Source organism: Acinetobacter septicus, assembly GCF_019355975.1.
Classification (GTDB): Bacteria; Pseudomonadota; Gammaproteobacteria; order Pseudomonadales; family Moraxellaceae; genus Acinetobacter; species Acinetobacter ursingii.
The window spans coordinates 574,102-631,772 of record NZ_CP079898.1 but is presented as its reverse complement, the minus strand read 5'-3'; the positions used below and the strand labels follow the sequence as shown (position 1 = coordinate 631,772).

Here is a 57,671-nt window from a genome sequence, read left to right as displayed (position 1 = left end):
ATCACATTTCAAACGGACATTACGTCAGCCTGTTTCTGCTGCTGTGATTGTATTGTCTGATACCGTAGCGGCGGGTAAAAAACCTGATACCGCTGGCAAATCTGTTTTTGATACATTGACAGAGGCAGGCTTTACCCCAGTTCATTACCAAATTTTGCCCGATGAGTCTGATCAGCTCAAAGATTTGGTTTTAGAATTAAGCAAATCCTATGCGTGTATTATTACAGTGGGGGGTACAGGCATTGGAAAACGAGATATTACCGTAGATACCTTAGAACCTCTGCTCGAACGTAAACTTGATGGTCTAATGGAAGCAGCCCGTGCCTTTGGTCAGCGCCGTACTCCTTATGCTGCAATGTCTCGTGGCGTTGCAGGATTTATCGATCGTTCTTTGGTCATGACTTTACCGGGAAGTCGTGGTGGCGCTTCAGAATCTATGGCAGCACTTTTACCGGCAATTGTGCATATTTTTGATGTTTGCCGTGATTTACCACATCCTGGAGGTTATGAGTAATGTCGGCATGTGGTTATGAACAAGGTTTGATCACCATAGATGAGGCAATTCAATATATTTTGCATACGCCCAAAACTTTGCCTACAGAATCTATTGCACTAAAAAATAGCCTAAGCAGGTATTTGGCTGAAGCCGTTTATTCTCCTGTGAATTTGCCCAGTTTTGATCAAAGCGCCGTGGATGGTTATGCTTTATGTTCAAATCAAACTGATGCAAAAGATCAGAGTTTTAAACTGATTGGTGAAATTAGGGCAGGTGAGGAAAGCAGCTTAGCTTTATCTGAGGGACAAGCAACTCGTATATTTACGGGTGGAAAAATTCCTGAAGGCACCACGACTATTGCTCGACAGGAAATTGTAAAAAAGATTGATGATCAAAATATCCAGATTGTAGAAAGTCTGCAAGCAGAAGTTGATATTCGCCGTAAAGGGGAAGAGGTTAAGCAAGGGCAATGTTTGGCGGATACTGGGCAGTATATGAATATCGGGAGTCTTGCTGCGCTCAGTATGGCGGGTGTTCAGAGTGTAACAGTATTTCAGCAACCAAAAGTTGCAGTGGTGGTTACAGGGGATGAGATTGCTCAATCACCAAATAGCCTAAGTAATGCTCAAGTCTTTGATGCCAATGGCCCTTTATTGGAAAATTGGCTTAAACAATATGGGATAGATGCACATGTGATTCATGTTGAAGATCAAGCAAGCTCTGTGACAGCGCTTTTTGAACGTTTGAAGTCTGAATATGATGTGATCATTACCACAGGTGGTGTCTCAGTCGGGGATTATGACTTTGTACGTCCATGTTCAATGGACGTCGGCTTTGAGCAAATTTTTTGGAAAGTCAAACAGAAACCAGGTAAACCACTTTTTTTTGCAAAATATGAACATCAGCAAAACAACTGCTACTTACTGGGCTTGCCGGGAAATCCTGCTGCGGTCTATGTGTGTATGCAGATCTATGGAAAACTATTGTTGGATGCCTTACAAAATAAACGTGAATCACCATCAGGATTTACAGCGCGGATTACACATGACCTAAAAGCAGATCACCGTGAGCGTTTTTTACGCATGCTTGCAACTTTTAATCAAAGCACACTTGAAGTCAGTGCTTTAAGCAAGCAACAATCACACATGTTAAGCAATCTTATGCAAACCAACTGCTTAGTGCGTATTCCAGCAGAGAAACAGATACTAGCAGGTGAGTTGGTAGATGGTCTATTTATTTAAAAATAAAGGTTAATCATGTTAAAACAATTGGGTCTATTTTGCTGCTTATGCACCACGGCATCCTTCACTTTGGCGGGTGAAGTAAACGTGTATGCAGCACCAAGTTTAACAAATGCACTTACTGATATTATAAAACTATATCAACAGCAATATCCTGACAGTAAAGTGACTCCTGTATTTGCGGATCCAGTGACAATGGCAAAGCAAATGCAACAAGCAAGTCGTGCTGATCTTTATATATCGACGGATAAAAATAGCGTGCAGGCTTTAAATCAAAACAAGCTGGTGACTAAAAAGCGTGCCAAATACTTGATGAGCGATCAATTAGTTGCGATCACTTCTGTCAATATGGATATCCCATTTGGTCAGTCTAAACAGTTTAATTTTGCTCAAGTATTCAAAGGAAATTTGTGTACAGCTCAACTAGATACGAGTGCTTTGGGACTTTATACCAGACAAAGTTTGACTTATTTAGGTTGGTTTTCAAATTTACAGCAACGGATTAGTCAGAATACGGACAATACAAGTCTTTTAAATGCCGTTCAAAATGGAAAATGCGAGGTTGGCATTACTTTTCAGACAGATGCCCTAACTAGCAAAAAAGTAAAAATGATAGGGATTTTTCCCGCAAAATCACATGATCCCATTGATTACTATATAACTTTGACGACGCAGGGTGAAAAAAATAAAACCGCAACACAGTTTGAGCGCTTCATTTTTACCAGTCCCAAAGTAAGAGCATTATTGCTCAACTACGGTTTTGGCAACAAAAAATAGTCTGGTGAATTGATCTAACACATGATCATGACTAGCTATTTTTATGTAATGAGTCGTATGATTAAGGACAAGCTAGATATATTGGGGAGCAGTGATGAAATGGGATGATATTGGTGAACAACCATGTTCAATCGCTCGAACATTATCCATTATGGGTGATCGTTGGACGATGCTTATTTTGCGTAACTGCTTTTTAGGGACTCGCCGTTTTGATGATTTTCAGTCACATTTAGGGGTGACCCGACACGTATTATCAGAACGCTTAAAGCGTTTAGTTGAACACGATATATTAGTCAAAACTCCTTATGTTGATCGACAGGAACGTTTTGAATATCGGTTGACTGAAAAAGGAATGGAGCTTTATCCTGTTCTTTTATCTATGGCAAATTGGGCCGATAAATGGATGGATGATGGAGCAGGTGCACCGATGTTATATCATCATAAAAATTGCGGGAAAATCTTTAAACCTATTTTGACATGTTCAGAATGTGGCGAAGAAATTCAAGCTAAACAAGTTTTGGCTAAACCAAGTCCACTATATGTTGATTACCTACGACAAGCCCAGAAGAAAAAGGCTTAACATCAGACTGGTTAAGAGCGGGCATTGTTCATCGCTTTTTCTAAAATAGCAAATATATCTGGGTGCATGCACTGTGCAACATTAAATCTTAAAAATTGCTGGAATCGATCTGATTGACTAAATGAGCTTCCTAAAGCCAGTATCACACCATTTTCATTGCAATCATCAGCCATTTTTTTTATATCAACGTCAGCAGGTAATTCACACCAGAGAAAAATACCTGCTTTAGGTATGACCCATGGCTTTATTTCTAGTTTCTCAAGCATTTCGATGGTGATTCGCATGGATTCTGATAACTTAATTTTGAGTTGTTCCATATGTTTACGATAACCACCATCTGTTAACGCTTTATATAAAATTTGTGCTGAGAAATGACTATGACTGAAACTGGTGGCAACTTTTAAATCAACTAAATGATCAATCCATTCCGCTTTTGCCACTATATAGCCACAACGTACTGAAGCTGATAACGTTTTAGAAAAACTGCCAATATAGATACTGTGTTTAAGACCATCTAAAGCACTAAACCGTGGAGAATGTGCTGTTTCAAAATCCGAAAATATATCATCTTCAATCACAATCATATTGGCTTGTTCAATTAAAGAAACCAGTTTATGTGCAGTCGGTTGAGATAGAGTGGCACCAGTTGGGTTGTGAATACCCGAGTTAGTGATATAAAGGCGCGGATGATGTTGCTCAATCGCCTGTTTAAAGGCCTCTAGATCAGGGCCTTGAGGTGTATAGGGAATACCAATAATTTTAACCTGATGGACTTTGAGTAAAGCCCGAAAATTAAAATAACATGGGTCATCAACCAATACCACATCATCTGGCTTTAATAAAAATCGACAAATCAAATCGATCGAATATGAACCAGAATCGGTTAATAAAACTTGATCAGGTGTAACTTCAATACCTTTGCTATATAAGCGCCTTGCCAATAATTCACGTAATCCTAATAGACCTAAAGGTGAGGAATAATTTACAAGCTCATAGATTGGGCTTTTAGATGCATCCCGAATGGCTTTGCGTAAACTTTCATGGGGCATCCAGTCGTTAGGTAACCAACCACATCCCAATTTTATCAAGTTAGGTGGAGCTTCCAGTAGCCGACGCGAGATCCATATCGGATCCAGATTTTTTTCTCGAACAGGTTCAATATTTGAAAGAATAAGCGGTTCAAGTGGAGTACAGACATAAAAACCAGCACCCGCCCGAGATTCAATAATGCCCATGGATGCCATACGTTCATAAGCTTCAACAATCGTTGATACTGAATAATGAAGCTGTTTGGCTAAAGTTCTGACTGATGGTAAACGCATACCGGGTGTCAAGCGACGACTTTTTAATTGTGCGTCAATGTAATCAATTACCTGTTCAATTTTGGTCATGGCTTATTACACTATTACATTTTGCCTGTACTGGAATTTTATCCAATACAGTTACTTAAAATTGTATTGGATTGTCTCTATGCAAAAACATAACACAGAATTATAAATACAGTCATGAAAATAAGAGTAATTGGGATATGAATCCGCAAGTTTTGGCTTGGTGCAGTGGTTTAGTTGGCGTTATTATTTTTTCTGGCTCATTGCCTGCGACCCGTATTGCTGTTATGGATATGAATCCGTGGTTCTTAACAGGCAGTCGTGCTGTGATTGCGGGTGTGATTGCTGTCATTTTATTAAAATGTCTCAAGGTCAACCGACCCGATCGACAGGATCGTATCGGACTCGTGTACGTGACTTTAGGTGTGGTGATTGGTTTTCCATTATTCACTGCACTGGCCTTGCAATATATCAACGCATCCTACTCAATCGTTTTTGTGGGATTATTGCCTTTAAGTACCGCAATTTTTGCTGTGATTCGCGGTGGCGAAAAACCCAAAGCTATTTTTTGGGTTTTTTCATTATTGGGAAGTACATTGGTACTCCTTTATATCTTTTTGCAAGCTACGCCAAACTCTGAATATCACTCTAACCAGTTGCTTGGTATTTTATTTATGTTTGTAGCAATTATTCTCTGTGGATTAGGGTATGCAGAAGGAGCAAAGTTATCTCGAAAAATAGGCGGTTGGCAGGTGATCTGTTGGGCTTTGGCGATTGCTTTACCCGTCATGTTCATCATTATGATTTTGAGTTATTCAGCCGAAACCCTTAATCATCTTTCTTTTTCAGCGCTGTTTTCATTACTTTATGTATCGCTATTTAGTATGCTCATCGGATTTTTCTTTTGGTATTATGGTTTGGCTCATGGTGGGATCGCAACCGTGGGTCAATTACAACTGTTACAACCTTTATTTGGACTGGGGTTAGCGGCATTGTTATTACATGAATCTATCAGTTGGATCATGCTTATCATTACGCTTGGCATCATTGTTTGTGTGGCATTTGCCAAAAAGTTTGCCTGAACAGAGCTAGCAAGTTATAAACAATTTGCAGGTTTAGGAATACCCGCCAAGCGACTTAGATGGCGGGCAACCAAACCTGTATGAAATCGTTGTTGCAGCATGGCATTATCAATTTCAGGGCCAACCGTTTTCATTAAGTATTTAATCAAAGGACGAGTGGCAGGGGAATGCCCAAACTGTTGATAAAACTGGCGTACAGCGTGTAAAACCTGAAAATGCCAATCTGTTAATTCTAAATCCAAAGAGCTCGCGAGTTGTTGGGCAACTTGATTATTCCAAATGGTATAATCGAGCAGATGTCCATCTTGATCAAGTTCTAACTGCATAAAATAGCCTAAGCAAAAATCAATTATTTAAGAGAAATACAACGTTGAAACTGTAAAACTAAATCCGCAAATTGCGGATAGTCTAATATAGTCAAATTGGAAACTAAATCAGGATTTAACAATACTTGTTCAGTCTCTAGGCAATAACATGAAGAAAAATGTTCTATATCTGTTTGATTTAAAATGGCAACAGATTCACCTAAAAAAACAACATGGTCATGTGGACTGTATATCTGCTTAAGTTTGGCTAAAATACTGTGTGTTGTAGTGGCAGAAGATTGAATTAAATAGAGTGTACGATTCATTGTGCCATTTCCTTACCAATACAAAACATAGTTAAAAGATTGAATAAACTCTGCATTAAATTCAATAAATTCAATGTCCTGTTGGCTTTCCCTAACTAACGGATGATTCTGCAATCTGGACTCAATCAAAATGGGACTAAGATCATAAAATTCAAAACTTTCAACCATATTGGAAGCGGGTTTAAAAGCATGTTTGAGTTGATCAAATACAACATTTGAATTTAAAAGACTTAAAGCAGCATCTTGTAAAAGTACTTTTACTGGGCTGCCAAATGTCGCTAAAACCATCGTCGCCGATAGGCTTTCATTAATCTGTAAAGCACCTAAGTTTGCCTGTGTTAAAATTACGAGTACAGTTTTCACACAATATACCTTTTAAAAGCAACACTCTAACAATACAAAACGTGTTTAAAATTGAACAATACGTGCAGATGATTGTAAGGCATCAGCAAGTTCACCAAGTCCAACCAATTCAAAACCCTGTGCGAGGTTGGAGTTAGATAATTGATGCCGTTTCGCATTTTCTTGATCTGTAATCCCGCGGTTCAGTGCGGCGCTTACACAAACGGGCAAACGAATCGATAGTTTTTGCCATTCATGGGTTAAATGGCGTTGATCATCGGGAAACCATTGCAAACTGTTTGCAACTTGCACAGCATCTTGGTAAAAGAAAACATGAAGTGTTTCACCTTTTGTGTGGAGTGCTTGAGCTAATTCAAAAGCATGCCATGCATGAATAGATGTAGGAGCAGAAGTAATTAACAGTAATGTACTCATTGAAATTTCACTTTGGTCATGAGTCTGGTCAGGAATTGAGTCATACACATCGTAATAAGTAGGTAAGTATACAATGATTTTGGTGACAGGTGGTTTAGGCTTTCTCGGTTCACATATTGCTTTGAGTCTGATGGCACAAGGTCAAGAGGTTATTTTAGTCGATAATCTGGCCAATGCATCCTTACAAACATTAGAACGGCTGGAATATATTTCAGGATTGTATGTCCCCTTTGTAAAAGTGGATGTACGAAATACACCTGCACTAAACAAAGTGTTTGAGCAATATTCGATAGATGCTGTGATTCATACTGCGGGTTTTAAATCTTTGGAAGAGTCCAAATTGAAACCGCTTGAATATTATAATGATAATGTTAGTTGTATTATGAGTTTGCTGCGTTCGATGCAACGTACGGGTGTACGCAGATTTGTTCATCTTTCAAGTGCCGCAGTCTACGGCAAAAGTGGAACAGCATTAACTGAAGATGAATTTTTTAATTTCAGTTACGATAATCCTTATATCAAGTCGCAGCAAATGATTGAGGAAATCATTCGGGACACCATCAAGACGGATAATGAATGGAAAGTTGCCATACTCCGTCTAAGCAATGTGGTTGGTGCATTTGAACATGGGGTTCTGGGTGAAAATGTAGCACCATTACCGAAGAATATTGTGCCTTTGGCATTGCAAGTGGCTGCCATGCAGCGAGATTCTTTGGAACTATATAAAAATGTTGAGACACAGGACAAAACGGTAGAGCGAAGTTTTATTCATGTATTGGATGTTTGTGAAGCAGTATTTGCAAGTTTATATTGGTTAAATCATCAGGATCATTGTTGTGAAAGTTTCAATATTGGTCATGAACATCTGACTTCAATTGAAGCCTTAATTAAGGTGATCAGTGAAGTCACCCATGCTCCGATCGAAACGCATGACGCTTCATATACTTATGACGAACTTGCACAGTTAGGTGTTGATATTTCAAAAGCAGAACAAATACTCAACTGGAAACCAAAACGCAATTTGGAAAAAATGATTGAAGATGAATGGCGGTTTTATCAAAATACATTAAAAGGCCAATAAGAAAATGATTCTTATTTACAAAAATGCACAGGTTGATTAGTATCTTACCACTAGCCAAGCAATGTAAACGTAATTGCTCCAGCCCGTTTTGTCTTAAACAACATGAAAGAGGTTTTTATGCAAACTCGAATTGAACATGACACCATGGGTGACGTTGAAGTCCCAAATGATGCACTTTGGGGTGCCCAGACGCAACGTAGTTTGCAAAACTTTAAAATTGGTCAGGAACGATTACCACGCGCGATGATTCGTGCAATGGGCTTAGTCAAAAAAGCAGCCGCAATTACCAATGCAGAATTAGGACAACTTCCTCAAGATTTGAGTCAATATATTGTAGGCGCTGCTGAAGAGGTGATTTCAGGGCAGTGGGATTCTCAATTTCCCTTAGTGGTTTGGCAGACAGGTTCTGGTACGCAAAGTAATATGAACTGTAATGAAGTGATTGCCAATATTGCCAATCAAAAATTGGGAAATGCACTGGGTTCTCAGTCACCTGTCCATCCGAATGATCATGTCAATCGTGCGCAATCGACCAATGATTCATTTCCAACAGCAATTCATGTGGCAGCTTCTCTGCAAATCAATGAACAGTTGATTCCAGCAGTAAAAAGTTTAAGAGAGACACTCCAAAAGAAATCAGATGAATTTGCTGATATCGTAAAAATTGGTCGTACTCACTTACAGGATGCCACGCCTTTGACTTTGGGGCAGGAATTTAGTGGTTATGTTTCTCAGTTGGATCATGGCTTAAAACGACTACAGCAGGCGCTTGAAGGTTTATATGAATTACCACTCGGTGGTACAGCTGTAGGTACAGGCTTAAATGCGCATCCTGATTATGCGGTTAAAGCTGCTGCGCAATTAGCGAATTTGACTGGTCTGCCGTTTGTGACTGCTCCGAATAAGTTTGAAGCTCTGGCGGGTCGTGATGCTGCTGTATTTGCATCAGGGGCATTAAAAACTCTGGCTGCAAGCTTAAATAAAATTGCTAACGATATTCGCTGGTTAGCCAGTGGCCCGCGTTGTGGTTTTGGTGAAATTCGCATTCCTGAAAATGAGCCTGGTTCAAGTATCATGCCAGGTAAGGTCAATCCTACTCAAAGTGAAGCCATGACCATGGTGGTGGCGCAAGTATTAGGTAACGATACCACTATCAATGTCGCAGGTGCATCAGGTAACTTTGAACTGAATGTGTTTATGCCTGTGATTGCATTTAACTTATTACAGTCGATTCAACTATTGGGCGATGCATGTAATAGTTTCAATGAGCATTGCGCAGTCGGCATTGAGCCAAATAAAGAAAAAATTGATTATTTCTTACATAACTCTTTGATGCTGGTTACCGCATTAAATCCTGTTATTGGTTATGAAAATTCTGCAAAAGTGGCTAAAACTGCTTATAAGGAAAATAAAACCCTGAAACAGGTTGCTGTAGAGTTAGGTTTAGTGACTGCGGAGCAGTTTGACGATGTCGTGAAACCTGAACAAATGGTATTTCCTAACGCGAAATAAGTTGAAATAAACACATCAGCAGTTTGTATCTGGTCTCGATGTGCGTACAATATATGCCTCTTGATATTAACTGCTGATGAAATTTACTATGATCGATGTCTATTTAACAGATGTTCAAAAACATATTCAATTTAATGACTATCCAAGTGAACAACCTGTTAAATTCCTCATTAATCTCAAAAAAATCTTTCCAAGTACCGCAGAATTATTGTTACCTGTTTTACCTGAAGATAATAATCTGGAAGATGTCACATGGGAATCGACTTCGACAGATTTTGAAACTTTTAAAAAGTTGTTGGAAGCATGGGGCATTATCGAGCTACGTTTAAATGCTATTACTGCATTTAAAGATAAAGAATTTGCCAATCAACTGGTTAAAAAAGCACAGATTAGACGTAAACAAGTCTCTATAAAACAAGCCCAGCTTTCATTGGTTGATCTTGACTACATTTTTATTCATGAGGTACATAGTTTGCTGGATGCAGAACTGATTGAAATCGGTGAAAGCTTTTATTTACCTACATTGCGCCAACTTTGGAAAAATGAAGTTTCTGAACAGGTTTTATTTAGTAAATTTTAATTATTATTAATAAATCAAAGCATTATTGAATTTTTTCTAATGAAATAATACGACGAAATGGTACAAAAAGTGCTATAAAGAAAGTGAAACACGGTTTTCACTTTCTTAAAATTTTGTTGTATCTCATCAGGAAAATATACAATGTCAAATACTTTTCTTCCTTTATTGCAAAATCGTCGTACGATTTACGCGATTGGTAAAAATCTCTCTCAAACAACAAAACAACTGACTGATTTAATTCAGGAAGCAATTCGTCAAAGCCCATCATCTTTTAATTCCCAATCATCGCGCGCTGTTATTTTATTAAATGATGAACACGAAAAATTTTGGAATTTTGTCAAAGAAAAATTACGTGAATATGCAACTGATGATGCAGCCGCAGCTAAAACTGATGCAAAAATGGATAGCTTTGCTGCGGGCGTTGGCACAGTTTTATTTTTTGAGGATCAAGACGTAATCAAAGGCTTACAAGAGCAGTTTGCATTGTATGCAGATAATTTTCCAGTTTGGTCTGAACATTCAACGGCAATGGCACAACTCGCAGTGTGGACTGCTTTGGCTGCTGAGAATGTTGGGGCTTCTTTGCAGCACTACAATCCGATAGTAGATGATAAAGTACATGCGGAATGGGAAGTTCCAAGCAGTTGGAAACTTCGCGCTCAATTGGTATTTGGTTCGATCGAAGCGCCAGCAGGTGAAAAATCATATATTGATGATGCAGCACGTTTCAAAGTATTTAAATAAAAACTTTTAGTGAACCGAATTTAGAATTATCTAAATTCGGTTCATAATTTATAAGTTAGTCCTGAAAGACCTGACACTGATCCAGCATATTAAATTTAAAATCCATTACACTGGTTTTGATATCCAGTAATGACAGAAGGGTTGGGAACAAATTATCCTGACTTAAGTTATGATTTTTCTGAGACTTTAGGCATTCAACCTGATTATTTTGTGTAGATTTCCAATCATTTGAAAACCACATCAACATTGGAATATGTGTTTGCTGTGATGGCGCAAGCGCGTAAACCGTACCATGCAGATAAATCCCATTTTCACCAGTCGATTCCCCATGATCGGATAAATACCAGAGCGCTGTCTGATAATGTTTGTTTTTATCAAGACTTTGAATCATTTTACTTAAAATATGGTCAGTATAAACGATGGTATTATCGTAACTATTGATGAGCATCTGGCGATCACAAGTTTGAATGGCACTGGTTTTACAAGTCGGCTGAAATGGAGAAAACTCAGGCGTGGTACGGTTATAATAAGCAGGGCCATGACTACCACGCTGATGCAACACGATCAACTGTGGGGTTCTATCCTGATGTGGGATGGATGCCAAGTAGCGTTGTAAGCTTATGAGTAAGACATCATCCAGACAAAAACCATCACCGCGACAATATTGCTTCTTGAGTTTTTTACTAATTTTAATGTTATTAACTCGATCACAAGCACCTTTACAACCAGAATCATTATCAATCCAAGTGACTTTATAGCCTGCACGTTGCGCGATATCGAGTAAACCTTCACGATGAACCGCTAGATTTGCATCATATTGTTCTTTAGTCATGCCTGAAAACATGCAGGGGACGGACACTGCTGTAGCTGTACCACAGGAAGTTACCTGACTAAAATTAAGTAGATTTTCTATTTGTGCTAATTGGGGAGTGGTATTACGCGTATAACCATTGAGTGAAAAACTTTCTGCACGTGCGGCTTCACCGACCACTAAAACCATTAATTTGGGTTTTAACGTTTCAGTTTGCGATACAATGATTTTTGCATCTTCACCAAATCTAACCAAAGGTAAGTTTTTTTTATGTAAATGATGAAAATATTTATAACTTGAAGTCAAAATATTATCAGGGGAAATTAACTGGCGAATATCTTTATGTTGCCGAAAAATATTAGTAAAATTTAAATAGTTACTTAATACTAAAACCAATAATATGATAAAAGAAACAATAACATAAGATGATTTTTGAATTAGATTCTTTTTTAAAGAAGGGTATTCAATAGGTATCAAACAAACGACTAAAATCGGTAAAATAACCATTCCTATACTCCAGAGCGAGAAAGGAAGGGTCATCAGTTGTTTGGTTTCAGCCAAATCTGTCTGCATGACATTTTGAATTTGTTCAGGAGAGATATAAGCTCCTAATTCATTACTAAAATAAGCACTGAGTCCACCTAATAAAATCAACACAATAGCAATGGGTTTTGCTGTCCATTTCCAGCCAAAAAACTGAAGATAAAGGTTGTAATAAGCGCTCAAACAGACGGCTACGATGCCTAGCCACACAAAAGCAAACCAGCTAGTAAAGCCTGAGAAAGAATGAACCTGTTGGTAAAAACGAAAATTTAAAGCGAGTGCCAACCATAAGGCTATGATTAAATTAAAGCAGGCAAGTGAGATTTTGGGGAGAGACGCTTTAATTCGGTGAGGAAAATGCAACATAAATCAGCACCAAATGTGAATCATGCAATTTAGGAAATACATCTTAAAATTATCTTAATTTAACTCGATCAAAATGGATATAGCACGATAAATAGCGTTCAAATTAAAACGAGATAACATCAAATAGCCTAAGCAAATAAATTGATAATCTCTTGTTTTAAGAACTGATATCTTAAATTTTCCTGCAAATCATAATTAAAAAACATTCCAATATTTATCAGTGGAAAATGAAAAGGCAATTCATGAATATTCAAGTTTTTTGCATAAAACAAATGCTCCAAAAGAGTCTTAGGCAAGGTCAACATAGCCAATGGATTTTGCTCAAGAATTTGTAAAGCCGTGGAATAATGCTGGCAACGTAAAAAGATGTGTCTCGAAATATTATTTTGACTCAAATAGACATCTTCAAGTAATACGCCTGTACGTCTCGACGAAACCCCGATATGCAGCGCAGACTGATACGATTGTTTAGTCACTTCAAGTTGTTGGGTACAAATCACATAACGGTCTGTAACTAAGCGCTGAAACCCAATGTGTTGCGCGAGATTATTTTCAAGGTCAATTACAAAATCTAGTTGTTGGGTCGAAAGATCATTTTGTATGGTTTTTCGATTCAGTTTAATACTACTGAACTGAATGTCTGGAGCAATACGTTGAAAATGATCAATTAATTTGGGAAAAATTAAGGGTTCAATTTCGTCATGAATCGCTATTTTAAGAGTTTTGATGAGACTTGGGTCAAAATTTTGTTTTTGTTGACTAATACTTTGAATTGAAAGTAACGCAGCCTTAATAACAGGGTAAACCCGCTCAGCAAAAGGCGTCGGTAGCATTTTATTGCCATGACGCACAAAAATTTCATCGTTTAATTGTAATCTCAGGCGTTGTAATGCATGGCTTGCCGCTGATTGGCTAACAGATAGACTCGATGCTGCATGAGAAATACTTTTTTGTTCAAAAATTGCAACAAACAGTGGATATAAATTGATATCAATGCGATGAAATAACCCAAGATCTAAAAAAGAATTGTGAGGATTAGAGTTATGAATGGGATTCATAGTTTGATATTCAATAAAATCATTTCATGCATAATAAATTTGAGCGTATGTTCAAGTAAAGCGAAATAACACACTCATTTTAAGGAATCATCATGTTTGAGCTATCCGAACGTGCACAGGATTTTATTTCAAAAACAAAAAACTTTATTGAAAATGAAATTGAGCCCATTGAAGCTGATTTTTGGCATGAAGTGCATACTCTTAATCCAGACGGGAACTGGAAAAATTGGACGTGGCCTGCACAGCTTGAAACATTAAAAGATAAAGCCAAGCAAGCGGGTTTATGGAATATGTTTCTACCTGACCCTGAACTTGGTGCAGGTTTATCTGTACAGGAGTATGCCCATATTGCAGAGCTTTCAGGACGTAGTTTGCTTGCACCTACGGTATTCAACTGCAATGCGCCAGATAGTGGCAATATGGAAGTTTTATGGCGTTACGGTTCTGAGCAACAAAAACAGCAATGGTTAATGCCTTTACTCGCAGGAAAAATTCGTTCAGTCTTTTGTATGACTGAGCCAGCGGTTGCTTCTAGTGATGCGACCAATATGCAAGCGACTGCGGTGGTTGATGGCGATGAAATTGTTTTAAATGGTCGTAAATGGTGGTCATCAGGTTTAGGTGATCCAAATGCCAAAATCATTATTTTTATGGCGCATACGCCTGATGAAAATAAAGATCGCCACCATCAGCATTCCATGGTACTGGTTCCAGTCGATACCAAAGGCGTTACAATCGAGCGGATGCTACCTGTATTTGGTGATTATGACGCACCACATGGCCACGGCGAAATTAGTTTTGATAATGTACGTGTGCCTGTTGAAAATTTTATTGGTGGGGCTGGGCAAGGCTTTGAAATTGCGCAAGGCCGTTTAGGACCAGGACGTATCCATCACTGTATGCGTTGTATTGGCGCAGCGGAAAAATCACTAGAATTGATGATCGACCGCGGTATGTCACGTAAAGCTTTTGGCAAAGAATTATTAAAACTGGGTGGTAATCTAGAGCGGGTCGCAGAAGCTCGTGTTGCAATTGATCAAGCACGACTATTAACTTTATATGCTGCCTATAAAATGGATACATTGGGAAATATGGCGGCATTGACTGAAATTTCAGCAATTAAAGTGGTTGCACCAAGTGTGCTTGAAAAAGTCGTCGATATGGCAATGCAACTGCATGGCGGTGCAGGAGTTTCCAAAGATACACCTTTGACTGGATTCTTTGCTCAGGCACGTAGCTTGCGTTTAGCAGATGGCCCTGATGAAGTACATAAAGGCATGATTGCTAAACTTGAATTGGTAAAACGTGGTTATAGCACGAGAAAAAAAGCATAAAGTTAGATTTAATATTAAAGGAAGATATATGTCGATCATTGATATTGGCGGTCAGGTTCGAGAGGGTGAGGAGCTGAATGTTTTGGCCGTTGAAAACTGGCTTAAACAACAAAGCATTGTATTGGCTGGCGAAGCTAAAGTTACTCAATATACCGGAGGCGCTTCGAATTGGACCTATCGTTTGCAATATGACAATCTAGATCTGATTTTACGCCGACCACCTGTAGGAACTAAAGCCAAGTCAGCCCATGATATGGCGCGTGAATATTTGGTACAAAAAAACTTAGCGCAGTCTTATCCCGTTGTCCCTGAAATGATTGCTCTTTGTCAGGACGAGTCTGTCATTGGCTGTGATTTCTATGTGATGAAACGTATCGAAGGGATTATTCCCCGTGCGAAACTGCCACCTGAGTTAAACTTTTCTGAGCAGGATGTGCATGCGTTATGTATTAACGTATTAGATAAATTAATTGAATTACATCAAGTGCCTTATCAAAACACGCCACTTGCTGAAATTGGTAAAGGTGAAGGATATTGTCGTAGACAAGTTGAAGGCTGGGATAAACGCTATGAAAAAGCGAAAACCATCAATGTGCCTTCTTTTCATTATGTAAGAAAGTGGTTGTTTGATCACATTCCTCAAGATTCAACCACTTGTATTATTCACAATGACTGGCGCTTTGATAATGTGATTCTTAATCCTGAACAGCCAACTCAGGTGATTGGGGTACTCGATTGGGAAATGGCAACACTGGGTGATCCGCTGATGGATTTGGGCAGTGCTTTGGCGTATTGGGTCGAAGATAGCGATAATATGATTTTTAAATCGACTCGCCGACAACCGACCAATCTAAAAGGCATGTTTACTCGTAAGCAAGTGGTCGACTATTATCTACAAAAAACAGGTTTAAGTACTGAAAACTGGACCTTTTATGAAGTATTTGGTGTATTTAGATTAGCCGTGATTGCACAGCAAATTTATTATCGTTACTTCCATAAGCAAACTCGAAATCCTGCATTTAAAGATTTTTGGATCGTGATTCATGCTTTGCATATTCGTGCCTTAAAGTTGATTGCACAGCAAAAAATACAAGATTCAGAAATTGCCCAGAAATATTTAGATAAAGTGCAAAGGGTGTTAAAAAAATGACCACCATCTATTTAGTACGTCATGGTCAGGCTTCTTTTGGTAAAAGCAATTATGATGAACTATCTCAAAATGGCGAAGCTCAAGCCACCTTACTAGGTCGTTATTTTAAAGATATTTTAAAAGAGCAGCCATACGTTGTTGCGGGTACGATGCAACGTCATTTGCAAACGGCACAAGGCGCACTCAAAGAAAGTTTTCCAGAAACAACCATCCATACCGATGCGGGTTGGAATGAATTTAATCATCAACAAGTGTTTGCGCAGTATGAACCGCGCTTTAAGCAACCCGAATTACTCAAGGCTGATGTAGCCAAAGAAGCTAACCCACGTGCGTATTTAGCTAAAATCTTTGAAGGCGCAATTACCCGTTGGACAGACGGTGAATTTCATCATGAATATGATGAGTCTTGGCCAGATTTTAAGCAGCGTGTAGAAACAGCATTGCAAAAATTATGTGATGAGCTTGCGCAAACGAAACCCAGATACGCTGTCGTTTTTACTTCAGGCGGAGTCATTTCTGTCGCTGTTGGAAAAATCATGGAGTTGAGTATCAATCATACTTTTGCATTAAATTGGGCGATTGCCAATACCAGTTTAACGACCTTGAGATTGGTTGGAAATCAGCCACAACTCCTAAGTTTAAACGAACATCATTTTATTAAAGCAGTTAACCCAGATCTGCTGACATGGATATAAAAGGATTTTATCATGGCAAAAACGATTTTAATCACGGGAGCAAGCTCTGGACTTGGAGCAGGCATGGCACGAGAATTTGCAAAGAAAGGCTATAATCTTGCGATCTGTGCCCGACGTTTAGAGCGTTTACAGGAACTTCAAACGGAACTGCAAAGCGAATATGGCATCAAAGTGATTGCAAAAATTTTAGATGTCACAGATTACGATCAGGTATTTGAAGTTTTTAAAGCTTTTAAACAGGAATTTGGTCAATTAGATCGAATTATTGTCAATGCAGGTGTGGGCAATGGTCGGCGGATTGGTAAAGGCAACTTTGAAATTAATCGAGCGACCGCTGAAACCAATTTTATTTCAGCACTGGCGCAGTGTGAAGCTGCTGTTGAAATTTTCCGTGAACAAAAATCAGGGCATTTGGTGGTGATTTCATCCATGAGCGCGATGCGCGGCTTGCCGAAACACCTTTCAACTTATGCAGCCAGTAAGGCAGCAGTGGCTCACTTGGCTGAAGGTATCCGTGCTGAATTGATTGATACACCGATCAAAGTTTCTACCATTTTCCCCGGATATATTCGTACCGAGTTAAATGAAGGCGCTAAACATTTGCCATTTGAAGTCGATGAAAAAACAGGATCACGTCTTTTGGTTAAAGCCATTGAAAAAGAACCCGTGAAAGCTTATGTCCCGCAATGGCCGTGGCTGCCAATGGGGATTGCCATGAAAGTATTGCCATTAAGACTGGTCAATAAACTAGGCTAGAAATATCTAGGAGATAGCATTAAATTTTATGCTATCTCCTGTTTTTTTAGATTATTTGAATAATTTTCGGTATTGAATAAAACCAGTTTGATCTGCAATACGATCGTATAACATCCGCGCCTGTTCGTTATTTTCTTGTGTCAGCCAATAAACACGCGAACAATGATTTCTTTCGGCCTCTGTATAAACGGCTTCAATCAGCTTGCGCCCTAAACCAGACGCTCGATGTTTGGGATCAACAAACAAGTCCTGTAAATAACAATAATTTTCAATGGTCCATGTGCTACGATGAAAAATATAATGTACCAATCCAACCAATTGTTTTTCTTCATTTTCTATAACTAAACAATATACAGGTTCTTGCGCATCCTGAAATCTGTCAAACGTGGTTTTGGTTATCTCATCAATGATCGTCGCCTTGTAAAATACCTGATAACCTTTCCATAGCTGAAGCCATTCATTGAAATCATTTTTTGTTACTGGACGTATGTTCATTATCTTCTCTCAATAAGTATCTTTTGTTGTGATTTAAGTTTTGGATTTCACTTAAAATAACCATCCTTGTATCAAAGCAAGCATTTCAACAATATTCAAATTTTTCTTAACGCATTCATTGCACAAATTTTAAATTGCCAATTTTTTATTTTTAAGATGTTTTGAAAATAAACTTTATATTTTGTAAATTTATTGATTGTATTTCTTGAACAAATAGGATTTTCCACAAATAAAGCCTATAATTTAAACATAATTTTAACCACAAGAGATTTAAAACATGCTTTTAAAATTTGCGACGCGTTTCATGGGGATTTTGGTGGCAGTACTTATCGTATTTGCTCTAGGGATTCACTTTTTATTTCCTGCAAAACTTACAATTGATTTGTGGATCATTGTTGTTCCTCTAATTTTGGGTGTGCCAATTGTCTTCTCGGTTTTACTTGCTAAAGATGATGAATTAAACCCTGAATTAGTTAACTAATTCTTTATTTACTCAAATTATTTTCAAGAGCCCATTTTACAATGGGCTTTTTATATTGTTGTATATTTTCAATTAGAGTTAGTTTATGTAAATCATATAATTATGCAAAATAATAAAATTCAAGTCTTTAAAAATTTACTTTGATGATCATTACAAGGCAAAATATCTAAAAATTTATTTAAGCGCCCTAAAAAGATAGTATGAATAACTTTGAGTTCGAAATAGAGTCACATCCACTTCAACCATTTTTACCAAGCAATGCAAAACTACTGATGTTAGGTAGCTTTCCACCTCCAAAAGAACGCTGGAAAATGGATTTTTATTATCCAAATTATCAAAACGACATGTGGCGGATTTTTGGTTATTTGTTCTTCGATGATAAGAACTATTTTTTAGATCTCGAAAATAAAAATTTTAAGCAGCAGCAAATCCATGATTTTTTAATTGAAAAGGGGATTGCCATTTTTGATACTGCTGTTCAAGTTCAACGCTTAAAAGGCAATGCTTCTGATAAGTTTTTACAGATTGTGACACCGACCAATTTACAGGATTTACTTGAGCAAATTCCTCAGTGCAATACGCTGATGACGACGGGTGATAAAGCCACGGATACATTGATGCTGTCTTTACCTGAAAATACCGAAAAGCCCCAGATAGGGCAATCTACTCAAACTTATTTTGTAAGTCGGTGGCTTGATTTATATCGTATGCCGTCATCGTCCAGAGCTTATCCTTTAGCGCTCGAAAAAAAAGCAGAAGCTTATCGTGTACTCTTTGAAAATATTGGTTTAATTTAAAGAAAAATCAAAGAGAAAAAATATGAATATCGATGTTCCAAGTCCAATAGATTTAAAAAAATATCAGGACGCAAAACAGTGGGAGTTAACGGCAAATCTTAAGCGACCGTGGCGTTATGATTTTTTTGATTATTATGCACAAAAAATTGCGCAAGGCACTGATGCTCAGTTACACATTTTAGAGTTAGGATCAGGGCCAGGATTTTTAGGCAAGTATTTGTTAGAACGTTTGCCTAATATTCAATATACAGCCTTTGATTTTTCAGAAGTCATGCATACGCTAGCTTTGCAAAAGCTTAGCCCAGATGAATATCAACGAACGACTTACTTATTGGGTGATTTCAAGCAAGCCAACTGGCAAAAGAGCCTAGACCAATTTGACTATATTATTATTCATCAGGCTTTACATGAATTAAGACATAAAAGCCATGCATTAGACTTCCATAAGGCAGTAATCAGTTTACTCAAACCGAAAGCAACTTATTTTGTCTGTGATCATCTTTTTGCTGAAGATGCGATGCAAAATAATGAGCTGTATATGTCTAAAACTGAACATTTATCAGTCTTAAAACAGGCAGGCTTTATTTCCATTGATATTCAATTAGAAATACAGGGCTTATGCCTATTTGAATGTAAAGTCTAATCACATCATCCATTCAATAGGTAAGCAAGCCATAAATTTCATTACAAGACGTTGAAATTTTGTGGTTTTAGGGTCATGAGCGTATTTTATAGTTTCACCATTCTCAAGATATTCTGTCCAGATCACATTGCCTTGTTGATCCAGACTCAACTCATAGCATGTTAATGGCAAAAATTTGTCAAGATCATCAGTAATATTTTGTTGAAGTTCTTCAGATTCAACAACCAATCCAACTTCAGTATTGATATGCGCAGAACGAGGATCAAAGTTGAATGAACCGATAAACACTTTGCCTTCGATATCAAAAAATTTTGCGTGTAAGCTCGAATTACTTTTTCCTTTAGCAGGTATGACTCGACCAGTTAGTTTTTCATACCATGTTGGTTTTTTTCTCGGAATAATGGATTTTAACTCGTAAAGTTTGACGCCACTTTCCAGTAAAGCTTGACGATATTTACTATAGAAAGCATGGACAATGGCAACATCATTTGCAATGAATGAATTGGTTAAAATGCGTATTTTTATGCCTTGTCGACTTTGCTTACTTAAAAAAGCTGTACCTGAGCGAGTGGGTACAAAATAAGCAGAAACCAATTCTAGATGATTTGAAGGGTAGCCCATAAGCTGAGCAATTTGATGATAAATTAATTCATCCTGTCTCGATTCACCTAAAATTTTCTGTGGAACATCTGCAACGAAATAAGCTTTCTTCCATCGTAATGAATAATTTTTTAATATATTATCTAATTCACTTTGAGCTTCATAAATTTTCTTTTCAACTGGCGTATCAATTTCATTGAATTGCTTAAAAAGCTGTTTTAGTTTTGATTCATCATTCGATTTTGTAGCCCCGACAAAATGTCGAATAGGTAGACTTAACGAGAAATTCCAGAAGTTTTGAAATACATCGACCGCATGAGTGACAGCAGTTCCATAAAAAAGAATATCCAGATCAAAAAATTGAAATTCGTTACCAGCTTCAAAATATTCGCCACTAATATTACGCCCGCCTGTGACAGCAATACAATCATCAGCAATGATCAGTTTATTGTGCATTCGATGATTAATTGCTTTTGCTCTAAATAAGTAATCTAGTACACGTAACTTTCTGAATTTGTAAGGATTAAATAGGCGAATTTCAAAAGCTGGGTTGTCTGAAAGTGCCCGTAAAATAGGATCGAGTCCATTTCCGTTTTGATCATCGATCAGTAACCGAATCTTAATCCCTCGGTTTGCTGCCTTGTATAACTCATTCAACATGAGCTGACCAATAAAATCGTTATTCCATATATAATATTGTAAATCGAGAGTTCGCTTGGCGTTCCGAATCAAAAAAATTCGTGATGCAATACTAACAAAAGCATCATCTAAAGCGACATAAGCGGTTAAACCTTGTTCTATTTTTTTTACCGCATCTTGATCATTTAACCAGTCAAAGTTCATAAGTCTGTATCTCTCAAAATATTTCTTATCATATTCAATCCGTCATAAATTTTTATTACAAACATTTGTCTCCTGTTATTTGGTTTTCTATTTTAGAAAAACGCTATTTTCAGATGGTGAGGATATATCTATATGATATTGATATTTCACATGTAAGATCAGATATTTAGTTGTTTTTTTGTAGTCATTTAATAGTTATATCTAAAATTTTATTGTCCATTTGCTTTATTGTTTGAATTAATAGATATACTATACTGGGGTATAGTATAAAAAGATGCAAAAGAGAGGGCTTATGCCTAAGCAAATTGAAGACAAAAAGAAAATTATACTTCGCCTTCGCAAAATTCAGGGTCAAGTTCAGGCCATTGAACGTGCACTCGAAAATGACACTTCATGTAACGCAATTCTTCAACAAATTTGTGCAACACGTGGTGCGATGAATGGTCTAATGAATGAAGTGCTGGAAATCCATTTCAAAGACACTCTAGTTGAGGGAGAGACGACAGAACAACAGCGTTATGAAGAATTAGCTGAGATTACCAAAATTCTGAAATCTTATTTAAAGTAAATACAAAAGGAGAGAAAGCATGAAATCACGTGCTGCTGTTGCATTTGGTCCAGGTCAACCCTTACAGATTGTAGAAGTGGATGTCGCTCCACCCAAGGCAGGTGAAGTCCTGATCAAAATCAGTCATACAGGAGTTTGTCATACCGATGCATTTACTTTATCGGGTGATGATCCTGAAGGTGTATTTCCTGCCATATTAGGGCATGAAGGTGCTGGTGTTGTGGTTGAAGTCGGTGAGGGCGTTACCAGTGTCAAACCCGGCGATCATGTGATTCCACTTTATACAGCTGAATGCGGCGAGTGTTTATTTTGTAAGTCAGGCAAAACGAACCTATGTGTTGCTGTTCGTGCTACACAAGGTAAAGGTGTTATGCCAGATGGTACGACACGTTTTTCTTATAATGGCGAGCCCATTTATCACTATATGGGATGTTCAACCTTCAGTGAATATACAGTGGTTGCCGAAGTTTCTTTGGCAAAAATTAATCCTGAAGCGAATCATGAACAAGTTTGCTTACTTGGATGTGGTGTCACCACAGGAATTGGTGCAGTGCACAATACTGCTAAAGTGCAGGAAGGTGACAGCGTTGCAGTATTTGGTCTAGGGGGGATTGGACTGGCGGTGGTACAAGGTGCACGTCAGGCAAAAGCAGGTCGCATCATCGTAATCGATATGAATCCAGACAAGTTTGAACTGGCGAAACAATTTGGTGCAACAGATTTTCTTAATCCGAAAGATTATGACAAACCTATTCAGCAAGTGATTGTAGAAATGACAGGTTGGGGAGTCGATCACTCCTTTGAATGTATTGGCAATGTCAATGTGATGCGTTCAGCACTTGAATGTGCGCATCGTGGTTGGGGTCAATCTGTGATTATTGGTGTCGCGGGCGCAGGTCAAGAAATCTCAACACGTCCATTTCAGTTGGTCACAGGTCGTAAGTGGATGGGAACAGCTTTTGGTGGTGTAAAAGGACGTAGCCAGCTTCCAAAAATGGTCGAAGATGCGATGAAAGGTGAAATTCAACTTGAACCATTTGTGACCCATACCATGCCACTTGATGAAATCAACCTTGCTTTTGATTTGATGCATGAAGGTAAGTCAATCCGTAGTGTGATTCATTATTAACCAAGCTTGTGTATTTCTAATCTGAACCAAAATAACAAATGCAAATAAACAAGAGCGTCGTCACGACGCTCTTCGTTCATTTAAAAGAGCTGCAATCTTGACCTCATGGATGATTCCACATTGTTTTACAAAATAATCATCATGAGATACTAATATAATTGCGCCATTAAAACTTTGAATTGATTTTGCCAGCAGTTCTCTGGACTCTATATCAAGATGGTTTTCTGGTTCATCCAATAGTAAAAGATCAATTGAATTTAATGGATGAGCCATGGCAATTAAAGCGACTTTTAATTGTTCACCACCACTCAATTCGGATAATGGGTGTAATACTTTATCTCCACGCAATCGTAATTGCCCCAGCAAATTTCTCCAAAACTCTGCTGTTTGATCTGGGTTTAAATCCATTAAATTCTCAAGTGCTGACAGCCGTTGATCTAAAAAGCTAAAGTTTTGATCTAGATACAAGCTACGACTTAAACTTAAAGAATCATGATTTTCATTTGAAGAATCTCTAGATAAAATTCTAAGCAAAGTAGATTTTCCACTTCCATTTTCACCTACCAAATGAATTTTTTCTTTGGACTGTAAAGAAAAATTGAAGTGAGCATTTTGTAAATAGGGATGAGGCGTGTTTGCTAATCTCAAAATTTCACCTGATTTTTGAACAGCAGATGAAAATTCAAATTGCTGCGATTTAACTGTTTCTAGTCGCTGTTTTTTATTGCAAAGCGATAACTGTTCCTGATGTAACTGACACTGTTGTTGTCGAATAAGTTGACCTGATTGTTGAGTTGCCTGCTCTCGTTTAAAATCCAAAATGACTTTCGCTTGTGATCCTGTTTTGCGCTTTTTGTTTGCGCTAGCCTGTCTTTTTTGATTCTTCATCAATATTTGATGTTGTTGTACAACCTGTTGCTTGAGTTGACGTTTTTCTTGCTCAATATCCTGTTCAAGAGCGTGACGTTGTAAAGCTGATTGTTTCGCATAATGGGTGTAGTTTCCAGAGAAATGGGAAATACCAAACTCATTAAATTCCAAGATATGCTGCATTTCATCTAATAACAAACGATCATGACTAATAATTAAAGATCCCATGGTATGCGCTTTTAAACATGAAATTAACCATTTTCTACTGACACAATCCAGATGATTACTGGGCTCATCCAATAAAAGATAATGATCCTTTAAGGCAAATAAGCGACATAGAGCCAGTTTGGTTTTCTGTCCTTCACTCAATAAATGTACAGAAAAGTTAAGATCAAGGGGTAATCCTGCCTGTTCTAATTGCTGTTGCCATTCGTAAGGTAAGTGCCATTTATCTTCGACCAGATCGTAATCCTGAAATGAAGCTGAACTATTTTCGATCCGTTTAAAAGCATCAACTAAATTTTGAATATCCAATACTTGAGCAATGGTATTACCCCTTAGTCGGTTGAATTGAGATAGATATGCGACAGGACATTGCCAATGAATCTGTCCAATAAAGCTGAATTTAGAAACTTGCGCCAAACACTGCATTAAGAGTGATTTACCTTGACCATTACGACCAATGAGACCGGTGCATTGCTGTATGGGAAGATTAAAGTGAAGTTGATCAAAAATATTTTTGGAATGAATGTCTAAGCTAAGCTGCTGAATAATACACGCCTGTTGGGTCATAAGACCTCCTCATACAACAGGATGTACAAAATAGAAAGTAAATAAAAATAGGTAAAACAACAAAGTAGAAGTCTATTTTGTACATCAATTACAAGAAAGTGAAATTGATAAAAATAGGACTTACTTCATTGGCAGAAACTCGATTGAGCAAAAAGGGGGAATGCTCATCTTAATGCTTTGTATATTTATTCGTCAATAAATAAATTATGAAAAACACTTGTCAATTTCCCAAACACAGAGTATGTTTGGCATCAAGATATGTTTTATTTAACTGAAATAGCAATGTTAAAACAACCTATGATCAACAACGCTTATTATTACTTTTGGCAATTTAAATAGTTGCCTGAACGCATTCGGGCAGCAAAATAGTTGCCCTTCAAGTTAATACCTGATCGGCAACCCCGATCAGGTTTTTTTATATCTATTTCATACCTTTATTTTGGAGATGTGCCGTGTATAACTTGATGACTTCATATTTTAGCAATGTTTATTGGTTTTACTTTAGTCAAAACCTACAACTGAATAGACCCACATCGCTCAAATAAATGATCGGACTGAAAATAGAGTCAGTCCAAAGGAAATAGTCAAATGAATGCGCTCAATAAAACTTTAATTGCACAAAATACTTCAAAAGAAATCTCGCTTAGCTTGCCATGTGAATTAAAAGCGGCATATCCGCTATCTTCTACTTTTGCCAAACAAATTGCTGAACGTCGTCAAACCATCCAAAATATACTTTCAGGCAAAGATTCACGATTAATGGTGATTGCTGGTCCATGTTCAATTCATGACCCTGTATCTGCATTAGAATACGCAGAAAAATTGATCAAATTACAAGAACAGGTTAAAGATCAAATTTTTCTGGTCATGCGCGCTTATATTGAAAAACCACGCACAACAGTCGGTTGGAAAGGCTTTTTGTATGATCCAAATCTTGATGGATCATCAGATTTGCAATTGGGTTTGGAAAAATCACGCGCTTTATATTTACAGATCATTGAAATGGGTTTACCGATTGCCAGTGAAATTCTAAGCCCTATGGCAACAGCTTATTTTGATGATCTTTTGGCTTGGGGAGCAATTGGCGCGCGTACCAGTGAATCACAGATTCATCGTGAAATTTCCAGTCATATGCCGTATGCAATTGGTTTTAAAAATGGCACAGATGGTTCAATCCAGATTGCGCTTGATGCGATTCAATCGGCGGAAAACCAACATCAGTTTTTGGGAATGAATCAGCAGGGTTTACCTGCAATTTTACAAAGCAAAGGTAATCCATTGGCACATTTGATTTTACGTGGTGCCAATCATGGCCCGAATTATGATCTCACTTCGATCGAGCGGATTAAAGCCGACTATAGCAGCAAATACCAAGGTGAATTACCTGCACTGGTGATTGATTGTAGCCATGGCAACAGTTCGAAAGACCCAATGAAACAACCTGAAGTATTAAAGCAAATCATTACAGAGCGAACTGTTAGCAACGTTCGTGGTGTTATGTTAGAGAGTCATTTGGTCGATGGTCAACAAAAAATTTCATGCGATATGACCTATGGCCAGTCAGTCACAGATGGTTGCTTGGGTTGGGATAAAACTGAAGCTTTATTGTTAGAGATGGCTGATCAACTGGGTCAAAACATATTACGTCAATCGGCTTAAATCCTGAAAAACCATCTCCCTTATAATTGTGGGAGATGGGTGATTTTACTTACAGACCAGCTTCGTATTCAGTATTGGAGAGAAGTTGCTCTACATCTGCGATATTGTCTGGTTTAATTTTATAAATCCAGCCTTTACCATAAGGATCATCGTTAATAAAATCAGGATCATCTTCAAGCGATGTATTGATTTCAATCACAGTACCAGAAACAGGTGCATGAATATCTGATGCGGTTTTGACCGATTCGACCACACCCGCTTGAGCACCCGCAGTGAGATGACTTCCAACTTCAGGAACTTCAACATAGACAAGATCACCAAGTGCATCCTGAGCATGATCACTAATCCCAGTGACTACAAGATCACCCTCAATTTTTGCCCATTCATGCGTACTCGCATATTTCAATTCAGAAGGATGATTCATTGCAGCTCCTTAACATCCAAAGTTTGCTTATTTTGAAAGTGGTTATACAGGTTTTTAAATAAAAATAAAAGCTTATAAATAAGGGTCTTTGCGCCAGTTACTAGGGCTACGACCACTCCAGCGTTTAAAAGCACGACTAAAATTGGCAACATCTGAGTAACCTAGTTCATCAGCAATTTGCTCAAGACTATAATCTGTTCTTGAAAGTAGGGAGGTTGCATGGCGATACCGAACTTCATCGACCAAAGTTGAGAAAGAAGTTCCTTCGGCTGCAAGCTGACGTTTTAAAGTCCGATCAGACATATGTAAACGTTCAGCAACGCTTTCAATGCTTAAATAATGCTGTTCAGAATGAGTCAAAATATCGCGGACGCGCATAGCCAAACGACGGCGTTCACCTAAGGCAGATAGTTCAGATTCACATTGATTAATCGCAATCTGACTCGCAATCGGGTCGGCATTCACCATTTTTAATCCCAAATATTGCTTATCAAAACTAGATATGAGATGCGGTTGTTCAAAACGCATATCGATATTCATTTTATTCAAATATTTATCGAAACCTTCAGGTTTTTGAAAATCCAGATCTACTTCACCTGTTAATTCTTCATTACCCGTCAACGCTTTAGCCATGCTCATGATGCCAATGGTCAATGCCAGAATAATTTCAGTTCGCAAGGGTTCAAGATCAAAATCACACTGTAATTGTAATGTTGCTTTCGGCCCAAAAGTCGAGAAGTAAAGCTGTAAAAAGGGCATGCGTAATTGAATAAAACGCGTTGCTAAAGCCAAAGCATCGGTAATGTCATGCGCAGTCATAATGGCATAACCAATAAATCCATGAATGGAAATACGCATCTGATTGCCAAGATGATAACCCAACGTCGTTTCACCTGTTAAACGCAAAGCATGTTTAACCAATTCATTGGCAACATGAATAGGAATCCGATATTCGGGATCGGCCAATTGCTCACTGGTTAAATGAAATGGAGCAAATAGGGTTTGATCGTTATATCCCCAACGCGACACGACATCTAATAGCAATAAGCCATAAACGCCTGGTATTCCTTGTTCTTGACGAGCTGAATTAATTTTCATTCGCTATCCGTGGCTTTACATGTGCTTCGTTTAAACTGTTACATCTTGGCATGAAATTTAAAATAAAAATACTGAAATTGTTGGACAAAATTTCATGCCTATCATTTATACATTTTTCCTAAAAACGACAATTTTGGTGGTCGAGATCAGTAATACGTCACCATTCTGATTCAGTGCTTGTGTGATATAGCTCACAATACCACGATCATTTTTAGTTTTTGAAGGTACAATTGCAGTAATTTCAACTTCAACATGGATTTTATCACCAGGACGTGTAGGGCGTGGCCAACGTAAACTTGATTCTGAGCCAATTAAGCCTCCTTGAATAGAAAAGCATTCTGTCCATAATCGCATGGTGACAGCCGCAGTATGCCAACCACTGGCGGCTAATCCCTGAAATATCGAACTTTTTTCTGCTTCTGCTTCGTCTAGATGAAAAGGTTGGGGATCATATTGACCTGCAAACTGTTTAATTTCTTCAAGCGTCATTTCATATTCACGGCTAATGAAACGATCCCCAACGTTTAAATCTTCCAGATACAGCATTATTATTTGTCCTCAACTTCATGTTGTTCAACTAAAAAACCGCCCGTTTGACGTTTCCATAACTGGGCATATAAACCATTTTGTTCAATCAATTGTTCATGCGTACCTTGTTCCACAATTCGACCTTCATCCAAAACAATTAAGCGATCCATTTGCGCAATGGTGGATAGTCGATGTGCAATGGCAATCACAGTTTTATCTTGCATCAGTGCATCAAGGCTAGACTGAATCGCGGCTTCGACTTCTGAATCCAGCGCACTGGTGGCTTCATCCAAGATTAAAATAGGAGCATCTTTTAAAAATACTCGTGCAATCGCAATACGTTGACGCTGACCACCTGAAAGCTTGACACCGCGTTCGCCTACATAAGCGTCGTAACCTTTACGACCACGCATATCGGTTAATTGTGGGATAAAATCCTCAGCTTGTGCCTTTTTCACAGCTTCATAGATTTCTTGCCATGTCGCATCAGGTTTGCCATATTTAATATTTTCAGCCACGGTACGGTGCAAAAGTGAAGTATCTTGAGTGACCAACGCGATATTGGCTCTTAAGCTATCTTGGGTTACATCTTCAATGTTTTGTCCATCAATCAAAATACGACCTTGGTTGAGGGTATAAAAATGTAAAAGCAATTGAATGAGTGTTGATTTTCCTGCACCTGAACGACCTACGACACCAATTTTTTCACCTGGACGGATATTAAGATTAAAATGATCGATGACGTTCTTTTTATTGTAGGCAAAACAGACATCCTCAAATTTAATATTGCCTTGGCTCACGATTAAAGGTTTGGCATCTGGTTTATCTTGAATATTCACTGGCTTGCCAAGCGTTTGCATCCCGTCTTGGATGGTACCGACATTTTCAAATAGCATGGATGTTTGCCACATCATAAATTCTGACATGCTATTGAGCTTTAAAATCATGGCAGTGGTAGCGGCAATAACCCCCAAACCCGCCTGACCATTGAGCCATAACCATACAGCAGTTCCAATCACGCCAATAAATAATACTGCGCTTAATAGGGTGGTAATGACTTCAAATAAAGTACCTAAACGCATTTGGCGAAATACAGTTTCCATGAATTCAATCATGGATTCTTTGGCATATTGACTTTCACGACCTGCATGTGCAAAGAGTTTTACGGTTTGAATATTGGTATAAGCATCGGTGACTCGTCCTGTCATTACCGCACGTGCGTCGGCTTGTTCTTCTGAAACCTTGCTCAGACGAGGAACAAAAAGCCATGTACTTAAAATAAATAAGCCGAGCCATATCGATAATGGAATCAGTAAAATCGGCGAAACTGCACCCAGTACTGCACTTATGGTGATAAAATAGACAATAACATAAACCAATATATCGCCTAAAATCATCCAGAACTCACGTACAGCCAGAGCAGTTTGCATGACTTTGGAAGATAAACGTCCTGCAAAGTCGTTATGAAAAAAATCAAGCCCTTGTTGTAATAACAAGTTATGAAAACGCCAGCGTAATCGCATCGGAAAACTGCTAAATAAAATTTGATGTTTTACGATGGACTGCAAACAAACAAATAAAATATTGGCAAAAAGAATAAGCGTTAAAATAATCAGATGTTGCGTATGATTTTCTAGAAAATTACTAGGTTGACTTTGGCTAAGCCAATCGACCAAATGACCAATTTGTGAAAACAGTAAAGCTTCAAAACTGGCTGCGCCTGCTGCACACAAAATCAATAAAATCAGGAAAGGACGAACACCTTTGGTCGACTGCCATACAAATGCAAAAAAGGAAGTAGGCAATGGCTCGTTTAAATTTGTTTCAGGATAGGGATTAACCAGTTTTTCGAACCATTGCAGCAGCATAATAGTCTCTTAATTTTTTTGCGTAAAATTCTCAACGATTATACCCGATGATAAAGATTTCACATCAGTACCTGATGGTGCTTGATAAATTCTTAATCCAAATTCTGGAATAATTGCGAGTAAATGATCAAAGATATCTGATTGTATCGCTTCATAGGCAGTCCATACAGTGGTATTTGTGAATGCATAGATTTCAAGTGGCAAACCATCACTGGTCGGCTGTAATTGACGTACCATCAAGGACTGATTTTGCGCAATTCCAGAATGTTGTTTTAAATAAAACTCAATATAGGCTCGAAATGTACCAAGGTTGGTCAAACGACGCTGGTTATACACGGTCTGATTGCTCAACTGATGATTAAAATTTTCCAGTTCAGATTGCTTGGTATCTAAGTATTGATCTAGTAATAAAAAATTCTTTAACTTCTCTTGTTCGTGTTCAGTCATAAAATGAACACTGCTTTGATCAATAAATAATGCTCGCTTAATGCGTCGAGCACCCGCTTCACTCATACCACGCCAGTTTATAAAGGTATCTGTAACTAGCTTATTGGTTGGAATGGTAGTGTACGTTTTGTCAAAATTCTGTACGGTCACCGTATGTAATGACATATCAATGACATCGCCATCCGCATTGAGTGATGGCATTGAAATCCAGTCGCCAATACGTACCATATCGTAGGATGAAATCTGAACACTGGCGACCAATGAAAGAATGGTATTTTGAAAGACCAACATCAAGATGGTTGCCATTGCACCAAAACCCGCGAGCAAGGTAAATACATCTTTTTTGAGGAATGTACCTAAAACCATCAAAGCGCAGACGATGAAAATCATCAACTTAACCAGCTGTAAATAACCTTTAATGGGTTTATTTTTAGCGTTGGGGTTGCGTTGATAAACCAGATTAAAGATGTTCAGCATTTCGCTGATCGCAAGGGCAATGGTTAAAAAGATAAAGGCTTGCGATGCCATCTGTACAAAAATAATTATTTTTTCAGATAGATGGGGAACAGTGGTAATGCCATTCATAATGACAATCGCAGGAACAATATTGGCAATACGACGAATCACACTATGCTGTGCAAAAATGGACTGGTTTGCGGATTTAATTTTGCTGATGAGTTTGCGAATACCACGAACAACCACTTGTTTCGCAACAAAATTAGCAATTACCGCTAAAAAAATAAGGATACCGAGTGACGTCAACATCTCAAGCCATGGATATTGATCAATCCAGTTTTCGACATCACGGAAAAGCTTTAAGAAATCCAAACCTTTACACCTTTGTACAAATAAATAATTGTGTAGAGTGTAAAGGCTTGGCTTTGTAACATTGTATAAAGATACTTTTTTTATACGATTTAAATCAGACTTTTTACAATAATAAAATCAAATATTTAACTCAGGAGAATTACCACATTAAATCGTCTGGAATAACATAAGCCGCGTATGGATCTTCCTCATCGGTGGTCTTCTCATTGTTTTGAGCATGATTGACCAGAATGAATCCTTCCATCTTCTGGTTAATTTTATCAGCCAGTGCTTTAGGCAAATAGGCGTAGCTTTCCTGATCCTTTGCAATCACTAAACTACCAGACACTAAGGCATTATAAATAGTCTGAGAGATATAGACCTTTTTGACTTTGTTGTCGTCAATAAACTGGTAGGCGATATCACCTTCAAATTCTTTGATTTTATGCTGAGAAATCATCTGAATAATAGCTGCTTTTAATGCTTTTTCTTCTAACAGACGCTGTTTTTCCTGATTGAGTGCTTGATCCTTTTCAAGCTTGTCGAGTTTATTCTTTTCAATATTCGCTTTCAACTCGGCTTCATTACTTTGACCCGTGCGATGTTCATGTTGAGTTTGTTTATTCAACTTTTTTGCTTTTTTATTATCGACTAAACCTGCTTTAAGCAGTTGTGCCTGTAGTGCATTTTTAACCATAACTATTTCCAAAACTATTGATGCAAAGAAGAATGACGAAGATAAATGAACCAGTAAGCGATACTGAGAATCAAACTTAAAGTTGCAGGAACTAAAAAGGCCTGAATAGAGAGCAGCGGATGGATCAGCGCGGCAGCGACACCACCCAAAAAGAATCCGATTAAAATCAGCAAATGCAAAGTAATACGGCGTTTATCTAGCGGTAAACCTCGTGCCTTATAACCAAGAGCCAAACCAATATCGGTGAGAACTCCCGATAAATGTGTGGTACGAATAATTGTACCTTTGTAATGACTCACCATCGCATTTTGTATTCCCATGGCTGCACATGCCCAAAGTAGCCCATAACGAGGGAAATATGGAAGTAGCAACCACGAAATAAAAATAAATAAAGCCACCAGACTTAGTGGAATACCATAGCGACGACCTAACTGGAACTGGCTATTTCCAAGTATAAAGCCACTATAAAATGAACCAAGTACGAAGCAAACAATAACAAAAACCAGATAAATAATATTATGGACTTTCCAGTCTACCAAATCCATTGCCAACATACTGACATTGCCGGTCATGTGAGAAATGGATTGATGCAACACCGTAATCAATGACAAGACGTTAATCATTCCAGCATTCATCGCGAGTAAAAATGCTGCAAATTGAACCCAATTTGGTAAACTTTGAAAAGGCATAAGACCTCAACCTGAACGATAGTTATTTTTTTGATGCAATATCAACCGCTGCTGTAAATATCACATCTGTTGATGAATTCAGTGCAGTTTCGCTTGAATCCTGTAATACACTAATCACCATGCCAATCGCAACGACTTGCATAGCGACATCAGAAGGAATACCGAATAAACCACAGGCTACTGGAATTAATAATAATGAACCGCCAGCAACACCTGAAGCACCGCATGCTGATACTGTAGCAACAATAGATAGAATAATCATAGTAAGAATATCAACATGAATACCTAAAGTATGCACGGCTGCCAGCGTTAATACCGTAATTGTCACTGCCGCTCCGGCCATATTAATCGTGGCACCAAGCGGGATAGCAACGCTAGCGGTTGCCTCATTTACCCCTAAACGTTTGGCCAAATCTAGATTGACTGGAATATTGGCTGCTGAGCTTCGAGTGAAAAATGCAGTGATGCCACTTTCTCTTAAACATTTCAGCACGAGAGGGTATGGATTTGAACGAATCACGATTGCCACTAAAATTGGGTTAATGACCAAAGCGACAAAAACCATAGTGCCTAATAAAACCGCAATTAACTGAGCATAATTTTTTAAAGTTGCCAAACCTGCATCGGCAAATGTCACTGCAACAAGACCAAAAATACCCAACGGCGCAAAACTAATCACCACTTGAATAATTTGATTCACCGCTAGCGATATATCTGTCAAAACTTGTTTAGTTGTATCTGAACTATGTCGTAAAGCAATACCCAAGCCAACAGCCCAACCTAAGATGCCAATAAAGTTTGCTTCAGCAATCGCTTGCACGGGATTTGCTACAAAACTCAGCAGTAGATTTTTTAAAATCTCACTCAGGCTACTTGCAGGCTGTAGCTCGGTTTGAGCATCAGCATTGAGATACAAAAAACTTGGGAAAAAATGACTGGCCACAATGGCACATAAGGCAGCTAAAATCATGCCAACAGCGTATAAAATTAGTATAGGTCTTAGATTGGCATTATGACCCACTTTAAAATTGGCAATAGAGCTCATGACCAACACAAAAACTAAAATGGGAGCAACCGACTTTAATGCTTTAATAAATAACTCGCCAAGTAAACTTAAATAAGGCGTAAAACTTGGAAAAAATACAGCTACAAAAAAACCTAAAATAATGGCAATCAATATCTTAGTAACAAGACTCAGACGAGAAAAAATCGATAACATAAACAAGCCTTAGCGACATACAGCTAAATCAGCAAAAAAAGTATTTTATACAGAATGATCTTGAAGCTTAAGTTTTTTTTAAAAGAGTTCAAAAAAATACTGAATTTAAAAAAAGTAAGATGCTGATATCCAATAAAAAATCTAAATCATTACGGGGCAATAAAGACGATAAAGTGTACCCAAAACTTCAACCATTTTTTGGTCTTTGATTGAGTAAAAAATCTGCTTACCTGCACGACGCGTATCGACCACTTCACTTTTACGTAACATCATTAACTGTTGCGAAAGTGTGGGTTGAGTAATGTGGGTTCGTTCTTCAATCTGAGATACGTTGAGTTCTTCTTGTGCAAGATGGCACAAAATAAGTAAGCGGTCTGTATTCGCCAGAGACTTTAAAATAGTCACAACCTTATCGGCTGAATTTCTCATCTGCTCGATTTGGAACTCTTTTTGCATCATTTTACCCTCAATTTTACCGCGGGCATCAGTATAGAACGAATACATCCAAATGACGTGAAATAAAATCTTAACATAATTAATTTTACAGGAATTTTATAAAAATAATAACGCTACAAAATCATAATTAGAGCAAATTATGAGTGAATGTAGAAAATCTAAAAAGATGTCACTTGAAAAAAAAGTTGTGCTTTTCTAGAACTTATTTATAATAAGAAGCATTCATACAGACCTGTATGTATAACTTTATAATAATTTTAGATTGTTAAGTTTGATAAAACAAAGAGAGGGTACAAGCATGAAAATCAACATCATTATGTTTTCTAAGATTAGTACATAAATCTCCACGTATATGTACTAATAAATAAGAAGGCATAATTTAATTATGCACATTCAACTTTTTAAATAAATTTATTTTATTGATAAAGTTGCTTAGGTTTCAGACGCAAGCGTGAAATAAAACAATGATAAAAATAAAATAAGAATATCACTCACGCTTTATTTCTTTACATCTGTCTTTCAAATTCAATCAAACGTTCAACGCGCGCCCAATACTCATCAATATCAACTGAATCTTTATCAATTTGCGCTTGCATGGTCATCCCATCCAAAATACTCACCAGTAAATTGGCAAGAGAGGCGGTTTTTTTTATTTGAAGATGCTGCAATAAGTCAAGAATTGTACTGGTCAACCATTCTTTATATTCAAGTGCTGGACGAATGGTGGAAGGATAGATTTTAAAGACTTCTTCGACTGCTTTTTGAAACATACAGCCATTAAAATCATCAGTATGAAACCATGCCGAATACCAAAAATAAATCGCTTTAATTCGACCTAGAAAGTCATTTTCATCGCATGCGTCTAATGACGCAGTTAGAGATTCTTGTAAATTCATATTACGTTGATCTAAACATTCTTCGATTAGTCTGGCTTTTGAAGGAAAGTATTTATAAAAAGTCATTTTAGCAACACCTGACTCTTGAATAATACGATCTACACCAACTGAGTTATAGCTATTGGCGTTAAAAAGACGTAAGGCGGTATGAATAATGTCATCTTTTTTCGACATATTTTTGGATTCCTGCTAAATACATCATCATTTGGCGTACAGCGGCGATAATTAGATAATTTAGTAAATAATTTCTACAGTATAACATTTAAGTTAAAGCTTAAATGAAAATGTGATAAAAATTTAACCACTTAGCGTGGTTTTGTCGCGTTTATAAGATAATACAAATAATCAGCTCAAATAGCCGATTTTATTGCATCTGATTTTCCATAACTTATTTATTTTTAAAATTTTTTATCGTGCATCGAGTTTGACTATAGATCAGTTATTTGTTTTTTTATATACTGAATACTCTGTATATGAAGTATAAATCCATGATTCAGAATCTTTCATTTACGCAATCTGAACACTCACGTACTGAAGCAATTGCTTTTATTCAAAATGCGATACCAGTTGATATATGGACATCCAATACAGAGTTAGTGAAACAGTTCAGAGTAGAGATTGATCAGCATGCTTTATTTGAGCACGACATTTTAAAAAATCTGAAAGCACAACAGTTAGATCTACAACAGTTAAAAATAATACATATCAATTATTTAAATTGTATCGTAAAAATTTTTACCGATGCCTTGAGTATGCTGATTTTTCAAGCACAACAGTTGGAAAATAATTCAAATATTTATACTCAAAATCGAATTTTATCCAAAATTTATGCACGTTATTTGCTTTCCCTTAATTTACTGGATGAATTAGGATTTGATACTGCGCAGCTTGAGCAAAGTTCTGCTGCGAAGTCTCATCTTGCTTATTATTTAAAGATTTTGGAAACCTTTGGTGCAGATCCTCTTTCTCAAAACAATATCGAATCTGAAGCTTTAGAGGTTCAGAGTTTTATTCGTGAACACTATGACAATTACTTAGCATTATTAGTTATTTTGTCTATTACTGAAAAACAGGTCATTATTTTTAGTGAAGCCTTACATATTAATCTGAAAAAATTTGGTGAAATGTTTGATCAGGGCTATTACGCATGTCACGGTTTTGCCAATGATCAGGATAATCTAGCCAATGATGATAACCATGCAAATGATCTTTGGTCACTGTTCATTCAGGCGATTCACCCCGAAAATGAATCAGAGCTACGTGACATTGCCCAGCGTTATTTAGCACTTTGGCAAGCTTTCTGGACAAAAATGTATCAAATCACTCGAACTCCAGTAAAAATATAACGGCACAACTTTTTCTTAAGGGATGATCTCTGCGCAGATCGAACTGTGCCAACTTAAATCAGGTCCCCAAGTCCGAAAGCCTTTGGTATCGATATGAATTCGACCTGTACTGTAAACGCCTAAACCCATATTATATTTTTGTCCTTCAGTTTGCCAAAATTTGCACAGTTTTAGCTTACTATTTGCGATGGCGATGCGATCATTTGCATTGGGGAATTCTGGACCTATGCGAAAGTCAACTGCTGCATTTTGCATATGACTCGATGACTTCGCTCCATTTACACAGCTATTTAGAGTAGGGGAACGATAGCTAGAGGTCAGTTCGAAATCATCTAATATGCCATTTTTGACTAAATGAGATAACAAATTTAGAGTTGGAACAATATTCGGCCATACATTCGGTTCTGGCACATCGTATTCATCATAATGGCATTCTTGCCAACCCCGCGCTGAACGGAAAAACTCAAAATCTGGAGCAACGAGTTGTACACCTTGTTGCTTTAAATAGTATTTATAACTTTTCACTCGATCGGCATTGCGCGGATGTGCAATCCAGACAAAATAAGAAACAGGCGTATGTTTATGTAATTTTTTAATTTCTGGAGTTTTAGCAATATTTTCAGGAAATGAGTTTCTTTGCGGGGATTGACTACATGCGGTTAATCCTAAGATAAAGAGACTTGTACTCAATAAATATTTGACAGAAATCATGCAGGCATCTTAAATCTTGAATATTGTTATAATATAACACTTATTCATTCATAGAGAAAAATTTCCTTTGAACTTGATTCAGAATTTTATTTGAATAAAAGGGAGGTTGTGTTCCTCCCAACGTTATAAACTAGTTTAGTTCCAAGACAATTTTACCAATATGCTCACTTTGCTCCATTGTTGTATGTGCTTTCGCCACATCTTCAAATGCAAAGGTTTTATAAATAATAGGAAGGCTTTTATCTTGTTCTAATAATGGCCAAACCGTTTGCTTTAATGATTGAGTAATCTCAGCTTTTTCTTGATCAGTTCGCGCGCGCATGGTTGAACCTGTGACATTTGCTCGCTTTAAAATGAGTTGTTGTAAGTCAAACTCTTTTGCCATACGTCCCCCCATAAAACCCAGAATAACCAAACGCCCATCTCGTTTGAGTAGATTCATATTTTGAATAAAGTATTTCGCACCCACAATATCCAAAATAACATCAACGCCTTTTTGCTCTGTTTTTTCTAAGACAACTTTTTCAAAATCATCTTTTTTGTAGTTGATTGCTGTACTTATCTCGCTAAGTTCATCAACTTTCACATCAGTTCCTACTGTACAAAAAGTCTGAATACCCAACGCATTGCAAATGGAGAGAGCGGTTGTTCCGATCCCGCTTGCACCCCCGTGAATCAAGGCAGTTTCTCCAACTTTGAGTTGACCAATATCAAATAGATTTGCCCACACTGTGTAATAGGTTTCAGGAATTGCTGCTGCTTGAACAAAATTTAAATTTTCTGGAATAATTAGCGTTTGAGTTGCAGGTACGATGCAATATTCTGCATAACCACCACCATTGGTGAGCGCACAAACTCGATCACCAATTTTAAAATCTCGAACATTCTCACCAATCGCTGCCACAATCCCTGCAACTTCAAGTCCTGGAATCGGGGTAACTCCTTTAGGCATAGGATAGAGTCCTTTACGCTGCAATACATCAGGACGATTGATTCCAGCAGCTTTGACCTGAATCAAAATTTCATTGGATTTCGGTTGAGGAATCTCAGCTTCAACAATTTTTAAAACTTCAGGTTCACCCGGTTGTGAGATTTCAATATGTCGCATAGTGTTTGGCAGGGTGGTCATGGATAACTCCTTTATAATCTGAAAACTTATTAAATTTATGTTAAATTTATGAAGTTTATAAGCTATTGATTAAATATGAAATTTAACGTTTAAGGATTAGTTTACATCGTATATTACAATTAGTCAGGAAGATATATTGAGATTTTCATACGAATTACAATAGATGATTTTGTTATGAAATTTGCTGTTGGGTGCATTTTGAGTCCTTTTATTTGCGATAACGACCACTCAAAGACGATAAATCACTTTTAAATGATAATAATTATCATTATAATTAATGTTGAAATAATTTAAAATCATGCGAAATTAAAGATAGGTCAGCTAAAAAATGAATAATATTAAGGCGTTGTTTTTAAGTTATATGCTACTACAAATGGCTTTTATGATGATTTTACCAGCCATTGGACCAGTCATCAGGACACAAGGTCTCCAAGAATGGCATGCAGGTTTGATTGTCAGTCTTTCAGGTTTGTTCTGGATGCTCAGTGCAAAATTCTGGGGACAGCGTAGTGATGAGTTGGGACGTAAGAAAGTATTATTACCGCTCACATTGGGTTTCTTTATCTTTTATCTGATATGGGCTGTTTTTATTGGTTACACACTACAACACCCCTTAAGCATTTTAACCATGTTATCGGTGATGCTGATTTTGCGTTGTATTATTGCTGCTTTTTTCTCTGGGATCAATCCAGTGATGGTGGGTTATATTGCAGATCATTATGCACCTGAAGAACGTGCGTCAAAGATTGCCATGCTAGGTGCAGCGGCGGGTATTGCGATTTTTTTAGGGCCTTTTATCGGAGGTTTATTAGCTGGTTTAGACCTAAGTTTTGCTTTTTATTGTGCAGCAATTTTACCTTTATTTGCCTTGATGTTGACTTATTTTAAAGTACAGGAAAGCGACAGACTGGTTTTAGAGCTTTCTGAGAAAACACATCTAAAAATGACAGATTCACGCATTTGGTTTGAAGTATTGGTGATGTTCCTCACCATGAATTGCATTTTTACTTTTAATATGTGTATCGGTTTTTTTAGCAAAGACCATTTAAATTTGGCGACACAGCAACAAAGTGCGACTGTTGGCGGAATGACACTTAGTGCTGTCGGTTTGACTTTAATTATCGTACAAGTTTTGATTTCCAAGTTAAAACCTAAACGTCATCTATTCCTACTCGGTATAGGAATTTTATGCATGGCGCTTGGAACAATTTTATTTACACTTACCCAAGGTTTATTCTTCTTTATTGTTAGTGCTGTGATTATGGGTATTGGGGGCGGTTTAATTCTGCCGATGATCAATACCATGACTTCACTTGCTGTTGATGCTCATGAACAGGGTGCGGCATCAGGACTCATTTCTGCGGCACAAGGCCTGTCGATGCTGGTTTCACCATTGATTGCAACGCTGCTTTACCACTATAAAAACGAATTGCCTTACTGGATTGCTGGGATTCTATTACTGTGTTCTCTTATTTTTATTCCAAAACGTGTCAATGTTCAGAATAAATGGCTGATATCGGATCAATAAAAGTTCATTGATCATGAGACTTCTTTCATCGTTATTTAAAAACCCCTTTTATTTTCTGCCATCGCTAGAGATAACAGGGGCTTATGAAAGAAAATTTATGATCGATAAAAACTAAAAATAAAATTTAATTGGATTTTTTCAAAAAATTTAAGCTATTTTTAATAATAATGAGAATCGTTTATAAAAATCATATACAATTACTTACACGAAAATTGATCCTTTTTTGCGGGTTCAAACGTCTTAGTTAATACAAATACCAATTTCATCCATTTCAACACGCTTTTAAGGGGAAGCAGGATGAAAATAATTTGATCAAAATTGATACCGATTTAAGTGAATGTAATGATAGAACAACCGTCGAATGTTGAAAAAAAATCTCAAACTCTCCCAAAAAATACAAAATGGTTTGTAGTCATTGTGATTGTCATATTGGCGATAGTATTGGCAATTTACTGGTGGAAATCCCGTCAAACTCCAACACTGGAATATAGCCAGTGGAGTAAACCTGTACCTGTACGTGTAATCCCTGTACAAAGAAACGATATGCAATTTGAAATTAAGGCGATTGGAACTGTTGTTCCCACGCATCTTGTTAAAGTTCAAAGTCAGGTTTCTGGTGTATTGCAAAAGATTTTTTTTAAAGACGGGCAATATGTCAGCAAAGGGCAGCTTCTGGCTCAAATTGATCCAGCACCCTTTAATGTTGCTTTAGCTCAGGCTCAGGGAACCCAACAGCAAAATCTGGCTCAATTGCGTAATGCTGAAAGTGAACTGAACAGATATCAATTACTTTTTAAACAGGATTCGATTGCCAGACAACAAGTTGAACAGCAACAAGCGTTAGTCAACCAGTTAAAAGGACAAATTCAGGCGAATCAGGCACAGGTCGATGCAGCAAAGTTACAACTTTCCTATACCAAGATTTATGCGCCCATTGAAGGACGTGTCGGTTTTAAACAAAAAGATGCGGGAAATTTAATCCAAGCCAATGAAGAAGCAGGTCTAGTCAGCATTACACAGGTACATCCAATTTATGTACAGTTTGCAATCGCTGAAAATTATCTGGACGTGTTGCGAGGTTCTGTGCAAAAGGGTCAGAAAGTTCAAGTTACTGCGTGGGATCGCTCAGAAAAAAAACAGCTTGCGACAGGATATGTGGAAGCACTTGATAATCAGATTGATACCCATACAGGTACTTTAAAACTCAAAGCTATTTTTGAAAATCGCGATGATACGTTATTTCCAAATCAATTTGTCAATGTCCGTTTAAATGCTCAAACCATTCAAAATGCAATCAATATTCCCACAGATGCGATTCAAAACGGCGCTAAAGGGACTTATGTTTATATTATTAATAAAGACAATAAAGCTGAAATCCGCATGCTCAAACTAGGGATGAGTTCGAATGGTCAGACAGAGGTTTTACAAGGATTACAAGGTAATGAGCGAGTCGTTTTAGAAGGAATAGACCGTCTTGCTGAAGGTAAAGAAGCTCAAGTTGTTCAAGATGAAAAAGCGCCATCTACAACAACTAAAACAGCACGTGGTTAAGTGCAATGAATATTTCCCGTTTCTTTATTTTACGACCCGTTGCCACTACATTGTTAATGCTGGCACTACTATTTAGTGGTTTACTTATTTGGCGGTTTTTACCTGTTTCGGCATTACCACAAGTCGATTATCCTATTATTCAGGTTTATACCTTTCAACCAGGTGCTAATCCAGATACGGTTCAAAGAACCATTACAGCACCACTCGAACGTGAAATGGGCAAAATTGCTGGCCTCAAGCAGATGTCCTCAAACAGTTCTGTCGGTGCGTCTGTCATTACTTTACAATTTGAACTAAGTGCTGAGTTAGGGGTGGTTGAACAAGAAGTACAATCTGCTTTAAGTACGGCCAGTAGTAAATTGCCCAATGATCTACCGACGCCACCTGTCTACCGAAAAGTAAATCCTGCCGATGTGCCTGTGATTACTTTGGCGGTCAGTTCAGATACTTTGCCCCTCACCACTGTTTATGACATGGTGGATACTCGCATCGCACAAAAATTATCACAATTATCTGGTGTGGGAATGGTCAGTTTGGCGGGTGGGCAGCGTCCCGCTATACGTGTTCAAATGAATCCAACAGCACTGGCAGCTTATAAAATGAGTGCTGAAGATGTTCGTTCAGCCATTAATTCCGCCAATGCCAATCAGCCTAAAGGCAGTTTTGATGGGCCATATCGGACCACGATGCTAAATGCCAATGATCAGATTCGTTCTATTGCAGATTATGAAAATTTGATTTTGCGCTGGAATAATGGCGCACCGATTCGTTTGAAAGATGTTGCACAGATTCAGGAAGGAAGTGAAGACCGCTATATGGCAGCTTGGGCAGATCAGCAGTCTGCAATCTTAGTCAATGTACAACGTCAGCCCAATGCCAATGTGATTCAGGTCGCAGACCAGATCAAAAATATTTTACCTGAATTGCAAAAAAATCTACCTGAAAGTGTAAAAATTCGAGTCTTGACGGATCGTACTGAAAGCATTCGGAGTTCGATCCGTGATGTACAAAAAGAATTGGTTTTTGCAGTGTGTCTGGTGGTGATGGTCACTTTCCTTTTCTTAAGAAATTTGTCCGCGACCATAATTCCCAGTATTGCCGTGCCATTGTCGATTATTGCCACTTTTGTATTGATGTATTTTCTCGAATTCTCGGTAAATAACCTAACGCTCATGGCTCTGACCATCGCCACTGGTTTTGTGGTTGATGATGCGATTGTCATGTTGGAAAATATTACGCGGCATCGTGAAGCAGGAGAAAATCTCTTACAGGCTGCACTCAAGGGTGCAAAGGAAATAGGATTTACCCTGATTTCACTGACTATTTCATTAATTGCCGTTTTGATTCCATTGCTGTTTATGGGCGATGTCGTCGGACGCTTATTTCATGAATTCGCGGTGACTTTAGCGGCAGCGATCGCACTTTCTTTGGTGGTGTCTTTAACGCTCACGCCCATGATGTGTGCTTACTTACTTAAAGAAAATAAACATCATCAAAAAAATAGCCGATGGAGTCTGGATCAAGTCATTGACTGCTATGCAAAAGCATTACAATGGGTATTTAAACATCAGCCACTCATGCTCGGTATTATGTTGAGTACCGTGATTTTAGCAGGTGTTTTGTATTGGATGATTCCTAAAGGGTTTTTTCCTGTGCAGGATAGTGGTGTCATCCAAGTGGTGACTGAAGCACCAGATGATATTTCTTTTCAGGCGATGAGTGAACGTCAGCAAAACTTGGCCGCACAGATTTTAAAAGATCCTACTGTTGCGAGTTTGTCCTCATTTATTGGCATTGATGCCAATAATCCAAAACTCAGTAATGGCCGTATTTTAATTAATTTAAAACCACATGCAGACCGAAGTTCGGCGGAGCAGGTGATTGATCGTTTACGAGATCAACTTGCTGATGTACAAGGGATTCATGCTTGGATGCAGCCCGTTCAGGAACTAAGTATTGAAGACAAAATTAGTCGTACCCAATATCAACTCAGTCTCAGCACAGCAAAAACTCAGGATTTACAACAATGGACACCTGTTTTAGTTGATGCATTAAAGCAACAGCCTGAGTTTTCAGATGTCACCAGTGAAAATGGTGGACAAGCATTGCAGGCTTATATTGATGTCAATCGAGATGCCGCAGCGCGTTTAGGACTTTCCATTGAAGATATTAGTCTGGCATTGCAAAATTTATTTGCACAACGCCAGATTGCGACTTTGTATACACAGTCTAATCAATATCGGATTGTATTGGAACTTGATCCTGCATTGACCCAAGGGCTTGATGGTTTAAACCATACCTATATTCATAATGCAAATGGTGAAGCAATCCAACTGAGTGCTGTCGCAAGTATTGAGCAAAAAAGAGTAGCGAGTGTTTTGCAACAACAAGCCCAATTTCCAGCCAATACAATTTCATTTAATCTGGCGCAAGGTGTATCACTTGGAGAAGCGATTCAAGCGATCAAGCGAGTAGAACAGGAACTAAAACCTCCTGCTGAAATCAATCTGAGTTTACAAGGTGCGGCAGCCGCTTTTGAAAATTCGCGACAACATACTTTCTGGCTAGTCATTGCTGCAATTGTCACGATGTACATTGTACTGGGTATTTTGTACGAAAGTTTTATTCATCCGATTACGATTCTTTCTACACTACCGTCCGCAGCCATTGGTGCATTATTGGCATTATTTATGGTCAACCAGCCACTCGATATGATCGCGCTGATCGGGATTATTTTGCTCATTGGACTCGTGAAAAAAAACGGCATCATGATGGTCGATTTTGCACTGGCAGCTCAACGCAATGAAGGTTTATCTCCTGAACAAGCGATTTATCAAGCTGCCTTAATGCGTTTTAGACCGATTTTAATGACGACATTAGCCGCACTTGTCGGCGCAATTCCTCTCATGCTAGCGTCTGGTTCTGGCGCTGAATTACGTCAGCCACTCGGTATTGTAATGGTTGGTGGTCTTATCCTAAGCCAAATTCTCACTTTATTTACCACGCCTGTGGTTTATCTGTTTTTCGATCGTTTACAACGAATTAAGCATCAGCAGAACAAGATAAATCCATCTGTTGATGAATCAGGAGCAATCACTTGAATATCTTTGCTCTGTTTGTTCATCGACCTGTTGCTAGCGTTTTACTGGGCATTGCCATGATTTTGCTTGGAGTATTGGCATATTTTCGTTTACCCGTTGCGGCCTTACCTCAGGCAGATATCCCGACCATTGTAGTACGTGCAAATTTACCAGGTGCAAGTCCTGAAAGTATGTCAGCTACAGTGGCAACACCACTGGAGCGCGCCATGATGGGCGTGTCTGGCATCAAAGCGATTAATTCGTCTAGTAGTCAAAACTCGACCCAAGTCACTTTGCATTTTGATCTGGATACAGATATCAATGAAGCAGCGCGTGAAGTACAGGCCGCTATCAATGCCGCAATATCTCAATTGCCTTCTGGTATGCCTAGCCCTCCTGAATATTTTAAGGTCAACCCCAGTCAAAGCCCCATTTTTTATCTTGCGCTGAGTTCCAAATATTTATCTGCAGGTCAATTATATGAGTTGGCAACCAATCAGTTACAACCCAATCTTGCCCAAATCAGTGGTGTTGGTGAAGTTGAAATTGATGGTGCGTCAATGCCTGCAGTGCGTATTGTGTTAAATCCAAATGCTCTGATTTCACAAGGAGTTTCTTTGGAGCAAGTTCGACAGGCAGTTGAAAAAAGTAATGTCGTACAGTCATTAGGTGTCATTGAAAATCAGCAACATCGTTGGCAAGTTGCACTTTCAACCGATTTAAAAGCTGCGGCAGATTTTGACAATTTAATTATCCATCAAACACCGCAGGGTATTGTCAGACTAAAAGATATTGCAAAAGTAGAAGATTCCGTTGAGAACCGTTATGTCAGTGGTTTCCATAATGGTGAACCTGCGGTCATTATTAAAATCAGCAGACAACCCAATGCCAATACCATCGCAACGATTGAAAAAATCAAGGCCAAACTACCTGAATTAAATTCTCTTATTCCTGCCGATGCACAGTTGACAACAGTCATGGATGGTTCTGAAATTATTCATGCAGGTTTAAAAGAAGCGCGTGATACCTTGCTTTTTTCTATGCTATTGGTTGTGATTGTGGTTGCGCTGATGTTAGGAAGACAACAAAGTGCAATTGTGCCGACCATCGCCATGTTAGTTACTTTGATTGGCGCGACAAGTCTGGTTTATTTGGCAGGTTTTTCGCTGAACAATTTATCCATTATGGCAGTCATTGTTGCGATTGGGTTAGTCGTAGATGATGCCATTGTTGTTCTTGAAAATATTGAACGTCACATTGAACAGGGAGAAACACCATTTAATGCAGCTATTCAAGGCGTTCGGGAGGTTGGATTTACGCTGATTGCCATGAATCTGGCACTGATTGTGATTTTTATCTCTGTATTATTTATGGGTGGGGTCATTGAGCGGCTATTTAGGGAATTTTCGCTCACACTGGTTTTCATTGTTATTCTCTCAGTTTTTGTTTCTTTAATTTTAACTCCAAGTCTATCGGCCCGTTGTTTAAAGCCTTTAAATTCGCAGAATCATCAAGTTTTATATACGTATAGCCAACGCATGATGCAGTACTTAACACTGCATTATTTGCATTCATTAAAGTGGATCATGCGTCATGCATATCTCGCGATACTACTTTGGTTAGGTGCAATTGCGGGTTCAATCTATTTATATCAAAGTTTGCCTAAAAAGATTTTACCTGAGCAGGATACAGGCCGAATCGAAACATTCATTCGAGGGGATGATGGTTTTTCTTTTCAGATTATGCAGCCTAAAATTTTGACATTTAGCCAAAGTTTGCTCAAAGATCCTGCAATAAAAGATGTGATTGGAACTTCTGGCGGCGCTGGCGGAACCACCAATTCCTTCTTTATGGTGAGTTTAAAACCCAAAGCTGAACGCGATGGTCAGACAACGCATGAAATTGCTGAAAGGATTCGTCAAAATGCTCCGTGGTTAGCAGGGGCAATATTTTCGGCAAGAGTTCAACAGGATCTTGATCTGGAAGATCTTTTTGCTACAAGTGGAGGGCAGGACTATTTGCTGTTATTGCAATCGGATGATGTTGCCTTACTTAGAAAATGGGCGCCGAAAGTTGCAGAGGCGATGCAAAAACTACCTGAGCTTGAAGAGGTGGAAACTTTAGGCGATGAAGGGGCTCAGCATGTCACGCTCAATATTCATCGAGAGGCCGCACGACGTTTAGGCGTTGATATTGAAAGTATTTCAAGTGTACTGAACAACTCATTTTCACAACGACAAATTTCGACCATTTATGATCAAACCAATCAATTTCATGTCGTGATGGAAATTGATAAGCGTTTTACTGAAAATCCAGAATCATTGGCAAATATCAAAGTTCCGAATCAAAACGGTGAATATGTACCACTGACTAACTTCGCAACATGGTCATATGGAATTACAAATGATCGCGTACATCGACGCAACCAATATGCCGCAATGGGTATTGGCTATGTACTCAAACAAGGTTACACGGCTGAACAAGCCGAGACCGCGATTCGTGGTGTATTGCCACAGGTCATGCTGCCTCATCAGATTTTTGTTGCAACAGATCAAGATGTAGAAGCAGAAAGTTTACAAGCCGGCTTAAGTACACCGATGTTACTTTTAGCAGTTATTGTGCTGATTTATATCGTGTTAGGCGTAACTTATGAAAGTATGCTCCATCCATTGACGATACTGTCAACGGTTCCTGCTGTGGCTTTGGGCGGTTTACTCACACTTTGGTTATTTAATTTTGAATTTAGCCTGATCGCCTTACTGGGCATGTTTTTATTAATTGGAATTGTTGTAAAAAATGCAATTTTACTGATTGATTTCACCTTACAGCAACGTCGGCTGGGCAAGACAGCATTTGAATCGATTCTATCTGCGGCAGCATTGCGGTTTCGTCCTATTTTAATGACCAATACCGCAGCTTTATTAGGCGCTATTCCATTGGCACTCAGTACAACTGAAGGTTCTGAACTACGACAACCTTTGGGCATTGTGATCGTGGGTGGTTTGGCATTGGGTCAACTCTTAACCCTCTATACCACACCTGTGATGTATCTCTTGTTAGAGAAACTGGCTCAAATGTGTAAACAATTCAATATTACCAATGCCTTCGGCTATAGAAGATAGAAATAGATAGGAAAATAGAAAAGTGATCAGTTCGATTTTATCTAAACATCTACCCAGTTTTAGCTGTGTCTTACTAATTGTAGGGTGTAGTTCAAATATAGTGACGCATCCACCTGCTTATCAACAACCTGTTATTCAGGCAGATACGCAGTATAAATATGCTTCATTAAATTGGGTACAAACTCAAACTTTGACGCCCCAAACCTCTCAGTGGTGGCAACTTTATCAAGATACAAAGCTCAATACCTTGATTCAGCAACTTAATACAGAAAATTTAACTTTAAAACAGGCCGAAGCGCGTTATCGCAATGCGATCGCTTTACTTGATGAGCAACGTTCCGCACGTTTACCCAGCTTAGGTGTCGAAGGCACGGCAAATCGGAATGGCAGTAAAAATAATAAGGCGACTAGCCAATTTAGTGCAGGAATACAAGCCAGTTGGGTGCCTGACTTATGGGGCAGAGTGGCCAAAGCTGTAGAGGGACAACAAGCCAATCTGGAAGCTTCACAGGCAGACTTAGCAGCGGTCAAGCTGAATCAGCAACTTTTAGCAGCACAAAGCTACTGGAATATTCGATTATTAGATTTACAGCTCGATGTACTTAGACAAACTCGGCAAAGTTATGCACGTTCGGTGCAAATTTTAAAAAATCAATATCAGGCGGGTATGATCGCTCGTGCAGATGTTATTCAGGCAGAAACACAACTCAAACAAGTCGAAATTCAACAAATTGAACGACAACGTGAAAGAAACTTACAAGAAAATATCCTCGCTGTATTACTCGGCCAAACGGTTGTTCAGTTTCAGCTTGGCAAGCAAACAGCTCAGTTTAATGTCCCTACAATTCCTGCCCAGATTCCAAGTCATTTATTAATTCAGCGACCAGATGTAATTCGCACTGAACGAGAACTGGCTGCCACACATGCACAACTTGGTTTAGCGCAAACCGCATGGCTTCCAGACCTGAGTATTGGTTTAAATGGAAGCTTAAATAACAATATATTTTCACAACTTTTTCAATCACCAAACTATCTTTGGTCAATTGGTTTAAATACCGCAGCGACAGTATTTGATGGCGGAAAACGTAAAGCGGGGATTGATCAAGCACAAGCCAATTATGATGAAAAACTGGCTGCATATAAGCAAACAGTATTGACGGGTTGGAAAGAAGTGGAAGATGGCTTAATGCAATCAGCAAGTCTAAAACACCAAGCTTCAGAACAAGCTCAATTGTTAAATCTAGCCCATGAAAATGAACGTGTTGTCACTCAGCGTTATAATTCTGGACTGGTCAGTTATTTAGAAGTAGTTACAGCACAAAACTTACGTTTGCAAGCAGAACAAGATCGACTGGAATTACAACAACGTCAGATGATCAATTCAATGCAACTGATTGCAGCATTAGGCACAGGATGGGGCAGAGACTAATGTTGTAAAATTAATTTTAAATAAAATTGATAGTAATTCTCATTACTGATACATTAGCCACATTTCTGACGGTGTGACGTTACTCTCATGACGGCAAATCAACAAATCATCACGCATTACATAGCAGAGCTATATAAAGTTCACTATAGCTGGTTATATGGTTGGTTGTATAAAAAATTAGGCTCGGCTGAAAATGCCGAAGATGTTTTACAAGATACATTTACCAAACTGATTCGTAGTCAGGGATTGCTCGACATTCAGCAGCCTAAAGCTTATTTAACCACGACGGCGAAACGGATTTTAATTGATCGGGCAAGACATCAAAAAATAGAGCAAGCTTATCTTGAATATTTGACTCAGCAAAACCTCAGTTATGATATTAGTCCAGAACAAACGGTACTTGCGATAGATATACTCAATAAACTTGCACAGGTTCTGGATGGTTTACCTGAACGACAGCAGCTTGCGTTTCTAATGCATTACATTGATGATTTGAGTCTGGTCGAGATTGCCAAACAATTAAACGTGACCAGTAAAACCATTCATCATGATCTGGTTAAAACCTTAAGTCATTGTTATGCTGTGTTAAAATCAGATTTATAAATATATTCTTATAATAAGACGAATGTTCATGTCAAAACCTGACCAACAAATTGTAAACGAAGCAGCAGAATGGTTAATTACATTAAGTTCTGGTGACTATTCTCAGGATGATTTGAGTCAACTCGAATATTGGAAACAGCAAAGTCCTGAGCATTTAAAAACTTTTGAAGAATTACAACAATTTTTAAATCAAGTAGATGTACTTAAAGCTCAAAATCTACGATCACAACATCCAGTGGTTCAGAATAATATTTTAAGAAAAACGTCGACCAAGAAAAAAACAGCACCTCTATTATGGGGGAGCAGTTTAATCATTGCGGTGATTACGGCTTGGGTGGTTTCTCAGTTACCTTATCAACGTTGGAACGCAGATCATTCAACGGAAGCGCAACAATGGCAACAGAATATTTTATCTGATCAAAGCTCCATTCAGATGGCGGGTCAAACAGCGTACAATCTACAATACAATTTGGATCAGAGAAAAATACATTTATTTAAAGGAAATATTTTGGTTCATGTCGCCAAAGATCGTAGTAGACCTTTTGTAGTTGATTTAGGAGATATCCAAGTACAAGCATTAGGGACTCAATTTATTGTCAATTACGATCATGATCAGGTTCGTGTCAGCATGATTGAATCGAAAACCAAAATTTATTCTGTGCATCATCGTTTTGAACCCATTATGCTTGAAACAGGTCAAAGCTTTAATTTTTCTGGAAATCAGGTGCATATAGAGAGCGTGAATCCAGATATTTTACAAAAGTCATGGCTTAATAAAAAAATGGTTGTCGATGATATGGCACTGGATCAAGTCTTGGACATACTTGAAAGCTATCAGTCCAGTAAATTTATTTATAACTACAAGACATTGAGTCAATACCGTGTTAATGCCGTATTGCCATTGGATGATCCTGACTCAGCCATGCAATTATTAAAAGACCAACTCCACCTAAGTACTTATTCCGTCGGCGATTTATTGACTGTTATTCAAAAAGATTAAAAATCTATAAAAAAACTTCCTGTTTTGATTTCTAAAACGTCTTAGTTAATAGGCAAATATAAATGATGTAAGGAAATTAAAATGGGGTCTATTCGTCGTCCATTTCTCAATCCAAAACCTTTAGTTTTAGCGATTCATATGGCAACTCTCTCTATTGCTGCTTTACCAGTGATTACTCATGCAGCGCCTACGCAAGTCAACATTCCAGCGGGGAATCTGGCACAAGTGCTGAATCGTTATGCCTTAGAGCAGGGTGTTAATATTGTTTTTGACAGTCGCTTGTTTTCAGGAGTTAGAAGTCAGGGAATACAGGGCTCGTATGAAACTCATGATGGTTTTACAGAATTATTAAAAAATACTAATTATCAAATTAAACAAACTTCCAGTGGTTATCGCGTAGAAGAAAAAAATAAAAATAATAAAAAAGAAGAAGTGGTTAAATTAACACCACTTCAATCGAAAGCCAATCAGAGTGGGCGATCAGGTTTAGCATCTTCGGATTCTGTGCTTCCGACGATTACCCTTGAAGCTGACAATCAAGATGAGCCCTTAAAACGGGTCAATACTGTGGGTGTTTTAGGGAATAAAAGCGTAATTGATACGCCATATTCAATTACCACAAAAACTGCTGAAGAAATTGAAACCAGACAGACAAACTCTTTAGGTAAAATTTTTGTCGGTGATCCAAGTATTGTCACAGAAGTTAATTCATATAGCAGTGGATGGAGTACACCAGTTTCGATTCGTGGCTTAAAGCTCGATGAAACGAATGGTTATAAAGTGAATGGTTATTCAGTCAGTGCATGGGGGGGAGAATTTCCTGTTGAGCTTGCACAGAATGTAATGGCTTTAAAGGGTTTATCAGGCTTAATGTATGGTTTTGCAACACCTGGTGGGATTATCAATTATCAAACCAAACAACCTACTGAAGAAAACCTTCTAAGTACAAAAATAGGTTATCGAAGCGCTGGTATCTTATCTGCAAGTTTGGATGCAGGCGGCCGAGTCGGAGAGGATAAACAATTTGGCTATCGGTTCAATATCGTTAAGGAAAAAGGTGAGACTTATAATGGTTCAGATGCTGACAATTTAGCAACAGCATTAGCACTTGATTATCGTATTTTGCCAAATTTAGTGTGGAAAGGGGAGATTCTTTATCAAGATCGACATTTAGATAATGAAGCTTCAATGTTTTCATGGTGGGGATTTGAAGGTAATAAACTTCCAAAACCTATTGATGGTAGTGATAAACATATAGTAAAAGGTGCTTTTTATACGATTCATTCTGCACTTGCACAGACAGGATTGTATTGGCAAATTAATGATGACTGGAAAGCCGAAATCACTCAGGCGAGAACTAGAAATCGTAATTTTGTGAATAAAACTTTTGCCTATATTTTGAATGAACAAGGGGATTATTCAATAAACATGTATCAATTAGGCGGGGAAAGCGTTCGTGATACCAGTCAATTAATGATAAATGGTTTATTTAACACAGGTTTTATCAAACATGATTTAGTTTTTGGTGGATCTTTTGAAAAAAAAGAAATGCGTGATGGAAACTATAACTGGGACGCGAATGTTGCTACAGGCAATATTTATCAACCCCAAACCACTTACTATGATAAACCGATGGACTTTACTCAAACAGATTCTGGAAATATTTATCAAAAACAAGTCTTTGCAAGTGATACGTTAAGTCTTAATGACCATTGGCAGGCAATCATTGCGGGACGTTATATCAATTACAATAATCAAGCAAATACTTATCAAAAAGAAGTGGTTACACCAACTTATGCTTTAATTTATAAACCAATTGAAGATTGGTCATTTTATGCAAGTTATTCAGAAGCATTGGAAGAAGGTCAAAAAGTCACAAGTGGTTCTGGTCAGCAATATGCAAATGAAGGTCAATATTTAGATCCAACCATTAGTAAACAGTATGAAATTGGAACCAAATATCAACAAGATCGATGGCATGCATCAGCTGCTTTATACCGGTTAGAACGTATGGCGACAATCGATGAGATGATAAATGGTCAGCTATATCTCACTCAAAATGGTGAAACCGTCTATCAAGGTTTTGAATTGATGGGGGGATATAAAATTACCCCAGATTTAACTATAAATGCAGGGATCAATTTAAACGATCCAAGTATTGAAAAAGTCAGTGAAGCAAATATTGAATATAAAGGGAATCGTCCATCTGGTGCATCCAAAATCCAAGCAGTGGTTCAAGCTGACTGGAATATACCTTATATAGAAGGTTTAAGTGTACATGGTGATGTACGTCATTATGGTGATACATGGTACAACGATGAAAATACCATTAAATTTGATGATTACACCTTAGTTAATATTGGCAGTGGTTATCAGACGCGTATTTCAAATAAGCCTGTGACTTTTAGAGCTGATATTAATAATTTACTTAATAAAAAATACTGGATGAACTCTGGTGCAGGAGAACCAATTACGTTTGTTTTAAGTGCAAAAGTAGATTGGTAAATCATATTTATATTCAAAAATAAAGGCGCTTTAAAGCGCCTTTATTGATTAAATGCTTAAGCTGCGTTTTTAGGTTTGACCATATTATCAATCGCTAAAATCTCAGCAATCACTTCATCCGATAAAAGCTGTTCTTCGCGAATTAAACTGAGAACGCTTAAACCTGATTCATTTGCAGTTTTGGCAATACGAGTCGTTGTTTCATAACCTAAATATGGATTCAATGCAGTGACGATACCAATCGAGTTTTCTACTTGAGCTTTACAATGCTCGGCATTGGCAGTCACCGTATCAATGCATTTGGTTCTAAACATTACCAAAGCACGAGATAACAACTCAATGGATTCAAATAATTTAAATGCAATCAATGGTTCCATTGCATTCAATTGAAGTTGACCTGCTTCGGCTGCCAAAGTAACCGCTAGATCATTTGCAATAATCTGAAAACAAACCAGATTTAATGCCTCAGGAATCACTGGATTAACTTTACCTGGCATAATTGAACTACCTGGCTGACGCGCTTCAAGATTAATTTCATTAATTCCTGTACGCGGACCGCTGGACAATAAGCGCAGATCATTGGCAATTTTTGATAATTTCGTTGCTGTACGTTTTAGCAAACCTGATAAAAGGACAAAATCGCCCATATCTGAAGTGGCTTCAATCAAATCTGGTGCAGACTGAATATTTTTTTGGCTAATTTCAGACAAAGCCTGAATCGCAAGTTGCGTATAACGATACTCAGTATTAATCCCTGTACCAATTGCTGTGCCACCCAAATTCATATAATTCAACGTGTTTGGCGCAATGCTATTGATTTGAGCTAAATCTTTTTCAAGTGTCGCAGCAAAAGCATGGAGTTCCTGACCAAGTGTCATCGGTACCGCATCTTGAAGTTGAGTACGTCCCATTTTCAAAATATGAGAAAACTCCTGACCTTTGGCGCGCAAACTTGCAATGATGTCTTCAAATGGTTTATTTAGATCATCTAAACTAAATAACAAACCTAAGCGAATTGCAGTAGGGTATACATCATTGGTGGATTGTGACATATTCACATCATTATTTGGATGTAAATATTGATATTCGCCTTTTTTATGATTGAGATATTCAAGTCCAATATTAGCAATCACTTCATTTGCATTCATATTGGTCGAGGTTCCAGCACCACCTTGAATCATATCAATGGGAAACTGTTCATGAAATGAACCATTTACAAGTTGTTCAGAAGCATATTTAATCGCTTCAAGTTTGATATTATCAAGTTTACCCAACTGGTTATTTGCTTGCGCACATGCCAGTTTAACCATAGCTAAAGATTTAATTATATTCGGAAATTGTTCTATTTTATTTGAACTTAAGTTGAAGTTTTCTATGGCTCTTAAAGTTTGAATTCCAAAATAAAATTGATTGGGTACTTCACGAAAACCTAAAAGATCTTTTTCTGTACGTGTTAAAATTTCGGCGTTCATTTTTTTATCTGTCTGAGGAAGATAATTCATCATAAAATTGGTAAGAAATAATTTCTAATGCATAGATTAAATTTGCTATGCAAAATTTGCATACTGTGATTATAATTTGATGATCTTACGCTTAGACCATACACATGAGCCTTGAAATTCGCTGGATTGAAGATCTTTTAACCCTTGAACAAGAACGATCAATTTCTAAAGCCGCAGAACGAAGATTTGTTAGCCAATCTGCATTTACCAGACGAATTCAACATCTTGAGCAGGCATTAGGCTTTCCAATTTTAGATAGAGACAGTCGGCATCTTGAGTTTACCGATGCAGGACAGATTTTACTTGCGACCGCTAAAAGTATAGAAAATCAATTACAGGCAACATTGGCTTTATTAAATAATTTAAATAGATCAAAAGAAATTACGGTTCGTTTTGCTGTCGTTCATTCTTTAAGTTCAACGTTTTTTTCAAAGTTTATTCAGCTATTTCCAGAGCATTTACAAGAGTTTAAAATTGAGTTAATTGCTGCTAATGTGGGAGAGGGTTTTAAACTTTTAAAAGAAGGAGCATGTGATTTTTTTATTGGTTACATTGATCATAATAAAATCAATCAAATAAATACTGATATTATTGATTATTTAAAGTTAGGGCAAACTGAAATTATTCCAGTTTGCATTACTCATAATAATGGCGAAGCTAAGTTTGATATTAATAAACATTTTCCATTACTTTCATATAGTAAAAATGCGTATTTAAGAAATCTAGTAGATCAAGTGATATTAAATCAATTAAATTATCGGATTTTATATGAAACAGATCATGCAAATAATTTAAAAGATTTTGTTATGCAAGGAGCAGGCGTAGCGTGGTTACCTAGAATTACGATTGAAGATGAACTAGCAACGAATAAAGTCAAAATTTTAGCAGATACAAAATTTAGCATTCAGCAAGAAATTTTTATTTTAAGGAATAAGTTAAACAAAGATTCCTCTCTACAGCAGATCTGGAGTTTTTTAAAAAAAGTTCAGGTTTGAACTAGATATGGACTTTGCTGCTTGAATAAACTGCTAAATTTCATAATTTTTTAAATGGATAACTTATGAAAACTATGTATATAAGATCATAGACTTAGTTTTAATGAATGGTTAATTTTATAAAATTATGCCAAAAAACATAGTAATTATGATGAAAATTATTACACTAGTATATTGATTTTAAAAAAATAAATACTCTAAAATGGTTATAGTTTTTAGCTGTTGTCTGAATTTTTCTTTTATCCCATAGCGTATGGATGAATCATTTTTTTATGTCAAATAAGTATTCCAAATTTTTTCCAAATCATGACGAATTTAATCTAGATAATTTTCCTTACTACTGGATTACACAAGTCTATGGTCTGTATGTTGCCAAAATGGACAACTCTTTAAAAAAATACGGTTTAGATAATTCTAGACGTCGTATTTTATTGACGGCTTATCTTTATCCAAATGCAAGTGTTTCTGATTTATCGGAAATGACGTTAATAAAAATATCAACGACTACCAAAATTTTAATTCGTCTGCGTGAAGAGAATTTGATTGAAACCATGTTGTGTCCCGATGACAACCGAGTGACTCGAGTTAAATTGACACAACAAGGTGAAGAAATGGTCAAAAAGATTAATGAAATGACGGTTGTGTTGTTTGAAGATAGTTTTAAAGGACTAAAGCCTTCTGATATTGACCGTTTAAATGATTCATTGAAGATCATTAAACAAAATTTGGAATAGTAGCGCGTCTAAACTCACACCTTCGTTCGACTCATGGCTTCTAGAGTGTCCTATAGAATGCCATTGAGTTATATTGAATTGAAATGACGAATTTGTTTTAGCAAATCAATAATAATCTATACTCATTTTTTCTTTCAGTGGGCGCACGATGAACGCAAGGCAAAACTTGCTGTTTGGGATGATCTACTGCCAATCGCCAAAGATGTCCTGAGCCTAAGTTCAAAGGGTTTGCATCAGGTTTAGGCTGATAATGTAGATCGAAAAAATGGTCTTCTAGGAACATTTCAAATTCATCTTCTGGACCATGATACAGTTGTTTGAGTTTTTCTCTAATTGCTGGAATCTTAATTTTTTGCTCAACTTGATCGTTGGGTAAAATGTCACTGGCTGGACCAAAATAAGTACATAAAAACGTATCAGTCTCGATCGGTGAACGATCAATATGATATGAATAAACATCTGTGGAAATAAAATCGAGATCTTCATCACGCTGATAATTTTTAAGCAAATTCAGTACAGGTGATGCACCAAAATCAGTTAATAATTGCATATCTTTTAAAATAATGTCTCTTGCTAAATGTCCATTTTCCGAGAGTTTCAGCTCTAGAAGGTCTTCTATCGAGATTTCTGTAATATTCTCTTTTAACACAAGTTTATCAACAATCTCTTTGAAATCACCAATTAGGTTTCGATGCCAGCAAATCGCATTCATGCTTTTTTGAAAATTTGAATTTATCAATTCAGAAAAAGTTGAAACTACACTAATTTGACGACTATCGGAAAATGTACTGGCCATATAAGAATGAAATAAAGAGTGTATTGCGCTTTATTATATAACATTGAACTCTGAAAATTACATTTGCATACTTGCGGCAAAAATCTTGTAAA

General features: G+C 37.6%; 54 protein-coding genes (1 of these 54 running past the window's edge). 30 read left to right on the top strand and 24 right to left on the bottom strand.

Annotated elements, in window-relative coordinates; translation table 11 throughout:
• From moaCB to I6L31_RS03135, 4 genes are all read left to right on the top strand, one after another.
• Window positions 1-514 carry the 3' portion of a bifunctional molybdenum cofactor biosynthesis protein MoaC/MoaB gene (gene moaCB / locus I6L31_RS03150; protein ID WP_004998023.1) on the top strand. It extends 410 nt beyond the left edge of the window, so 514 of the gene's 924 nt are visible here — the last part of the coding sequence; its start codon lies off the left edge, out of view; it ends in the stop codon at window positions 512-514.
• Window positions 514-1,737 (top strand): molybdopterin molybdotransferase MoeA, encoded by a 1,224-nt coding sequence (locus I6L31_RS03145; protein ID WP_005004480.1) that lies wholly within the window; start codon window positions 514-516, stop codon window positions 1,735-1,737. Before moaCB ends, I6L31_RS03145 begins: the two co-directional genes overlap by 1 nt.
• Window positions 1,738-1,752: 15 nt before the next feature.
• On the top strand, window positions 1,753-2,514 hold the full coding sequence (gene modA, locus I6L31_RS03140) for a molybdate ABC transporter substrate-binding protein (RefSeq protein ID WP_005004479.1): 762 nt from the start codon (window positions 1,753-1,755) through the stop codon (window positions 2,512-2,514).
• Window positions 2,515-2,608: 94 nt separating this feature from the next.
• Entirely contained in the window at window positions 2,609-3,094 is a 486-nt protein-coding gene (locus I6L31_RS03135) for a winged helix-turn-helix transcriptional regulator (RefSeq protein ID WP_004987835.1), read from the top strand.
• An 11-nt stretch (window positions 3,095-3,105) separates the two neighbouring features.
• Here I6L31_RS03135 and I6L31_RS03130 read toward each other — a convergent pair whose 3' ends face one another.
• Entirely contained in the window at window positions 3,106-4,485 is a 1,380-nt protein-coding gene (locus I6L31_RS03130) for an aminotransferase-like domain-containing protein (RefSeq protein ID WP_005004477.1), read from the bottom strand.
• Between the two features lie 137 nt (window positions 4,486-4,622).
• On the opposite strand from I6L31_RS03130, the gene I6L31_RS03125 reads away from it, so the two are divergent.
• Window positions 4,623-5,504 carry a DMT family transporter gene (locus I6L31_RS03125; protein ID WP_005004475.1) on the top strand — a complete coding sequence of 294 codons (882 nt, stop codon included), beginning with the start codon at window positions 4,623-4,625 and terminating at the stop codon, window positions 5,502-5,504.
• Between the two features lie 14 nt (window positions 5,505-5,518).
• On the opposite strand, the gene I6L31_RS03120 is transcribed toward I6L31_RS03125, so the two are convergent.
• The 4 genes from I6L31_RS03120 to tusD are packed head-to-tail and all read right to left on the bottom strand — an operon-like array spanning window position 5,519 to window position 6,912.
• Window positions 5,519-5,830, bottom strand: a complete 312-nt coding sequence (locus tag I6L31_RS03120; protein ID WP_004987826.1) for a TusE/DsrC/DsvC family sulfur relay protein — start codon at window positions 5,828-5,830, stop codon at window positions 5,519-5,521.
• A gap of 23 nt (window positions 5,831-5,853) precedes the next feature.
• Entirely contained in the window at window positions 5,854-6,135 is a 282-nt protein-coding gene (locus I6L31_RS03115) for a hypothetical protein (RefSeq protein WP_005004472.1), read from the bottom strand.
• A 12-nt stretch (window positions 6,136-6,147) separates the two neighbouring features.
• Complete coding sequence (locus tag I6L31_RS18630) at window positions 6,148-6,498, bottom strand: hypothetical protein (protein ID WP_004998009.1); 351 nt, start codon at window positions 6,496-6,498, stop codon at window positions 6,148-6,150.
• A 45-nt stretch (window positions 6,499-6,543) separates the two neighbouring features.
• Complete coding sequence (gene tusD / locus I6L31_RS03105) at window positions 6,544-6,912, bottom strand: sulfurtransferase complex subunit TusD (protein ID WP_004987820.1); 369 nt, start codon at window positions 6,910-6,912, stop codon at window positions 6,544-6,546.
• Window positions 6,913-6,985: 73 nt separating this feature from the next.
• Here tusD and galE point away from each other — a divergent pair, with 73 nt between their 5' ends.
• From galE to I6L31_RS03085, 4 genes are all read left to right on the top strand, one after another.
• Entirely contained in the window at window positions 6,986-7,993 is a 1,008-nt protein-coding gene (gene galE, locus I6L31_RS03100; protein ID WP_005004471.1) for a UDP-glucose 4-epimerase GalE, read from the top strand.
• Window positions 7,994-8,110: 117 nt separating this feature from the next.
• Window positions 8,111-9,505, top strand: a complete 1,395-nt coding sequence (fumC, locus tag I6L31_RS03095; RefSeq protein ID WP_005004469.1) for a class II fumarate hydratase — start codon at window positions 8,111-8,113, stop codon at window positions 9,503-9,505.
• A gap of 88 nt (window positions 9,506-9,593) precedes the next feature.
• Entirely contained in the window at window positions 9,594-10,085 is a 492-nt protein-coding gene (locus I6L31_RS03090) for a hypothetical protein (protein ID WP_004987815.1), read from the top strand.
• A gap of 141 nt (window positions 10,086-10,226) precedes the next feature.
• Window positions 10,227-10,829 carry a nitroreductase family protein gene (locus tag I6L31_RS03085; protein ID WP_005004467.1) on the top strand — a complete coding sequence of 201 codons (603 nt, stop codon included), beginning with the start codon at window positions 10,227-10,229 and terminating at the stop codon, window positions 10,827-10,829.
• Window positions 10,830-10,884: 55 nt separating this feature from the next.
• On the opposite strand, the gene I6L31_RS03080 is transcribed toward I6L31_RS03085, so the two are convergent.
• Together I6L31_RS03080 and I6L31_RS03075 are read right to left on the bottom strand one after the other, a co-directional pair.
• A complete protein-coding gene (locus I6L31_RS03080) occupies window positions 10,885-12,549 on the bottom strand; it encodes a phosphoethanolamine transferase (RefSeq protein ID WP_004987811.1) in 1,665 nt (554 codons plus the stop codon).
• Between the two features lie 128 nt (window positions 12,550-12,677).
• On the bottom strand, window positions 12,678-13,607 hold the full coding sequence (locus tag I6L31_RS03075) for a LysR family transcriptional regulator (RefSeq protein ID WP_005004457.1): 930 nt from the start codon (window positions 13,605-13,607) through the stop codon (window positions 12,678-12,680).
• Window positions 13,608-13,699: 92 nt separating this feature from the next.
• Between I6L31_RS03075 and I6L31_RS03070 the strand changes: the two genes are divergently transcribed.
• From I6L31_RS03070 to I6L31_RS03055, 4 genes are read left to right on the top strand one after another with little or no spacing between them, the layout of a single operon-like run.
• Entirely contained in the window at window positions 13,700-14,941 is a 1,242-nt protein-coding gene (locus I6L31_RS03070; RefSeq protein ID WP_005004456.1) for an acyl-CoA dehydrogenase family protein, read from the top strand.
• Window positions 14,942-14,969: 28 nt separating this feature from the next.
• Window positions 14,970-16,091, top strand: a complete 1,122-nt coding sequence (locus tag I6L31_RS03065; RefSeq protein WP_005004455.1) for a phosphotransferase family protein — start codon at window positions 14,970-14,972, stop codon at window positions 16,089-16,091.
• The gene (locus tag I6L31_RS03060; protein ID WP_005004454.1) at window positions 16,088-16,786 is read left to right on the top strand and encodes a histidine phosphatase family protein; all 699 of its coding nucleotides are present in this window, start codon (window positions 16,088-16,090) and stop codon (window positions 16,784-16,786) included. The genes I6L31_RS03065 and I6L31_RS03060 overlap by 4 nt, the downstream gene beginning before the upstream one ends.
• 12 nt (window positions 16,787-16,798) lie before the next feature.
• Window positions 16,799-17,542 carry an SDR family oxidoreductase gene (locus I6L31_RS03055; protein ID WP_005004453.1) on the top strand — a complete coding sequence of 248 codons (744 nt, stop codon included), beginning with the start codon at window positions 16,799-16,801 and terminating at the stop codon, window positions 17,540-17,542.
• Window positions 17,543-17,593: 51 nt separating this feature from the next.
• Here I6L31_RS03055 and I6L31_RS03050 read toward each other — a convergent pair whose 3' ends face one another.
• A complete protein-coding gene (locus I6L31_RS03050; protein WP_005004451.1) occupies window positions 17,594-18,037 on the bottom strand; it encodes a GNAT family N-acetyltransferase in 444 nt (147 codons plus the stop codon).
• Window positions 18,038-18,314: 277 nt separating this feature from the next.
• Between I6L31_RS03050 and I6L31_RS03045 the strand changes: the two genes are divergently transcribed.
• From I6L31_RS03045 to I6L31_RS03035, 3 genes are all read left to right on the top strand, one after another.
• The gene (locus tag I6L31_RS03045; RefSeq protein ID WP_005004449.1) at window positions 18,315-18,518 is read left to right on the top strand and encodes a hypothetical protein; all 204 of its coding nucleotides are present in this window, start codon (window positions 18,315-18,317) and stop codon (window positions 18,516-18,518) included.
• A gap of 200 nt (window positions 18,519-18,718) precedes the next feature.
• A complete protein-coding gene (locus tag I6L31_RS03040) occupies window positions 18,719-19,315 on the top strand; it encodes a uracil-DNA glycosylase family protein (protein ID WP_005004448.1) in 597 nt (198 codons plus the stop codon).
• 22 nt (window positions 19,316-19,337) lie between these two features.
• Window positions 19,338-19,958, top strand: a complete 621-nt coding sequence (locus I6L31_RS03035; RefSeq protein WP_005004447.1) for a class I SAM-dependent methyltransferase — start codon at window positions 19,338-19,340, stop codon at window positions 19,956-19,958.
• Here the strand turns inward: I6L31_RS03035 and I6L31_RS03030 are convergent, their stop codons facing one another.
• Window positions 19,959-21,401, bottom strand: a complete 1,443-nt coding sequence (locus I6L31_RS03030) for a phospholipase D family protein (protein WP_005004445.1) — start codon at window positions 21,399-21,401, stop codon at window positions 19,959-19,961.
• Window positions 21,402-21,693: 292 nt separating this feature from the next.
• On the opposite strand from I6L31_RS03030, the gene I6L31_RS03025 reads away from it, so the two are divergent.
• Both I6L31_RS03025 and I6L31_RS03020 read left to right on the top strand, forming a co-directional pair.
• Complete coding sequence (locus I6L31_RS03025) at window positions 21,694-21,969, top strand: metal/formaldehyde-sensitive transcriptional repressor (RefSeq protein WP_004987776.1); 276 nt, start codon at window positions 21,694-21,696, stop codon at window positions 21,967-21,969.
• Window positions 21,970-21,988: 19 nt separating this feature from the next.
• Window positions 21,989-23,098, top strand: coding sequence for an S-(hydroxymethyl)glutathione dehydrogenase/class III alcohol dehydrogenase (locus tag I6L31_RS03020; RefSeq protein ID WP_004987774.1), 1,110 nt, complete (start codon window positions 21,989-21,991; stop codon window positions 23,096-23,098).
• Window positions 23,099-23,158: 60 nt separating this feature from the next.
• Here I6L31_RS03020 and I6L31_RS03015 read toward each other — a convergent pair whose 3' ends face one another.
• On the bottom strand, window positions 23,159-24,760 hold the full coding sequence (locus I6L31_RS03015) for an ATP-binding cassette domain-containing protein (protein WP_005004444.1): 1,602 nt from the start codon (window positions 24,758-24,760) through the stop codon (window positions 23,159-23,161).
• Window positions 24,761-25,348: 588 nt separating this feature from the next.
• Here I6L31_RS03015 and I6L31_RS03010 point away from each other — a divergent pair.
• Window positions 25,349-26,419 (top strand): 3-deoxy-7-phosphoheptulonate synthase, encoded by a 1,071-nt coding sequence (locus I6L31_RS03010; protein ID WP_005004436.1) that lies wholly within the window; start codon window positions 25,349-25,351, stop codon window positions 26,417-26,419.
• A 49-nt stretch (window positions 26,420-26,468) separates the two neighbouring features.
• On the opposite strand, the gene gcvH is transcribed toward I6L31_RS03010, so the two are convergent.
• From gcvH to I6L31_RS02960, 10 genes are all read right to left on the bottom strand, one after another.
• Window positions 26,469-26,843, bottom strand: a complete 375-nt coding sequence (gene gcvH / locus I6L31_RS03005; protein WP_005004433.1) for a glycine cleavage system protein GcvH — start codon at window positions 26,841-26,843, stop codon at window positions 26,469-26,471.
• A gap of 72 nt (window positions 26,844-26,915) precedes the next feature.
• Window positions 26,916-27,941: an AraC family transcriptional regulator gene (locus I6L31_RS03000; RefSeq protein ID WP_005004432.1), complete on the bottom strand. Its 1,026-nt coding sequence runs from the start codon at window positions 27,939-27,941 to the stop codon at window positions 26,916-26,918.
• Window positions 27,942-28,046: 105 nt separating this feature from the next.
• A complete protein-coding gene (locus tag I6L31_RS02995) occupies window positions 28,047-28,487 on the bottom strand; it encodes a MaoC family dehydratase (protein WP_005004430.1) in 441 nt (146 codons plus the stop codon).
• A 2-nt stretch (window positions 28,488-28,489) separates the two neighbouring features.
• Window positions 28,490-30,334, bottom strand: a complete 1,845-nt coding sequence (locus tag I6L31_RS02990; RefSeq protein ID WP_119686191.1) for an ABC transporter ATP-binding protein — start codon at window positions 30,332-30,334, stop codon at window positions 28,490-28,492.
• 12 nt (window positions 30,335-30,346) lie between these two features.
• Window positions 30,347-31,612 carry a mechanosensitive ion channel family protein gene (locus tag I6L31_RS02985; protein ID WP_005004418.1) on the bottom strand — a complete coding sequence of 422 codons (1,266 nt, stop codon included), beginning with the start codon at window positions 31,610-31,612 and terminating at the stop codon, window positions 30,347-30,349.
• A gap of 139 nt (window positions 31,613-31,751) precedes the next feature.
• Entirely contained in the window at window positions 31,752-32,288 is a 537-nt protein-coding gene (locus I6L31_RS02980; protein WP_005004417.1) for a DUF2058 domain-containing protein, read from the bottom strand.
• 14 nt (window positions 32,289-32,302) lie between these two features.
• On the bottom strand, window positions 32,303-32,977 hold the full coding sequence (locus I6L31_RS02975; RefSeq protein WP_004987763.1) for a YoaK family protein: 675 nt from the start codon (window positions 32,975-32,977) through the stop codon (window positions 32,303-32,305).
• A 22-nt stretch (window positions 32,978-32,999) separates the two neighbouring features.
• Window positions 33,000-34,196, bottom strand: coding sequence for a serine/threonine transporter SstT (gene sstT / locus I6L31_RS02970; RefSeq protein ID WP_004987761.1), 1,197 nt, complete (start codon window positions 34,194-34,196; stop codon window positions 33,000-33,002).
• A 141-nt stretch (window positions 34,197-34,337) separates the two neighbouring features.
• Window positions 34,338-34,652, bottom strand: coding sequence for an ArsR/SmtB family transcription factor (locus tag I6L31_RS02965; protein WP_034698510.1), 315 nt, complete (start codon window positions 34,650-34,652; stop codon window positions 34,338-34,340).
• Window positions 34,653-35,158: 506 nt separating this feature from the next.
• Window positions 35,159-35,722, bottom strand: a complete 564-nt coding sequence (locus I6L31_RS02960) for a TetR/AcrR family transcriptional regulator (RefSeq protein WP_005004413.1) — start codon at window positions 35,720-35,722, stop codon at window positions 35,159-35,161.
• 314 nt (window positions 35,723-36,036) lie between these two features.
• Between I6L31_RS02960 and I6L31_RS02955 the strand changes: the two genes are divergently transcribed.
• Entirely contained in the window at window positions 36,037-36,894 is an 858-nt protein-coding gene (locus I6L31_RS02955) for a hypothetical protein (RefSeq protein WP_005004411.1), read from the top strand.
• A gap of 15 nt (window positions 36,895-36,909) precedes the next feature.
• Here I6L31_RS02955 and I6L31_RS02950 read toward each other — a convergent pair whose 3' ends face one another.
• Together I6L31_RS02950 and I6L31_RS02945 are read right to left on the bottom strand one after the other, a co-directional pair.
• Window positions 36,910-37,605, bottom strand: coding sequence for a YcbK family protein (locus tag I6L31_RS02950; RefSeq protein ID WP_005004409.1), 696 nt, complete (start codon window positions 37,603-37,605; stop codon window positions 36,910-36,912).
• Window positions 37,606-37,735: 130 nt separating this feature from the next.
• Complete coding sequence (locus I6L31_RS02945; RefSeq protein WP_005004407.1) at window positions 37,736-38,734, bottom strand: NAD(P)H-quinone oxidoreductase; 999 nt, start codon at window positions 38,732-38,734, stop codon at window positions 37,736-37,738.
• 328 nt (window positions 38,735-39,062) lie between these two features.
• Between I6L31_RS02945 and I6L31_RS02940 the strand changes: the two genes are divergently transcribed.
• The 8 genes from I6L31_RS02940 (at window position 39,063) to I6L31_RS02905 (ending at window position 53,552) form a co-directional block, all read left to right on the top strand.
• Entirely contained in the window at window positions 39,063-40,262 is a 1,200-nt protein-coding gene (locus tag I6L31_RS02940; RefSeq protein WP_005004406.1) for an MFS transporter, read from the top strand.
• A gap of 342 nt (window positions 40,263-40,604) precedes the next feature.
• Window positions 40,605-41,813 carry an efflux RND transporter periplasmic adaptor subunit gene (locus tag I6L31_RS02935; protein WP_005004405.1) on the top strand — a complete coding sequence of 403 codons (1,209 nt, stop codon included), beginning with the start codon at window positions 40,605-40,607 and terminating at the stop codon, window positions 41,811-41,813.
• Window positions 41,814-41,818: 5 nt separating this feature from the next.
• Window positions 41,819-44,914: a multidrug efflux RND transporter permease subunit gene (locus tag I6L31_RS02930; protein WP_005004404.1), complete on the top strand. Its 3,096-nt coding sequence runs from the start codon at window positions 41,819-41,821 to the stop codon at window positions 44,912-44,914.
• Window positions 44,911-48,015 carry an efflux RND transporter permease subunit gene (locus tag I6L31_RS02925; protein WP_005004403.1) on the top strand — a complete coding sequence of 1,035 codons (3,105 nt, stop codon included), beginning with the start codon at window positions 44,911-44,913 and terminating at the stop codon, window positions 48,013-48,015. The genes I6L31_RS02930 and I6L31_RS02925 overlap by 4 nt, the downstream gene beginning before the upstream one ends.
• Window positions 48,016-48,037: 22 nt before the next feature.
• The gene (locus I6L31_RS02920; RefSeq protein WP_005004402.1) at window positions 48,038-49,444 is read left to right on the top strand and encodes an efflux transporter outer membrane subunit; all 1,407 of its coding nucleotides are present in this window, start codon (window positions 48,038-48,040) and stop codon (window positions 49,442-49,444) included.
• Window positions 49,445-49,531: 87 nt separating this feature from the next.
• A complete protein-coding gene (locus tag I6L31_RS02915; RefSeq protein WP_005004401.1) occupies window positions 49,532-50,047 on the top strand; it encodes an RNA polymerase sigma factor in 516 nt (171 codons plus the stop codon).
• Between the two features lie 28 nt (window positions 50,048-50,075).
• A complete protein-coding gene (locus tag I6L31_RS02910; RefSeq protein WP_005004400.1) occupies window positions 50,076-51,047 on the top strand; it encodes a FecR family protein in 972 nt (323 codons plus the stop codon).
• Window positions 51,048-51,128: 81 nt separating this feature from the next.
• The gene (locus I6L31_RS02905; RefSeq protein WP_005004393.1) at window positions 51,129-53,552 is read left to right on the top strand and encodes a TonB-dependent siderophore receptor; all 2,424 of its coding nucleotides are present in this window, start codon (window positions 51,129-51,131) and stop codon (window positions 53,550-53,552) included.
• A 56-nt stretch (window positions 53,553-53,608) separates the two neighbouring features.
• Here the strand turns inward: I6L31_RS02905 and I6L31_RS02900 are convergent, their stop codons facing one another.
• Window positions 53,609-55,024, bottom strand: coding sequence for an aspartate ammonia-lyase (locus I6L31_RS02900; RefSeq protein WP_171064975.1), 1,416 nt, complete (start codon window positions 55,022-55,024; stop codon window positions 53,609-53,611).
• A 134-nt stretch (window positions 55,025-55,158) separates the two neighbouring features.
• Here I6L31_RS02900 and I6L31_RS02895 point away from each other — a divergent pair, with 134 nt between their 5' ends.
• Together I6L31_RS02895 and I6L31_RS02890 are read left to right on the top strand one after the other, a co-directional pair.
• A complete protein-coding gene (locus I6L31_RS02895; RefSeq protein ID WP_005004390.1) occupies window positions 55,159-56,049 on the top strand; it encodes a LysR substrate-binding domain-containing protein in 891 nt (296 codons plus the stop codon).
• Between the two features lie 272 nt (window positions 56,050-56,321).
• Window positions 56,322-56,783 carry a MarR family winged helix-turn-helix transcriptional regulator gene (locus tag I6L31_RS02890; RefSeq protein ID WP_035272105.1) on the top strand — a complete coding sequence of 154 codons (462 nt, stop codon included), beginning with the start codon at window positions 56,322-56,324 and terminating at the stop codon, window positions 56,781-56,783.
• A 97-nt stretch (window positions 56,784-56,880) separates the two neighbouring features.
• On the opposite strand, the gene I6L31_RS02885 is transcribed toward I6L31_RS02890, so the two are convergent.
• A complete protein-coding gene (locus tag I6L31_RS02885; RefSeq protein WP_005004385.1) occupies window positions 56,881-57,579 on the bottom strand; it encodes a hypothetical protein in 699 nt (232 codons plus the stop codon).
• Window positions 57,580-57,671: the final 92 nt, after the last annotated feature.

What these genes read in the sequence shown, in the direction of transcription:
- I6L31_RS03145 (WP_005004480.1), top strand. Translation starts at nt 514, where the DNA reads ATGTCGGCATGTGGTTATGAACAAGGTTTGATCACCATAGATGAGGCA.
- modA (WP_005004479.1), top strand. Translation starts at nt 1,753, where the DNA reads ATGTTAAAACAATTGGGTCTATTTTGCTGCTTATGCACCACGGCATCC.
- I6L31_RS03135 (WP_004987835.1), top strand. Translation starts at nt 2,609, where the DNA reads ATGAAATGGGATGATATTGGTGAACAACCATGTTCAATCGCTCGAACA.
- I6L31_RS03130 (WP_005004477.1), bottom strand. Translation starts at nt 4,485, where the DNA reads ATGACCAAAATTGAACAGGTAATTGATTACATTGACGCACAATTAAAA.
- I6L31_RS03125 (WP_005004475.1), top strand. Translation starts at nt 4,623, where the DNA reads ATGAATCCGCAAGTTTTGGCTTGGTGCAGTGGTTTAGTTGGCGTTATT.
- I6L31_RS03120 (WP_004987826.1), bottom strand. Translation starts at nt 5,830, where the DNA reads ATGCAGTTAGAACTTGATCAAGATGGACATCTGCTCGATTATACCATT.
- I6L31_RS03115 (WP_005004472.1), bottom strand. Translation starts at nt 6,135, where the DNA reads ATGAATCGTACACTCTATTTAATTCAATCTTCTGCCACTACAACACAC.
- tusD (WP_004987820.1), bottom strand. Translation starts at nt 6,912, where the DNA reads ATGAGTACATTACTGTTAATTACTTCTGCTCCTACATCTATTCATGCA.
- galE (WP_005004471.1), top strand. Translation starts at nt 6,986, where the DNA reads ATGATTTTGGTGACAGGTGGTTTAGGCTTTCTCGGTTCACATATTGCT.
- fumC (WP_005004469.1), top strand. Translation starts at nt 8,111, where the DNA reads ATGCAAACTCGAATTGAACATGACACCATGGGTGACGTTGAAGTCCCA.
- I6L31_RS03090 (WP_004987815.1), top strand. Translation starts at nt 9,594, where the DNA reads ATGATCGATGTCTATTTAACAGATGTTCAAAAACATATTCAATTTAAT.
- I6L31_RS03085 (WP_005004467.1), top strand. Translation starts at nt 10,227, where the DNA reads ATGTCAAATACTTTTCTTCCTTTATTGCAAAATCGTCGTACGATTTAC.
- I6L31_RS03080 (WP_004987811.1), bottom strand. Translation starts at nt 12,549, where the DNA reads ATGTTGCATTTTCCTCACCGAATTAAAGCGTCTCTCCCCAAAATCTCA.
- I6L31_RS03075 (WP_005004457.1), bottom strand. Translation starts at nt 13,607, where the DNA reads ATGAATCCCATTCATAACTCTAATCCTCACAATTCTTTTTTAGATCTT.
- I6L31_RS03070 (WP_005004456.1), top strand. Translation starts at nt 13,700, where the DNA reads ATGTTTGAGCTATCCGAACGTGCACAGGATTTTATTTCAAAAACAAAA.
- I6L31_RS03065 (WP_005004455.1), top strand. Translation starts at nt 14,970, where the DNA reads ATGTCGATCATTGATATTGGCGGTCAGGTTCGAGAGGGTGAGGAGCTG.
- I6L31_RS03060 (WP_005004454.1), top strand. Translation starts at nt 16,088, where the DNA reads ATGACCACCATCTATTTAGTACGTCATGGTCAGGCTTCTTTTGGTAAA.
- I6L31_RS03055 (WP_005004453.1), top strand. Translation starts at nt 16,799, where the DNA reads ATGGCAAAAACGATTTTAATCACGGGAGCAAGCTCTGGACTTGGAGCA.
- I6L31_RS03050 (WP_005004451.1), bottom strand. Translation starts at nt 18,037, where the DNA reads ATGAACATACGTCCAGTAACAAAAAATGATTTCAATGAATGGCTTCAG.
- I6L31_RS03045 (WP_005004449.1), top strand. Translation starts at nt 18,315, where the DNA reads ATGCTTTTAAAATTTGCGACGCGTTTCATGGGGATTTTGGTGGCAGTA.
- I6L31_RS03040 (WP_005004448.1), top strand. Translation starts at nt 18,719, where the DNA reads ATGAATAACTTTGAGTTCGAAATAGAGTCACATCCACTTCAACCATTT.
- I6L31_RS03035 (WP_005004447.1), top strand. Translation starts at nt 19,338, where the DNA reads ATGAATATCGATGTTCCAAGTCCAATAGATTTAAAAAAATATCAGGAC.
- I6L31_RS03030 (WP_005004445.1), bottom strand. Translation starts at nt 21,401, where the DNA reads ATGAACTTTGACTGGTTAAATGATCAAGATGCGGTAAAAAAAATAGAA.
- I6L31_RS03025 (WP_004987776.1), top strand. Translation starts at nt 21,694, where the DNA reads ATGCCTAAGCAAATTGAAGACAAAAAGAAAATTATACTTCGCCTTCGC.
- I6L31_RS03020 (WP_004987774.1), top strand. Translation starts at nt 21,989, where the DNA reads ATGAAATCACGTGCTGCTGTTGCATTTGGTCCAGGTCAACCCTTACAG.
- I6L31_RS03015 (WP_005004444.1), bottom strand. Translation starts at nt 24,760, where the DNA reads ATGACCCAACAGGCGTGTATTATTCAGCAGCTTAGCTTAGACATTCAT.
- I6L31_RS03010 (WP_005004436.1), top strand. Translation starts at nt 25,349, where the DNA reads ATGAATGCGCTCAATAAAACTTTAATTGCACAAAATACTTCAAAAGAA.
- gcvH (WP_005004433.1), bottom strand. Translation starts at nt 26,843, where the DNA reads ATGAATCATCCTTCTGAATTGAAATATGCGAGTACGCATGAATGGGCA.
- I6L31_RS03000 (WP_005004432.1), bottom strand. Translation starts at nt 27,941, where the DNA reads ATGAAAATTAATTCAGCTCGTCAAGAACAAGGAATACCAGGCGTTTAT.
- I6L31_RS02995 (WP_005004430.1), bottom strand. Translation starts at nt 28,487, where the DNA reads ATGCTGTATCTGGAAGATTTAAACGTTGGGGATCGTTTCATTAGCCGT.
- I6L31_RS02980 (WP_005004417.1), bottom strand. Translation starts at nt 32,288, where the DNA reads ATGGTTAAAAATGCACTACAGGCACAACTGCTTAAAGCAGGTTTAGTC.
- I6L31_RS02975 (WP_004987763.1), bottom strand. Translation starts at nt 32,977, where the DNA reads ATGCCTTTTCAAAGTTTACCAAATTGGGTTCAATTTGCAGCATTTTTA.
- sstT (WP_004987761.1), bottom strand. Translation starts at nt 34,196, where the DNA reads ATGTTATCGATTTTTTCTCGTCTGAGTCTTGTTACTAAGATATTGATT.
- I6L31_RS02965 (WP_034698510.1), bottom strand. Translation starts at nt 34,652, where the DNA reads ATGCAAAAAGAGTTCCAAATCGAGCAGATGAGAAATTCAGCCGATAAG.
- I6L31_RS02960 (WP_005004413.1), bottom strand. Translation starts at nt 35,722, where the DNA reads ATGTCGAAAAAAGATGACATTATTCATACCGCCTTACGTCTTTTTAAC.
- I6L31_RS02955 (WP_005004411.1), top strand. Translation starts at nt 36,037, where the DNA reads ATGATTCAGAATCTTTCATTTACGCAATCTGAACACTCACGTACTGAA.
- I6L31_RS02950 (WP_005004409.1), bottom strand. Translation starts at nt 37,605, where the DNA reads ATGATTTCTGTCAAATATTTATTGAGTACAAGTCTCTTTATCTTAGGA.
- I6L31_RS02945 (WP_005004407.1), bottom strand. Translation starts at nt 38,734, where the DNA reads ATGACCACCCTGCCAAACACTATGCGACATATTGAAATCTCACAACCG.
- I6L31_RS02940 (WP_005004406.1), top strand. Translation starts at nt 39,063, where the DNA reads ATGAATAATATTAAGGCGTTGTTTTTAAGTTATATGCTACTACAAATG.
- I6L31_RS02935 (WP_005004405.1), top strand. Translation starts at nt 40,605, where the DNA reads ATGATAGAACAACCGTCGAATGTTGAAAAAAAATCTCAAACTCTCCCA.
- I6L31_RS02930 (WP_005004404.1), top strand. Translation starts at nt 41,819, where the DNA reads ATGAATATTTCCCGTTTCTTTATTTTACGACCCGTTGCCACTACATTG.
- I6L31_RS02915 (WP_005004401.1), top strand. Translation starts at nt 49,532, where the DNA reads ATGACGGCAAATCAACAAATCATCACGCATTACATAGCAGAGCTATAT.
- I6L31_RS02910 (WP_005004400.1), top strand. Translation starts at nt 50,076, where the DNA reads ATGTCAAAACCTGACCAACAAATTGTAAACGAAGCAGCAGAATGGTTA.
- I6L31_RS02905 (WP_005004393.1), top strand. Translation starts at nt 51,129, where the DNA reads ATGGGGTCTATTCGTCGTCCATTTCTCAATCCAAAACCTTTAGTTTTA.
- I6L31_RS02900 (WP_171064975.1), bottom strand. Translation starts at nt 55,024, where the DNA reads ATGAACGCCGAAATTTTAACACGTACAGAAAAAGATCTTTTAGGTTTT.
- I6L31_RS02895 (WP_005004390.1), top strand. Translation starts at nt 55,159, where the DNA reads ATGAGCCTTGAAATTCGCTGGATTGAAGATCTTTTAACCCTTGAACAA.
- I6L31_RS02890 (WP_035272105.1), top strand. Translation starts at nt 56,322, where the DNA reads ATGTCAAATAAGTATTCCAAATTTTTTCCAAATCATGACGAATTTAAT.
- I6L31_RS02885 (WP_005004385.1), bottom strand. Translation starts at nt 57,579, where the DNA reads ATGGCCAGTACATTTTCCGATAGTCGTCAAATTAGTGTAGTTTCAACT.